General features: G+C 58.6%; 34 protein-coding genes and 1 other RNA gene (1 of these 35 running past the window's edge). 12 read left to right on the top strand and 23 right to left on the bottom strand.

Annotated elements, in window-relative coordinates; genetic code table 11:
* Nucleotides 1-404: transposase (locus ACTQXI_RS03980; protein WP_441548359.1), on the top strand; the 404-nt coding region annotated here is incomplete at its 5' end.
* Nucleotides 405-915: 511 nt separating this feature from the next.
* Here ACTQXI_RS03980 and prfA read toward each other — a convergent pair.
* From prfA to ACTQXI_RS04010, 6 genes are all read right to left on the bottom strand, one after another.
* Complete coding sequence (prfA, locus tag ACTQXI_RS03985) at nt 916-1,983, bottom strand: peptide chain release factor 1 (RefSeq protein ID WP_154518366.1); 1,068 nt, start codon at nt 1,981-1,983, stop codon at nt 916-918.
* Between the two features lie 299 nt (nt 1,984-2,282).
* A complete protein-coding gene (locus ACTQXI_RS03990) occupies nt 2,283-3,185 on the bottom strand; it encodes a peptidase dimerization domain-containing protein (RefSeq protein WP_441048929.1) in 903 nt (300 codons plus the stop codon).
* Nucleotides 3,186-3,206: 21 nt separating this feature from the next.
* Entirely contained in the window at nt 3,207-4,100 is an 894-nt protein-coding gene (locus ACTQXI_RS03995) for an aldose 1-epimerase family protein (RefSeq protein ID WP_427719707.1), read from the bottom strand.
* A gap of 114 nt (nt 4,101-4,214) precedes the next feature.
* Nucleotides 4,215-5,081: a hypothetical protein gene (locus ACTQXI_RS04000; protein ID WP_441548360.1), complete on the bottom strand. Its 867-nt coding sequence runs from the start codon at nt 5,079-5,081 to the stop codon at nt 4,215-4,217.
* Between the two features lie 125 nt (nt 5,082-5,206).
* The gene (locus ACTQXI_RS04005) at nt 5,207-6,523 is read right to left on the bottom strand and encodes an ATP-binding protein (RefSeq protein ID WP_441548361.1); all 1,317 of its coding nucleotides are present in this window, start codon (nt 6,521-6,523) and stop codon (nt 5,207-5,209) included.
* A 74-nt stretch (nt 6,524-6,597) separates the two neighbouring features.
* Nucleotides 6,598-7,308 (bottom strand): isopentenyl-diphosphate Delta-isomerase, encoded by a 711-nt coding sequence (locus tag ACTQXI_RS04010; protein ID WP_441548362.1) that lies wholly within the window; start codon nt 7,306-7,308, stop codon nt 6,598-6,600.
* A gap of 1,050 nt (nt 7,309-8,358) precedes the next feature.
* Here ACTQXI_RS04010 and ACTQXI_RS04015 point away from each other — a divergent pair.
* Together ACTQXI_RS04015 and ACTQXI_RS04020 are read left to right on the top strand one after the other, a co-directional pair.
* A complete protein-coding gene (locus tag ACTQXI_RS04015; RefSeq protein ID WP_329739062.1) occupies nt 8,359-8,571 on the top strand; it encodes a hypothetical protein in 213 nt (70 codons plus the stop codon).
* 12 nt (nt 8,572-8,583) lie between these two features.
* Nucleotides 8,584-9,069, top strand: a complete 486-nt coding sequence (locus ACTQXI_RS04020) for a hypothetical protein (protein ID WP_441548363.1) — start codon at nt 8,584-8,586, stop codon at nt 9,067-9,069.
* Between the two features lie 134 nt (nt 9,070-9,203).
* Here the strand turns inward: ACTQXI_RS04020 and ACTQXI_RS04025 are convergent, their stop codons facing one another.
* Nucleotides 9,204-9,764 carry a recombinase family protein gene (locus ACTQXI_RS04025; protein WP_441548364.1) on the bottom strand — a complete coding sequence of 187 codons (561 nt, stop codon included), beginning with the start codon at nt 9,762-9,764 and terminating at the stop codon, nt 9,204-9,206.
* A gap of 456 nt (nt 9,765-10,220) precedes the next feature.
* On the opposite strand from ACTQXI_RS04025, the gene ACTQXI_RS04030 reads away from it, so the two are divergent.
* Nucleotides 10,221-12,395 (top strand): phage/plasmid primase, P4 family, encoded by a 2,175-nt coding sequence (locus ACTQXI_RS04030; protein ID WP_441548365.1) that lies wholly within the window; start codon nt 10,221-10,223, stop codon nt 12,393-12,395.
* A 769-nt stretch (nt 12,396-13,164) separates the two neighbouring features.
* Here the strand turns inward: ACTQXI_RS04030 and ACTQXI_RS04035 are convergent.
* Nucleotides 13,165-14,439, bottom strand: coding sequence for a hypothetical protein (locus ACTQXI_RS04035; RefSeq protein WP_441548366.1), 1,275 nt, complete (start codon nt 14,437-14,439; stop codon nt 13,165-13,167).
* Nucleotides 14,440-14,450: 11 nt separating this feature from the next.
* On the bottom strand, nt 14,451-14,759 hold the full coding sequence (locus ACTQXI_RS04040) for a hypothetical protein (protein ID WP_441548367.1): 309 nt from the start codon (nt 14,757-14,759) through the stop codon (nt 14,451-14,453).
* 729 nt (nt 14,760-15,488) lie between these two features.
* On the opposite strand from ACTQXI_RS04040, the gene ACTQXI_RS04045 reads away from it, so the two are divergent.
* A complete protein-coding gene (locus ACTQXI_RS04045) occupies nt 15,489-16,685 on the top strand; it encodes a site-specific integrase (RefSeq protein ID WP_441548368.1) in 1,197 nt (398 codons plus the stop codon).
* Between the two features lie 282 nt (nt 16,686-16,967).
* The gene (locus ACTQXI_RS04050) at nt 16,968-17,414 is read left to right on the top strand and encodes a low molecular weight protein-tyrosine-phosphatase (protein ID WP_441048925.1); all 447 of its coding nucleotides are present in this window, start codon (nt 16,968-16,970) and stop codon (nt 17,412-17,414) included.
* Nucleotides 17,415-17,568: 154 nt separating this feature from the next.
* On the opposite strand, the gene ACTQXI_RS04055 is transcribed toward ACTQXI_RS04050, so the two are convergent.
* The 3 genes from ACTQXI_RS04055 to ACTQXI_RS04065 form a co-directional block, all read right to left on the bottom strand.
* A complete protein-coding gene (locus ACTQXI_RS04055) occupies nt 17,569-18,951 on the bottom strand; it encodes an ATP-binding protein (protein WP_441548369.1) in 1,383 nt (460 codons plus the stop codon).
* 163 nt (nt 18,952-19,114) lie between these two features.
* Nucleotides 19,115-19,444, bottom strand: coding sequence for a TIGR04076 family protein (locus tag ACTQXI_RS04060; protein ID WP_441048923.1), 330 nt, complete (start codon nt 19,442-19,444; stop codon nt 19,115-19,117).
* Entirely contained in the window at nt 19,437-20,261 is an 825-nt protein-coding gene (locus tag ACTQXI_RS04065; RefSeq protein WP_441048922.1) for a PfkB family carbohydrate kinase, read from the bottom strand. The genes ACTQXI_RS04060 and ACTQXI_RS04065 overlap by 8 nt, the downstream gene beginning before the upstream one ends.
* Before the next feature lie 675 nt (nt 20,262-20,936).
* Between ACTQXI_RS04065 and ACTQXI_RS04070 the strand changes: the two genes are divergently transcribed.
* The 4 genes from ACTQXI_RS04070 (at nt 20,937) to ACTQXI_RS04085 (ending at nt 27,671) form a co-directional block, all read left to right on the top strand.
* A complete protein-coding gene (locus tag ACTQXI_RS04070; RefSeq protein ID WP_441048921.1) occupies nt 20,937-21,443 on the top strand; it encodes a MarR family winged helix-turn-helix transcriptional regulator in 507 nt (168 codons plus the stop codon).
* Nucleotides 21,436-23,250: an ABC transporter ATP-binding protein gene (locus ACTQXI_RS04075; protein WP_441048920.1), complete on the top strand. Its 1,815-nt coding sequence runs from the start codon at nt 21,436-21,438 to the stop codon at nt 23,248-23,250. Before ACTQXI_RS04070 ends, ACTQXI_RS04075 begins: the two co-directional genes overlap by 8 nt.
* Nucleotides 23,243-25,162 carry an ABC transporter ATP-binding protein gene (locus ACTQXI_RS04080; RefSeq protein WP_441048919.1) on the top strand — a complete coding sequence of 640 codons (1,920 nt, stop codon included), beginning with the start codon at nt 23,243-23,245 and terminating at the stop codon, nt 25,160-25,162. The genes ACTQXI_RS04075 and ACTQXI_RS04080 overlap by 8 nt, the downstream gene beginning before the upstream one ends.
* A gap of 361 nt (nt 25,163-25,523) precedes the next feature.
* A complete protein-coding gene (locus tag ACTQXI_RS04085; protein WP_441548370.1) occupies nt 25,524-27,671 on the top strand; it encodes a Tex family protein in 2,148 nt (715 codons plus the stop codon).
* A 224-nt stretch (nt 27,672-27,895) separates the two neighbouring features.
* Here ACTQXI_RS04085 and ACTQXI_RS04090 read toward each other — a convergent pair whose 3' ends face one another.
* Both ACTQXI_RS04090 and ACTQXI_RS04095 read right to left on the bottom strand, forming a co-directional pair.
* Nucleotides 27,896-28,600: a transaldolase gene (locus tag ACTQXI_RS04090; RefSeq protein ID WP_238057455.1), complete on the bottom strand. Its 705-nt coding sequence runs from the start codon at nt 28,598-28,600 to the stop codon at nt 27,896-27,898.
* 192 nt (nt 28,601-28,792) lie between these two features.
* Nucleotides 28,793-29,620 carry an HAD-IIB family hydrolase gene (locus tag ACTQXI_RS04095; RefSeq protein WP_441048917.1) on the bottom strand — a complete coding sequence of 276 codons (828 nt, stop codon included), beginning with the start codon at nt 29,618-29,620 and terminating at the stop codon, nt 28,793-28,795.
* Nucleotides 29,621-29,695: 75 nt separating this feature from the next.
* Here ACTQXI_RS04095 and rlmKL point away from each other — a divergent pair, with 75 nt between their 5' ends.
* On the top strand, nt 29,696-32,263 hold the full coding sequence (rlmKL, locus tag ACTQXI_RS04100) for a bifunctional 23S rRNA (guanine(2069)-N(7))-methyltransferase RlmK/23S rRNA (guanine(2445)-N(2))-methyltransferase RlmL (protein WP_441048916.1): 2,568 nt from the start codon (nt 29,696-29,698) through the stop codon (nt 32,261-32,263).
* A gap of 95 nt (nt 32,264-32,358) precedes the next feature.
* Here rlmKL and ACTQXI_RS04105 read toward each other — a convergent pair whose 3' ends face one another.
* From ACTQXI_RS04105 to ACTQXI_RS04120, 4 genes are all read right to left on the bottom strand, one after another.
* Nucleotides 32,359-33,072 carry a response regulator gene (locus ACTQXI_RS04105; protein WP_427727663.1) on the bottom strand — a complete coding sequence of 238 codons (714 nt, stop codon included), beginning with the start codon at nt 33,070-33,072 and terminating at the stop codon, nt 32,359-32,361.
* Between the two features lie 4 nt (nt 33,073-33,076).
* Nucleotides 33,077-34,702 carry a sensor histidine kinase gene (locus ACTQXI_RS04110; protein WP_441548371.1) on the bottom strand — a complete coding sequence of 542 codons (1,626 nt, stop codon included), beginning with the start codon at nt 34,700-34,702 and terminating at the stop codon, nt 33,077-33,079.
* A 188-nt stretch (nt 34,703-34,890) separates the two neighbouring features.
* The gene (locus tag ACTQXI_RS04115; RefSeq protein WP_441063882.1) at nt 34,891-36,918 is read right to left on the bottom strand and encodes a KUP/HAK/KT family potassium transporter; all 2,028 of its coding nucleotides are present in this window, start codon (nt 36,916-36,918) and stop codon (nt 34,891-34,893) included.
* A gap of 158 nt (nt 36,919-37,076) precedes the next feature.
* Nucleotides 37,077-37,946, bottom strand: coding sequence for a nitroreductase family protein (locus tag ACTQXI_RS04120; protein ID WP_441548372.1), 870 nt, complete (start codon nt 37,944-37,946; stop codon nt 37,077-37,079).
* A 213-nt stretch (nt 37,947-38,159) separates the two neighbouring features.
* On the opposite strand from ACTQXI_RS04120, the gene ACTQXI_RS04125 reads away from it, so the two are divergent.
* Nucleotides 38,160-40,460, top strand: a complete 2,301-nt coding sequence (locus tag ACTQXI_RS04125; protein ID WP_441538217.1) for an LTA synthase family protein — start codon at nt 38,160-38,162, stop codon at nt 40,458-40,460.
* Nucleotides 40,461-41,150: 690 nt separating this feature from the next.
* Here ACTQXI_RS04125 and bilS read toward each other — a convergent pair.
* From bilS to ACTQXI_RS04150, 5 genes are all read right to left on the bottom strand, one after another.
* Entirely contained in the window at nt 41,151-41,702 is a 552-nt protein-coding gene (bilS, locus tag ACTQXI_RS04130) for a flavodoxin family protein BilS (RefSeq protein ID WP_427727654.1), read from the bottom strand.
* Nucleotides 41,703-41,813: 111 nt separating this feature from the next.
* Nucleotides 41,814-43,673, bottom strand: coding sequence for an ABC transporter ATP-binding protein (locus tag ACTQXI_RS04135; RefSeq protein WP_441548373.1), 1,860 nt, complete (start codon nt 43,671-43,673; stop codon nt 41,814-41,816).
* Nucleotides 43,674-45,557 carry an ABC transporter ATP-binding protein gene (locus ACTQXI_RS04140; protein ID WP_441548374.1) on the bottom strand — a complete coding sequence of 628 codons (1,884 nt, stop codon included), beginning with the start codon at nt 45,555-45,557 and terminating at the stop codon, nt 43,674-43,676.
* Nucleotides 45,558-45,898: 341 nt separating this feature from the next.
* Nucleotides 45,899-45,994: signal recognition particle sRNA small type (gene ffs, locus ACTQXI_RS04145), an RNA gene on the bottom strand.
* A 94-nt stretch (nt 45,995-46,088) separates the two neighbouring features.
* Nucleotides 46,089-57,671: the 3' portion of a Spy0128 family protein gene (locus tag ACTQXI_RS04150; protein ID WP_441548375.1), read on the bottom strand. Its footprint extends 309 nt past the window's final position; the window shows 11,583 of its 11,892 coding nt (coding positions 310-11,892); the start codon falls outside the window, past its right edge; the stop codon is at nt 46,089-46,091.

Consider the following 57,671-nt stretch of genomic DNA (forward strand, 5'->3'; position numbering starts at 1 on the left):
TGGCCGCAGCCTTCTCGGCCGAGGTCGGCGACTTCACGAGGTTCCGTTCCGGAAGGCAGGTCACGGCCTATTTCGGCCTCGCGCCGAGTCAGAGGTCGAGTGGCGACTCCGTGCGGCTCGGAGGCATCAGCGGTGCGGGCAACGCGCTCGTGAGGAAGCTGGCCGTTGAGGGCTCATGGTGCTACGCCGCGGCACGGCACCAGCCGAAGCTCATGCCGAGGGACACGGGCGTGCCCCTCGAGATAAGGATGCACGGGAGGAAGGGGTCCGAGCGGCTCCTGCGGCGGCGCGAGGAGATGCTCGCCCGCGGCATGCCCGCGGCGAAGGCCAACGCGGCCACCGCGGCCGAGCTCGTGAGGTGGCTCTGGGCCCTCGGCATGATGTGCCGGGAGGGCGCGGAATAGACATAGCCCCCGTCCCGGCGAGCCGGGCGGCCTTCGGGGATACCCCCTATTTCGCTGTGCGCGCGGAGCCCTCCGCATGCGCCTCGACAGACTTGGGGAACCCCGCCGAAGGAATGGAGTGCGGGCCGACAGAACGGTATCCGCGGATATGAGACTGAGCCGAAGGCGTCGATGACATGCCGGGGGCGGACCGGGACGGGTTCAACGGCAGGCCCCGCCGACCGATTGCAAGCGGTCGGCGGGGCCATTGTGGCTCTTGACAGCGGATTGGGTCATATGAGCGAGCGGGCCGCATTTCCAAAGTGAGGAACGTCCCCAAGTGCCGCATCCGGAGCAAGGCAACGCCGCAGGTAGAGGATGGACAGCGAGCGACGTCCAGAGCGAACAAGTTGGCATGAAAAAGGCAAGGCATAGACCTTCTGGTCATGCCTTGCCTTTTGAATGACAAATTGTCGCCCTGGGCGGCGCGCAGCGTCGACCGGTCCGCCGTTCGGTAGAACGGCGGAACCTACTACACGGCCTGTGCCAGCTTCTCGGCACGCTCGGCGGCGGCAAGCGCCTCGATGACGGCACCGAGTTGGTCGCCCAGAAGGACGCCGTTGTAGGTGGAGTTGAAACCGATACGGTGGTCGGTCACGCGGTCCTGGGGCTGGTTGTAAGTACGGATCTTCTCGGAACGGTTTCCGTGGCCAATCTGGCTCTGGCGCTCGGCGCCGAGCTCGGCCTGCTGCTTCTCGAGTTCCATCTCGTACAGACGGGCACGCAGCATCTGCATGCAGACCTCGCGGTTTTGAATCTGGGAACGCTGCTCCTGCGACTGCACCACGGTATTGGTGGGCAGGTGGGTAATGCGCACGGCGGAGTAGGTGGTGTTAACGCACTGACCGCCAGGACCGGAGGCACAGTAGGTATCGATGCGCAGGTCGGACTGGTTGATCTGAACGTCGATCTCCTCGGCCTCGGGAAGCACGGCGACAGTTGCCGTGGAGGTCTGGATGCGGCCCTGGGACTCGGTCTTGGGAACGCGCTGGACACGGTGCACGCCGGACTCGAACTTCATGACGGAGTAGACACGGTCGCCCTCGACCTTGAACTCGATGGACTTAAAACCGCCGGCCTCGCTGGGGCTGGAGTCGAGCACGGTGGTCTTCCAGCCACGCGACTCGCAGAAGCGTTGGTACATCTTGTACAGGTCACCGGCGAAAATGGCCGCCTCGTCGCCACCTGCGGCGGAGCGGATCTCGACGATGGTGTTCTTGTCGTCATTGGGGTCACTCGGGATGAGCATGTACTTGATGTCTTCCTCGAGCTGGGGAAGTTTGTCCTCGTTCTCGGAGATGTCCATCTGGAGCATCTCCTTCTCGTCGGCATCGGTAGTGTCACGGAGCATTTCTTTGGCAGCCTCGATGTCGTCGAGCGCGCCGATGTACTCGCGCGCAGCGGCAATGAGGTCGGACTGGTGCGCGTACTCCTTGTTGAGACGCGTGAACTCCTTGATGTCGGAGGCGACGGCCGGGTCGGAAAGCTTCTTCTCGAGCTCCTCGTAGGCCTTGATGATCTTTTCGAGCTTGTCGCGCATGGCGGAACTCCTTTATATGCGTGAAGGTGAAAATCGGCGGAATTGATGGGGCGCATGGCGCCGTTGCGGGGTAAGCCCAGCTAGAACATGTCGATTTTCAGATACATGCGCATCCCTTCGCGTATAGGGTACATAGTTGCGGTCTAACCCATATATGATAGCGTGCGCAGGCAAACCTGCATATAACCCGCACGGAATGCGTGGACGTAGTCGTTGGGGACGTTCCTTAACGACGAGTCGTTTAAGAACGTCCCCAACGACTACAACGGCTAACAAAGGGACTGTCGCTTTGTCACATTCTAGAGCGTTTGAAGCAGAGCGATGAAAAAGTGGACACCTTGGAGGTAGGCACGGCGGGTAATGCGCTCGTTGGTGCCGTGGACACCGCGATCGCACTCGTCATCGTCGACCACAAACGCCGAAAAGCGAATGCATTCAGAGCAAATACGCTGATAGTTAGCCGCATCGGTGGCACCGATCACAGTTGAGGGCACAATGCCGACAGCGGCCCCGCCCGCCGCGTTCGGTACGTTTTCCTCCGCCCCCTTTGGATCACGAAAGTAGCGGGCGGCAATAGTGCGAACGGCCTCGAGCCCCGGTCCGCCAACACGTGGGGACGGCGAGGGCTCGGAGCTGCCGGGGCCAAGTTCGACCCCCACGCGCCCGGTGAGGCCCGCCGCGGCAACGGCCTCACGGCAACGGTCAACAACATCAGCCACGCCCGTGCCCTCAAGCATGCGGAAGTTAATATTGGCCCACATATCCTGCGGCATCACGTTAGCACCAGTGCTGCCGCCCTCAATCTGCGTGGGCGCACAGGTAGTGGTCACGAGCGGATAGAGCTTGTTGCTGGCGAGGCAGTCGCGAACAATGACGCCTCCGTTGGCGGCAATCTCATCCGCCGTGTAGAGCCCCAACTCGACAAGCTGCGCGGCAAGCAGATCGGTCACGCGCGTCGGCCACTCGATATCGCAGATTGCGGCGATAGCGCGGCTCAATACCTCGAGCGATGTGCCGCCGTAGGGGTTGGACGAATGTCCGCCTTCGCTCTTCGTCTTGAGCACGATATCGGCATAGCCCTTCTCGGCAAGGTCGGCATGCATAAGCCAGCCCTCGCCCGCGCCGTACTCGGCAGCCGAAACAATACGGTAGTCACCCTCGTCGATCAGGTATTCAAGTTCAACGCCGCGCTCCTCGAGCACGCGGCCGATGGCCCCCGCTCTCTAGAGCAGCGTAACCTCGAAGGCGCGCTTGTCGGTGGCACCGGGAGCCAAGGTGATGGTGTTGACCTTGTGCTCGAAGACGTCGTCCTCGGTGTCCATGGTGGTATGTCCGGTCCAAGGCTCGAGCGCCACGAACGGGGCGTCGTTGGCGGCAGACCACACGCCAATGTACTTAAAGCCCTCAAAGTCAATCTTGACGCCGTGGCCCGACTTGCGACTGCGCAGCGTGAGCGTGGAGCCCGGGGTATCGGTGAACATGATGGCGTCGTTGTCGAAGCTACGGTGTGTGATGGGCAGCACGTCCGAGTTATCGGGAGCCTTGTAGCTTCCCTCGAACGTCATAAGGCCATCGGGCGTGATGATGGGGGCCTCGTTAGTCCAAGCCTCGGTAAACGCCAGCTCGTAATCCTCGAACGCCTCGTCCTCGGCACCGGGAACGGGCACGTTAAATGCGGGGTGGCCGCCCACCGAAAACGGCAGGTCCACGTCGCCGGTGTTGGTGACGGCAAAGGTCTGCGTAAGAGTGGCGTCGCCAGTCAGGGCATAGGTCATGTTGAGCTTAAAGTGGAACGGGAAGGCCTTGAGCGACTCGGGCGTATCGGTGATCTCGTAGGTAACGGACGAACCGTCCTCCGACACCTCGACCAGCTTGTGCTCCACGATACGCGCGATGCCGTGGCGCGCCATCTCGCAGCTGCCGGCCGCAGACGTCGCCGTGTTGTTGCGCAGCGAGCCCACAATGGGGAACAGGATGGGCGCATGCTTGCCCCAAAAAGCGGGATCGCCCTGCCACAGATACTCGTTGCCGTTGAGGGCAAGGCTCGTGAGCTGGGCGCCCATGGAATCGATGGCCGCGGTGAGGCCGCCGCGCCTGATGGTAGTGACGGTAGACATGCTACTTCCTCCAAAAGTAAACAATAGTGTCGAGGACTATTGTCCCACTCTTGGCGGCGGGACGGGACGGCAGGCGATTATTGAGTAGCCATAGCGGAAATGGGCGGCGAGCGCCTACTGGGTATCCACGTAAAGGTCAAACCCGCCCTGCGAGGTGGTGTCGACCGTATCGGGCGCCCGCGAGTTAAAGCTCGCGGGAACCATTCTTTTCGAGGCACGAAAACGCGTGCCGTCGGTGGCGACAGGTGGCTCATCGACCGTAAGTTCGTAGTCGCCGGGCTTGAGCTCGATACCGTCACCTTCGGAATTGACGTATTGGTGCTCGTCGATCGCTTGTCCCTTGAGCGTGCGGCCCACGATATGAATGAGCATCTGGCTGTCGCCGCGCGCGGTATCCCACGTCGCGCCGTCCTTGACCTCGACCGACACATGCACCGAGCGCGTACGGTTGAGCGATTGTTCGACGGAGATCTCGACCTCGGCGGCGTCTTGGCGCTGCTGCTCAACATGGCTCCAAACGCTGCCGATTGCCGAGCAGGCGATAACGCCGGCCATGAAGGCGATGAGGATGGGGCCGAGCGGAGAGCGCCGGCCCGCGCCTTCCTCGCGAGCCAGATCGGGGCGATGCGTGGGCGCAGGTGCCTGGGCGCCCTGCGCGGGCACGTCGAGAATGCTAAAGGATGCCGTGCTGTCGGGGTCGATAGTGTGACGCGGCTGTGGGGTCCTTGCCGGCGAGATGGACATGTCGGCCGGCTCACCCAGTGTGGCCGTGGCGTCGGCCTTTGCCTCGTCGGCCTCAGCCTGGGCCCAGGCCTGTTCAAAGGTTAGGGGTTCGGCCGAGTCGGAAGCGGCGTCCGTCTCGACGGCATCGTCGCCGCTCTCGTCCTCGTCGCTCGACACGTCATGCGGCGCGGGCTCGTCCCACTCCTCGTCCGGAACCTCGCCCTCGCTATACCACCATTCAAAGTTATCGATATCCATACGGGGCGCCCCTTAGGCCTCGCAAATAAACACTTGCTAGCCTTATACCCCCAGACGGCACGAGGGCTCGCACGGAATGCGAAAAGGACTGCTCCTTTGTCGCATCGAAACGGATCTGTTTACGTTTAGCCGCGGGTAATATTATTTCTCAACAAGAAGTCGACTGCCCCCACGATTCTGATGCCATCGATGTCCGTTGGATGGTCGCCATCCCTGACAATCAGGATCTTCTCATACGAATCAGGAATTTTTCCTAGCGTGCTTAGCTTGAGCGGTCGCAGCTCGCGTTCCCTCGTCGCCTCGGCATCGATCCGTTCGATAACCTGGATATATTTGCGGTCTGACCCCTCGCCGATTGCGACAAAGTCGATTTCCCCCGCGCGTAGATGGCCGCAAAACACTTCGTATCCTTCAAAGACAAGCTGGTTGTAGATAACGTTCTCGAGCATCCTTCCGCTATCGTTACCTCTATATCCGTCAAGATAGCTGCGAATTCCCGTATCAGCTATGTAATATTTACCGCCTGTCTTAAGAAGCTCCCGCCCCTTGATGTCATACCTTTTTACTTTGGTAAACAGGTACGTCTCTTCCAGAGCGTCAATATATGCCGACACCGTCGATGCGTTGGTCTTACCGCCCGCTGATTCGTTGAGCGTCCCTACGATTTTGTTGACCGAGGTTTGGTTGGAGATGTTGTCTGCCAGATACGCACAGAGCCGCTCGAGAACATCGCGCTTGGTGATAGCTCCGCGACCCCTACGCGTCACACGCGACAGGATATCGCGCGCGACGATCGTCTGGTAGAGGCTACGGATATAGTCGCGACACAGCTCACGTCTCGGCTCATCATGGGCCAGAAACGGCATGCCGCCATAGGTTATGTACTGCTCAAGCACGGTATTTGAATTAAGGCGATCGCCCGTCTTGGAAACAAGTTCGACCCTCTCACCAAGCCCTTCAGCGGCGACCGCATCAATCGAGCGAAAATCAAGATATTCGCCAAACGTGAGAGGCTGCATCTTGACCTCGACATATCGACCCGAGATAAGCGTTGCGAGCTCGCTCGATAGCAAAAAGGCATTGGAGCCCGTGACATAGATATCGCACGGCAAATCCACTCGGAGCGAGTTGACCGCCTTTTCCCAACCTTCGACATTCTGGAGCTCGTCAAAGAACAGGTAGGGATGATCGATGCCGTCGATGCGCTCCCGAACCATACGATAAAACGTCAGATAATCCGTAATTCCCGCGTACTCTAGAGATTCCATCTTAAAGGTCAGCAAACGCTCGGCTGGCACCCCCTGTTGCGCCAGATAGTCCCTCATCATGTCCAATAACGTTGATTTGCCACAACGGCGTATGCCCGTCACGATTTTGATGAGGTCGGTATCCTGAAAAGCAATGAGTCGATCAAGATAACGGCTTCGGCGAACGATATCCATAGAGTCTCCCTAGCGCCCGACCAGACATGAAATCTTATAAACTTGCATTTTTTGCAAGTTTATAAGATGTTACCTTAGAAACTTGCAGAAATTGCAAGTTTATAAGGCATGGAATGTGACAAACGGACTGCCCCTTTGTCACATCGCGAGGGCAGCGCGAATGGAGGGGCCTCGAGGGCCTCGCGGAGCCAAGGGGCCAGCTGCTCGGGGTGACCCTGCAGGTAGCCGTCGAGCTCGGACGGGGCCACGCGGCGCACCTCCGAGATCTCCTCTTGGTTGATATGCAGCTCGCCCGGCTCAACATGGGCAAGGTAGACCTCACACCATTCGCACTCGCAGCGACCGTCGCCGTGGTCCTCGCGGTACACCACGTGTCCGAGGTGCTCGAGCTGATCGGGCTCGCGCGTAATGCCAAGCTCTTCGTTAATGCGGCGCGCCGTGGCGGCCGCGACGTCTTCCCCGGGAAGCGGATGGCCGGCGCAGCTATCGGCCAGCACCCCGCCCCACAGGCGCTTGAGCGGACTGCGGCGACAGAGCAGCAGGCGCGCGTCTTCGCCCCGGCCCTCTACCAGAAGCGTCAGAAATGCCTGATGCAGAATACCCTCGCCGGCATGGGCCTCGATGCGGCCGGGCTCGGGACGCGGAATGGCCTGTGCCGTGGCGCCCAGGTGCGCGAACTCCGGCGAGCAGGCGTACACCGCCATATCTCGCGGCGTCACCGTCAGCTGGGCCATGAGCGCAAACTTGCCCTCGCCCACTGCAATCTTTGTCGTGTGCACACCCATGGGGTCCCCTGTCGCCCGCGATGTACCTGAGACCATCTTCGCCTGTATTGCGACTATACAGGCAAGCGCAGCCTGCGACAAAGGGACTGCCTCTTTGTCACATTAGCTTGGCGCTGCTCATGTGCCTGTTCTCGGTGTCATGCTTCACGCACTTGCTTTTCTCGAAATTCCCTCTCGAAACTAGCCGACTACCCCATCTACACCGTGCAAAAAGAAATCCGCTTGGGCAGCATGGACCTCGACAGCCGATTGATGTTCTATTACGTTTTCGAATTGATATTTGAGCGCTACTTCAAACTGGCCAAGAAATAAAACTTGGCATGCGCCCGGCTTCGACTCTTTAGCAGCCTTCTATATGAAAGGTATCGCCCTATGCAACGCGTACTGTTTATCTGCCACGGCAACATCTGCCGCTCGACGAGGTAACCGCTGATTATCAGGCATATTAACCATTCAAATCATCTGACCTACTACCTTTTTACTACTCATAGAGGCTCAGGCACGACAGGTCAGATGGTTCCGCTTTTCACAACAGCCTACTTTTTCGACCGTTCAACAGGTCAGTAGATTAAATAACTTATCAGCATGCTAGAGTTGTACCTGCTACACAGCTCTAGCATTTTTTAATGCTCGCGCTTCACAACTGAAGACACTCAACCAGCGACAAGGAGGGGTATTTGCCCTTTCTCCTTGCTGGTTCGTGCTATTGCGAGGCGCTCGGAGCTGTGTAGCAACTGTGGGTGGATACTCCTCCTTTTCGTGCTGCACATCCGCTCTTCGGATGAGTCTCCTTCCGCAGTTTCCGTCACGCCAATGGAAGGAGAACGCATCGTGCACAAACACATAGCTTTCATCTCTCAAAAAGTTCAATTTGCTGCACAACAATTCCGTTATCACGATGAATAAAACGTGGCCCTCGTCCGTTAACCCCAAGCTGCGAAATCGGTGTCAGTTCACACCGATAGCATTTAATTCACAGACGTCTTGAAAAGAAATACTTGAAGTCATAAAGACGTTGATGCACCGATCGCCAGAGAAAGGATGATTTTTATGGCAAACAAAGCACCAGCACAATGCCCATCTTGCGGAGAACGCACAGGTTGGAAATGCACAGGAGAATCTAATAAAGGCTTCAGTGTGGGAAAAGCCGCCGCTGGAGGTCTGCTTTTAGGCCCCATTGGCCTCGTGGGCGGAGCACTTGGCAAGAAGAAAAAGACGTATTACTGCCAGAATTGCGGATTCCGCGAAGACTACGATGCGTAAGGGATGACACCCATGACGGACGAAAACACTGGCACCGAAAGTGAAAGCGCGAAGTTTGCGACGCGCTTTAAAAAGGTATTGCTGCCTATGCTTGCCGTCTGCCTTCTTTGTGCCCTATACATCACCAGCTGTGCTTGCATATTGAATTCTTTCAATGATTCGTCAAGCTCCTCTTCTTCTGCCGCCTATGATGAAAATGATGAAGACGCTGAGGACGATGATGATTATTCTTCTCACTCCAGCTCATCGTCGAGCACATTATTAGATGAGGATGATTGGGTTGATACAGATGATGGCAAAACGTATCTAAAGTCAGACTCGGAAGACGGTGGCACAGACTACATCGACACCGATGGGGAGTACGCCATTCATAAAAATGCCGATGGAACTGGAGCAATTGCTGACAGCAAGGGCAACAAAGCCGTGGATAGCGATGGAGACGGAGAGCTCGATTCCTATTCAACCGATAATGGAAAAACTTGGAGCAGCCTCGAATAGAATTGATCCAAAGGCAGTTCGGGTAAAACACCCTTCTGCATTACCCACCGAGCATTTCATGTTGAGCGGCACGATTGCAGCCAAACTACAACCCCAGGGGGCCACATCAAAATCGGCCCCCCTTTTTTATGCCGTCAATCTCTCGAAACACCCGCCCTACCTATGGCGTTATATAACGTCTGCCTCGAACAACCAACTGCCTCGCATATTTCGGTAATGGAGAAATCCTTGGACTGCCACATCTTAATTGCAGTATCCATATCCCTACGAGGCCTCCCCAACTTCTTGCCCCTGCGCCTTGCTGCCTCTAGGCCATCGTTCACTCTGCTGCGGCACATTTCTACTTCAAGTTCAGAGAATGCAGCAACGATAGTAAGAAAAAATCTTCCCTGTGGTGTGTTTGCCTGAAATCCTTCTTTAAGACTCGTTAAGCCAACTCCCATTTCTTCCAGCTTATTAACGAGACTCAACACCTGCTGGGTTGAGCGACCCAAACGGTCAATAGAGACACACACCAATTCGTCCCCATCCTGAAGTTCGCTCAGCAACCTTTGCAACTCGGGTTTATTTTTTGAAGTACCGCTAACGCGCTCAAGAAAAATGAGTTCACATCCTGCATCTTTTAGCTGATCCTCTTGACGGTCAAACTTCTGAGCATCTTTGCCAGTGCTAACCCTGCCATAGCCATACTTCATTTGCCCCTCCTTTTTAGACTATATTATTAGACTAATTTAACTGGGCGAACATTGCAAGAAACAGCAGTCTAAAAATCAAATGTTTTTTAGACTTCGTTCTCTTTTGACAAAACTTTTTTCTGCCCACATTCTGCTTAGTTTTAAGGCTGTTTGAATCCATCTTCTATTTCTTTTGTCAACTACCAAACAAGATTTTCCATATTTTCTCTTGTTTTTCTTCACATTTCAGTTATACTCATAAACAGTTAAAACGTTTTATCAATTTGTTAGGAGGCCTCATGCCTAGGCAAAACAACCCACCACTTTTCAGGATATGTAAATAGCCCGCTAGTCAAAACGTAAGTCAAATAGCTCACACGCAAGGAACAAGAGACATGTGTCTCAACACCGTTAAACAACAAAAAGCAGTTTTTACCTGCTCAAAGACCTATTTACTCTTTGGAAGGAATCAAATATATGGCAGAAATCAATTCCAAGGCGACCGATTCGCTCCCCACGACTATTAACGAAGGCAAGCGCAATTTGACCATCTTCTCCTATGGTGTCCAACTAAAAAAGGAGCATAAGAGCTCTTCAACGATTGCCGATTTGATGCATCAAGCAAATAAAACACGCTGCAACCCTCCAATGGAAGACGATGAAATCAATCGCCTTATCCGCAATGTCTTAAATTGGGACTCCAATAAACCGCTAGGAACCGAGCGCAAAGGAAATCCCCCTCAACAAATATCTGCCGATCTTTCCAGTGCCGAGCAGGCCGCACTCCAGCTTGAGGCATTGTTTTCAGCTAGCGATATCATCTGTTTCAACACGCATTTTCACAAAAGCGATGAGGGAAAGTGGCTCCCAAATGGAAAGCCCGAATTCCACAATGCTTACAAGCTGATTGAAAAGCTGCGAAACGCTAACTCGATTGAAGAAGTGTTCCCTGAATACAACTCGCAGGCAGGAATCCTATTTTGCGTAAACCCGATGAAGGTAGGGCGACGTCTAAACGAGAATGTCACTTCATTTCGAAATGCTCTTATCGAGTACGATGACATCTCAAAAGAAGAACAAATCGAACGGCTGCTCGACTCTGGCCTGCCCATTCTGTCTATGACAGATTCTGGCAATAAATCCGTTCATGCCATCGTGCGTGTCGACGCATCAAACGCAAAAGACTACAAGCGCAAGGTGGTAGAGCTGCACGGAGCGCTTGAGGCCAAATATGGAAGCCCCTGCGACTCTGCGAACAAGAACCCGTCAAGACTGACTCGCCTTGCTGGTGCCACTCGCGGCGTGAATACTCAACAACTACTCTATACAGAAGTCAATGCAGATTCATATCTTGAGACGTTCCTAGAAAAATGTCCCAAGGAGCAAGCGGCTGAAAAGGACGAGGTGCTTGGCTTCAACGAAATGGGTGATTTACTGATAAATCAACAAGATGCCTGCTTCGTTGAAGGAACGCCCGCAATTAAGGTTAAGGGTAACTATGAGTACGGTCAGAATGCCATCTACCGTGCCATTTTGAACAATCGAAAGGATGCAAGAGGTAGTTACCGCAAGGAGGTGATGGACTACCTTCATTTGATGGCTCCAAACAAGCGCCAAGCGGATCCAAGATTCATTCGTTTTAAAAACGGCGTGCTAGATATCGATACAGGACAGCTAGTAGACAACCCATGCGATTATCTACTCCTTAACGAAATCCCTCATAATTGGAATCCCGAAGCAAAGTCTGAGCTTGTAGATTCTACTATCTACAGTATCGCCCAGAACAACGAGGCTGTCGTCGCAAACCTCTGGGAGATGTTCGGGTTGGCTCTCTATCGCGGTCATGACGTTTCGCGAATGATATTGCTTCAGGGCTCTGGAGCAAATGGTAAAAGCACGTTACTTGACATGCTTAGGCATATGCTCGGAGAAGACAATTGTTTCTCTCTTTCTATCTGCGATTTGGGCGAGAAATTTCAGCTCGTTCCCACAATGGGCAAGCTCGCTCTAATCGGAGATGACATCTCTAACGACTACGTCAATGGAAAAGCCTGTGCCGTCATGAAGAAATTCGTGACTGGAGACACAGTGAACGATCAGTACAAGGGAGGCGCAACGTTCCAATTCAAGCCTTATGCGACCTTGATTTACTCATGCAATGAGATACCAAAGTTCGCAGACGGAACATACGGTTTTGAAAGAAGAATCCATCCGATACCTTTGTTGGCTAGGTTCACTCCTTCTAATGCTGGATTTGACCCAAATCTCAGCGAAAAATTGAAGGAGGAAACCTGTATGGAATACGCCCTGACAAAGGCTATCGAAGCTCTTTGTCGATGCAGGGCAAACATGTCCCTAACCGCAAATGCGCTATCCAAGAAGATGGCTCAAGAAATCGTTAACGACAACGATTCGGTTCGTGCCTTCTTTGATGGAACAAAGTCTGATGGAACCTCGTTTGTGGGAAAGACAAACACTAGCGTCTACGCTTCATATAATTCATGGTGCAAAGACAACGGTATCGAGCCCCTCGGGAAGAGCAACTTCTCAAAGAAGCTGTGCGCCCATACTGGGCTGGGCACGATGAGCTCAAACGGTGTAAGAATCTACACCACACGAGCACGTAAGACCGCTTCCGCATCACCAATTTGATGTATATATTGTTTGCTATTTTCGCAGTTAAATAACTATATAGAACGTTTAGCACACTATTTTATTAGTTATTAAATAGATATTATCCAAATAAAAGAGATACCCCTACTAGATACCAGTAGGGGTATGCACAGTTAGCGTAGAGCCGTGCTATGCGTTCTAAATCAACTAGCGAAAACCTTCCACGCATAACAGGCCATTTAATCAATTCCCAATGAACAGCTTGGTAGCTAGCCATCTTTAAACAGGCCATTGGGGGGCGTATTTACACCCAGAACGTGTTTACGCCTTCCCATGTAGTCACTATGTAGTTGGGCTCAACATCACGTGTAGTTAAAATTCGCCCGTCCGTTTTTGAATAGGAAATGGCTCTGGAATAAGGCGCTTTACGGTAAACGCCGCATCTTATAAAAAAGCCTTATCCAAGGGATTTACCACATATTCTTGCAGTATTTTCATTTGTACTGTTTGCCAGCCTGCTTGAGGGCAGTCGAAGCAAAAATCGTCCACCCGCTAATCCTTTCAACATCGCGCGATCCGCAGATAGGGCACTTGAGATTCTTAGCTATCTCGCGCTGTCATAAGCAAGTGTGTCAATTGGAATCGTCATCTGACAATGGACAGCGTTTAAGCAATCGGACATTTCTTTCTAAGTTGCTGGATAGCCTTCGCAAACAAAGTAAATCCGCCTCTGTTTGCGTAAAAAAGAAGCAGCGGATCGCCTATTTGATTTGAAATCTGACGAGCCGACCTGACCAACCAATTGCGGCTAGTACATCAGCTCACAGGAAACGCGCTGAAGCGAATGCATGTCAACAGAGCCCTCCTCTAAATCTGGTTCAAATGTTGCCTGATATTCGCATTCAAATGAAGAGGATAGTTTGTGTTTAACCGAGCTACTATACCAGCCCGCGTGTTCACGAGATTCAACAGTGACGGTAAAGGTTCCACCATTTTCGTCATCATCTTCAATCGAAACGCTATCCAGCGCCAAGCTCACTTCCAACTCAGGCGGATCAATCTTCCAGTTGCTTACAACCCTGCCGTATATCGCGTCTATCGTTTCCTCTTCTGCCAGCAATTTGAGCACCTTTAACTTGGACTCCTCGGAGAGCCTGGAATAGTTGAAAGACGTAAAGTTATTAAGCTCCTCCGTATAATTGGTCGATTTTTCTTCCCACTCGTCAAGATCAACCCAATCATCGTACTCATACAGACTGTTGTTTTCTTCAAATGCCAATAGCCCTTTTTCCGCATTATCCCGAGGAAGAAACACAGCCGAATACCAAACCATTAAGAGGATGAGTCCGATGAGCAGCATTGGCACGAAGAACCTGATTGCCTTTTTCTTGGTTTCGGCCTGTTTCTCATCTCTTTTTTGTCTTTCGGCCTCTTCCCTTTCTTTTCGATCCGCCCCCTTTTGCGAGAGCGTTTTTAAGTCCTCAAGTGCTGATGAATAGGTCGAAAGGTCTAACCCGCACGAAACGCAATGCTTAGTCCCAACGTTAACTTGGCCACAGGGGCAAAGCGTCCAACCGTCATTTCTCTCAATGGAATATAGAGATGCCTTACGCGAATCCTTGCACCCTAATTCTCGAAGCTCGCGTACCCGTTCCTCAAGAGCCGTTGAGGGCAACGACAACGCGCACGGCTTACGCACCTTCGAAAGCGGCAAATGCGAGACCCACTGCCCTGAATCCCGACACACAATTTCAACTTTGACCCTCGCTGCAATCGCATCACCCGCTGAAAGAACAACGGGCCTAGCGGAATACGTCATTCCTGAAAATATGTCGGCATCCAAAGGATTCAGGCATAGGTTCTCTTCCGATCCGTCACCGTAAACAACCGTAATCGTTACCTTGAACGAGTTTATTTTCTCACCCGATATATTCAAAAACCTCGTCTGAACATAGGCATCGCCTGTGTCGGTGTTTCTTGCAATCTGGAGTGCATCGAGCAGAAGAGGGCACCCTTCCTCCCATGTTATTTCGGGAGTATCGTCTGTCGGGTCAATTCGATACACAACTTTAAATCCGCTCATGGATGCCCCCTCTAGAGTTTCGGAAGATTGGGCAGGTCATTCTGGACATTCCCATGCTTGAAAGAGGCTGAGGAAATCTCGTTGAGGCACCTGACCACTTCACTGAACCCGAGCATGAAAAGCCCACCGATAGCAGAGCCAGCCGCACCTATTAGCAGGATATTTGCAGAGAGCTTACTCACCTCTTCAAAGTACCCTGATGCATCCGCCATGGCACCTACGCCCGAAAAGAATTCGATAACTCCAACGACGATGGCAATGATGCCAACAATGCAAAGTGCCTTGCCGATACCGCTTTCCTGAGTGAGATTCTTAATCATGGCATTCTTCCTTAATCCGACAACAACCGAACGTATTAAATGGAAAGATGCCTCTTGTTGCAGCGGTTGGGAGGACATCCACCCACAGTCACCACAACCGCTCAGCACTCGGTATAGCGAACCAGCCTGAGAGAAGGACAGATGTCCTCCCAGTCACTGGTTCGTTTCTCTTAAGTTGTGAGTGCCCTCATGTAAAACATGATTGCGGTTGTGGTGGTTTAAATCTTATCATCGAACCTGAAGCACGGCTCTCCGCCTGAGCACCAAATCCGCCAACGAGCCCTTTCCTCGGTAATTTGCATTTCCACACTCTGCGAGATCGGCAGCTCAATCTCTCGGGGTGCTCATGTTTCAATGCTATCGGTGGACAGCAGCATCACTTGTGAGAGATAGGCCAGCGGGATGCAAGACACTTTTTACACACCAAGGCTTCGAATATGTTGAGCAACAAATATCCAATGCCCCACACTTGGCATCACCTGTTTGAATACATCAAACTGCGATTTCAATTGATGTCCGCTCAGCCTATAGCAAAAATGCACGCTGAGAGCGAAATTCAGGCTTGGAATTGCGCCGATGGACACTTACTCCAACCCCAGCCTCAACGGGGCAAATAGGCCTCATTTCCTTTGATTTAACCCAATAAACGAACCCTTTAACCATGGCATAGACAACCCCATAGCTACAATCATGTTGTCGTGCTTGAGTCTCTGGAAGGAGATCCAAGCTATGTCGAATAGGAAAGATAACAAGGGTCGGGTTCTCCATCGCGGAGAAGGCCAGCGCCCAGACGGTCGCTACTCGTTCAAATACACCAATTGGATGGGAAAAACCTGCTTTGTCTATTCGTGGACTTTGACAATTCACGACCAAACGCCACACGGCAAAAAGAGAGACCTCTGCTTAAGGCAGAAAGAACAGCAGATTCAAAAAGACCTCTTCGACCACATCGCACCTGAGAACATGAACGTCATAACTCTGGTTGAGAACTACCTTGCGACCAAGGTTGCGGTACGAAAGACAACTGTTAGCGCCTATAAAACCGTCACCAATTACCTGAAAACAGACAGCTTCAGCAAGGCCCAAATATCAAACATTACGGTGTTGGATGCAAAGAAATGGCTCATCCACCTTCAGCAAGATGTTGGAAAGGGATATAGCAGCGTCTGTAGCATCCGAGGCGTACTCAGACCAGCTTTCCAACTGGCCGAAGAATGCGGGATTATAAGACGCAACCCTTTTAACTTCGAACTTATCAATGTTCTGGTCAACGATACGGTATCCAGAGAATCGTTAAGCGTTAGACAAGAGCGGCTATTCCTTGAGTTCATGCGCTCGGATCATCACTTCTCGCGCTACTTTGAAACTTACTTTATCTTGTTGAACACTGGACTCAGAATTTCTGAATACTGCGGCCTGACCTTTGATGACATTGACTTCGATAGCCACTGTATACGTGTTCAAAAGCAACTCCATCGCGCGAGAGATATGCAGTATTACATTGAAGAGCCCAAAACAAAATCTGGTATGAGGTATATCCCCATGACCGCCTCTGTCGAAAAGGCCTTCCACAGTCTCATCGGACAGAGGGCGCAGCCAAAAGAAGAGCCTGTTATCGATGGGGTAAGGGGCTTCATATGCCTAGACAAGAATGAGATGCCATGCGTTGCCCTGCATTGGGAGCATAGGCTCAAACGCGCCATCATTAAGCACAACCGCATCTATAAGGAAGAACTGCCCCATATAACTCCGCACCAGCTCAGGCACACTTTCTGTAGCCGAATGGCACGCGCTGGCATGAGTCCAGCAAAGCTCAGATACATTATGGGGCACTCAGATATCAACACCACCTACAACGTTTACACCCATCTTGGGCTTGAAGATATTCAAGACGAGATGCTTGCTATTGAACAAAACCGCAGGTAAACATTGGTAGTAAAAATTTGAGCCGTACTACGTTTTTACTACTTTTGCTTCTACTTTTGACTGATTTCTGGCCTTAATGAAGTGGATTCTCCACCCTATATTGAAAACTGATTTTTAGAGCCATTCAACTCGTTGAATGCAGCAGAAGTGTTGGGGATAAAGGTCTTATCTTGTTATTATCGCAGGTAGAGATAACTATTTGACCCTGCCCCTTCGTCACATCACATTGGGGTTGCGGCTGCGATAATCGAGGCATCGGAATCGATTGAAAGGTATCGCCCTATGCAACGCGTACTGTTTATCTGCCACGGCAACATCTGCCGCTCGACGATGGCCGAGTCGGTGTTTACCGAGCTCGTGCGCCGCGCTAGGCGCGAGGTGGAGTTTGTCATCGATTCCGCCGCGACCTCGACCGAGGAGCTTGGCAACCCGCCACACCACGGCACCGTTGCCAAGCTGCGCGAAGTCGGGATTCCCGTCGTCGCCCACCGCGCACGCCAGGTGCGTCGCGCGGAGTATGGCGACTGGGACCACATTGTCTATATGGACGACGAGAACGCGCGTGGCCTGCGTCGCATCTTTGGCGACGACCCCGACGGCAAGATTACGCGCTTGCTCGATTGGACCGAGCGCCCCGGCGACGTGGCCGATCCCTGGTACACCGGCAATTTCGATGCCACGTACCGCGACGTGCTCGCCGGCTGCACGGCCATGCTCGAGCAGCTGTAGGCAAGCGAGGTCGCGGGCCACGCCTTCGGCGCGAAACAAGCGCGGATAATCTTCCACATGAAAAATGAGCGTGGGTTTTCTCCCACTTTGAGCGTTCAAGTGCGCTCTAAACGGGAGAAAACCCACGCTCATGAATGTGACAAAGGGACTAGCCCTAGACCGGCTTGACCTCCAGCTTTATCCCCTCGGCGCAGGAGTCGCCCAAAACATCCGAAAGGGCCCAGGTCGCATATAGCGGCAAATAGAGAACTGCTCCGTTGCGCTCAACGTTGCCTCTCGAGAAAACAATCCCGAGCCTTACGCCATATTCAGCCGTATCAAGCACATGACCGAGCGCTGCGTGCGCGTGGTAATAGGAGCCCGATTTAACCTCGATCGGAACAGCCGTCCCATCCGGTCCATCGACCACAAAGTCCACTTCACCGCGCTTTTTTGTCTGATAGTAGTAAAGCTGGCGATTTTGGGCAGCCAGCTGCTGGGCCACCACGTTTTCGTAAATGCCGCCCAGATTGGGCTCCTTGCCATCAAGATACGCCGCTTGGGCGACTCCAACGGGGTAGCGCGCCATCAACATGCCCGTATCCGATTGATAGAGCTTGAACTGCGATGGCCGTGCCGTCTTGAGCAGGGGCGATTTTGGCTCGCTTACGATATCGGCTTTGAGAGCAACGCCGGCATCGACAAGCCATACAAAATCTCGCTGATACTTCTCGTAGTGAGCCTTGGGGTCAATGGAATTGAGCACGAAGCGCTTGTTTTCGCCCTCGAGCATAATAGGGAGCTGATCGTAGATGCTCTGCACCTGAAGGGCTCGCCCGCTTGCATACCTGGAGATATCCCGCCGGTACTGTTCATTGAGCTCTGACTGTAGCTGACGAACAGAGGCAAGGTCGCCCTGCGTGTCAAGGAAACGCTGCACGACCTCCGGCATTCCGCCGACAACGGTATAGGTCCTGAAGTTTGCCATCATCGCGTCATGAATGTAATCAGGAATGGGCCTCTCGCTGATACACGCGTCACGTATCGTTTGGCGAGCCCCCTCGCTCACCCCGATTGCCCAGCAAAACTCCTCAAAATCGAGCGGGAACATCCTAAGCTCGTGGACATACCCCACCGGATAGGACCTGACGCCCTTGAACTGAGTCCCGAGCATTGACCCCGAAAACGCCCAACGGCACCTCCCGTCCTCAACAAGGAACTTTGCCATCGTCATGATGTCGGGGGCCTCTTGGACCTCATCGATAAACACGAGTGTTTTGCCTGGCGCAATCGACTTTCCCGAAAGAAGCGTCACCCTGCTGATGAAATCATCGGCATCCCGCGCCTCGAGAAGAGCATCTTTTGCCTGGCGGTTTTCCATGAGGTTAAGCTCGATGTAGGTTGCATGGTTGGCTTTGCCAAATGCGCGAATCGAATAGCTTTTGCCAATCTGGCGAGAACCCGTAATGAACAAGGCCTTTTGCTCGGAAGACTTCAGCCAACGCTCCAGCTCTGCCGCTATTTTCCTGCGCAGCATAGGCTCCCCCCTCAGTGTCATCAAATGAAATGCAAAGTTTTATACGCTTGATTATCGATGAAACGCAGAATTTTTAGAACCTAAAATCGGATGAAATGCAGAGTTTTGAGATTATAAGCGAAAAAGATGGGGCACCACCGGCGAATGTGGCAAATGGACTGTCCCTTTGCCACATTGCGCTCAACTACTCGTCGACGATCTCGGCAAGCCAGACGTTCAGCGTATCGACCTCGGGGCAGCAGAACTTTGCCGTGCCGGGCTCGTTGCCGGGCACAGTTCCGCCATAGCGCAGAATGTCGATATAGGGAAAGCCAACGTGACAGGCCATGGCGCACATCTTGCCGCGATCGCGGTCGAAGTCGAAGACGTCGCCCGGCTTGTGACCATGGTGGCAGCGACACGTCCCCAACTGGTCCACGCAGCTCACGCGGATACGCGGACGCTTGCCACGCGGCGCGCCGAGCGGCTTGTTCTCGCCCGCAGGCCTGATGTCGCCCTCGCCAGCATTACTCATGGTCAATCACATCCAAGCAGGCCTCGATGGGAAGACCGGCCGACTTGTCCTCTTGGTCGGCATTGCGCTCGATAAGCTCGGCCACCACACGCATGGCATCGGACGTCGCGCGCTGCAGACTCCAACCTGCCATAACGCGGCCGACGAGCACTGCCGAGAACGTATCGCCCGTGCCCGGGAAATAGACCGGAATGAGCTCAAAGGGAATCGTAAAGTACTCCCCCGCTACATGGTCGTAACCGATAACCGCGTTCGTGCCATTGACCACGGTGCTCGTAATGACCACCGACTTGGCACCCAGCTCGCGCACGGCGTCCACAAGGGCGCGGGCCTCTTCGGGCGTAATTTGCTCGGCAATAGGCCTATCGGCAAGCAGGCACGCCTCGGTATAGTTGGGCACCGCGTAGTCTGCGCACTCCAGCAGGTGCCGCATAAGGCCAATCGTGGACTCGGGCACGCCCGCATAGAGCTTGCCGTTGTCGCCCATGATGGGGTCGACGAACACCTTGGTGCCCTTTTGCGCACGGCGGTGGCAAAAGTCCGAGATGATGCGCGTCTCTTCCTCGGTCACGATAAAGCCGGTCGAGATGGCGTCGAACTCAAAGCCGAGTTCTTCCCAGATGGCAAGACTCTGACGCACGTACTCCGTGGTGTCGTGGATGTAGAACTTGGGATAGTTAAGCGTATCGGACACAAGTGCCGTCGGCAGATTGTGGATACGGTAACCCATGTGCGACAGCACCGGCAGCATGGCGGAAAGCGCGACCTTGCCGTAGCCGCACATATCGTTGATCAGCAACAGCTGAGTGTTCTTCATGAGTGTCCCCCTTGGGTCGGGCGCGGCGCAACGGCGCCACAGTGCAACTAAGTGTAGCGCAGGGGACGTTGCGAGCGGAGTCGAGCGGCACGAAGGGCAAATTGTTGCGGAAAGGTTTCGGAAACGAGGGGCTAGCTTGCTTCATTGCGGCTCATTTGCCGCCACTTATTCAGTGCCATTTCAAAACTATGCCGGATTACGGGGCTGAACCTGAATGAGCCAACCACACCCCTTATTTTCAAATCATAGCGAACCTTCTACCTGCGGTTTTCTTTTTACCAATTTCGGCATGGTCGGCAATCCGTCATTCAGCCCCGTAATCCGACATAGTTTTTAAGTTAGTCGTTGGGGACGTTCTTAAACGACTAGTCAAACAAGAACGTCCCCAACGACTATCCCAACAAGGGCAACGCCGATGTTTTGGCGAAGTCAGCGAAAACCCGCCAGAGTGAGCAAGGTGCCTTGAAACGAGACGGCATTGACCTTCTGGTCATGCCGCCGAAGTTGAAAGGCAGATTGCCGCTCTGGCGGGTTTGCAGCGTCGAGCCGTTACGCGGTTTGGTAAAACCGCGTAACCACTAGTTTGGTACCTTGACTTTGATTTCTCACGCTCCTAAATTGGTTAGGCACAAAACAATTCCACTACCTAACTAAAGAAAGGAGCAGCACTAATTTATGTGCGATGAACCTCTTAGCCTTTGTTCGCACGAGCCCGGCGGCGACCCGTCACAGCCGGCGGATGTACCCGAAGCGGTTAGCTCGGAAGACAAGCTTGCCAAGCGCATCCTCAATAACCTGGGCTTTTGCGGCCATTACATGCATTTTCATGGCGGAGGCGTGTCCGGCAAGGCGCCCATCATCTGCCTACTGGCCAAGCAGCCCGGCGGCGAGATGTCGCAGCAGGAACTCGGCATGCACTTCGGCCTCAAGCCGGGGTCGCTTTCCGAGATCCTGTCCAAGCTCGAGCTCAACGGCCTCATTGAGCGCAGCCGTAACCCCAAGGATCGACGGCAACTCACCATTCGCCTGACCGAAACCGGCCGGGAAAACGCCCGCATCGACCAGGCGGCCCGCATCCGCTTTAGAGAACGGGCCTTTAGCGCGCTCACCCACGACGAGCGCGAGCAGCTCGCCGAAATGCTCGATAAAATCCGCAAAACCTGGGAGGAACTGGATGATTAAAACCCTCATGGGCAGCATCCGCGACTATATGAAAGTCACCGTTGCCACGCCGTTGCTCGTGCTTGGCGAGGTGCTCTGCGAGATGCTGATTCCATTTATCACCGCCAACCTGATCGACGCCATCAAAGACGGCGCCACCGTAGCCGAGATGCTTCCCACCGCGGGCTTTTTGGTGCTCATCGCGCTGACGTCGCTTGCCTTTGGCGCCGCTGCCGGCGTCACCTGCAGCCATGCGAGCTGCGGGTTCGCCAAGAACCTGCGTCACGACCTGTTCTACAAGATCCAGACGTTCAGCTTTGCCAACATCGATGAGTTCTCGACCTCCTCGCTCGTCACGCGCCTGACCACCGATATCAACAACGTGCAGCAGGCCTTTATGATGATCATCCGTATCGCCGTGCGCGCGCCGCTGGTATTGATCTTCGCCTTTACCATGGCGTTTATCATGGGCGGCAGCGTTGCCATGGTCTACCTGGTTATCATTCCGCTGCTGGGCTTTGGGCTGTTCTTTATCATCTTTAAGGTGCGCCCCATCTTCTCGCGCGTGTTCCACAAGTATGACGCCCTTAACGAGTCCGTCGAGGAAAACGTCACCGGCATGCGCGTGGTCAAGAGCTATGTGCGCGAAGACTTTGAGAAGGAGAAGTTCGCGACCGCCGCACGCGACGTCCAGATGGACTTCACCCGCGCCGAGAAGCTGCTCGCCTTTAACAACCCCATGATGAACATCTGCGTCAATGGCGCGTTTGTCGTCATCATCTACCTGGGCTCCAAGCTCATCATCACGAGCCAGGGCACGCTGTTCGACGTGGGCCAGCTCTCCTCGATCTTTACCTATGGCTTCCAAATCCTCATGAGTCTGATGCAGCTGTCGATGATCTTTGTCATGGTGACCATGGCCGACGAATCGGCGCACCGCATCACCGAGGTGCTGGCCGCCGAGCCCACGATCGCCGATCCCGCCGAGCCCGTGCTCGAGGTCGCCGATGGCTCCATCGACTTTGACCACGTGAGCTTTAAGTATTCCGCGCATGCGAAGCGCCAGGCGCTCGACGATATCGACCTGCACATTAAGAGCGGCGAGACCATCGGCATCATCGGCGGCACCGGCTCGGCCAAGTCCACGCTTGTAAACCTCATCGCCCGCCTGTACGACGCCACCGAAGGCACCGTGCGCGTGGGCGGCGTGGATGTGCGCGACTACGACTTGGACGCCCTGCGCCACCAGGTAGCCATGGTGCTGCAGAAAAACGTGCTGTTTAGCGGCACCATCGCCGAGAATCTGCGCTGGGGCGACCCGAACGCCACCGACGAGGAAGTCCGCGAGGCGGCACATCTGGCCTGCGCCGATGAGTTTGTCGACGGCTTCCCCAAGGGCTACGACACCTGGATCGAGCAGGGCGGCTCCAATGTTTCCGGCGGCCAGAAGCAGCGCCTGTGCATTGCGCGCGCCCTGCTGCGTCGCCCCAAGATCTTGATCCTGGACGACTCCACGAGCGCCGTCGACACCAAGACCGATGCCAAGATCCGCGCAGGGCTGGCAAGCTATCTGCCCAACACGACCAAGCTCATCATCGCCCAGCGCATCAGCTCCGTGCAGGACGCAGACCGCATCATCGTCATGGAGGGCGGCCGTATCGCTCAGATCGGCAACCATGACGAGCTGCTCAAGACGAGCGAGATCTACCGCGAGACCTTTACCTCGCAAAACAAGATGTCTGCCGAGGGCGAAGGGGCCGTCGAGGCCGACACCGAGGCATCCACAACGCAAGCCCAGAACCAGGAAGGAGGCGAGGCACATGAGTAAGGCAACCACCGCCGAGCGCGCGCTCAACCGCAAGAGCGGCACCATGTCGCGCCTCATCAAGACGCTCTTTGGCTTCTACCCCGTGCTTTTGCCCCTCGTCGTCGCCGGCGTGGTGCTCTGCGCCGTCATCAACTCCATCGGCGCGACCTTCCTTCAGAGCGCCCTGCAGATTATTAGCGAATCGTGGCAGTCGGGCGATTGGGAAGCCGCACAGCCCAAGATCGCGCAGCTCGTGACCACCCTCGCCTGCATCTACGGCGTCGGCATCCTGTCCTCGCTGTTCTGGAACCGCACCATGGCCATCATCACGCAGGGCTCGTTGGAAAAGCTGCGCGAGAAGATGTTCAACCGCATGCAGGACCTACCGATCCGATACTTCGACACGCACCAGCGCGGCGACATCATGAGCCACTACACCAACGACATCGACACGCTGCGCCAGATGATCAGCCAGTCGCTGCCCAACCTGCTCATGACGACCATCGTCATCGTCACGGTGTTCTTTATCATGCTGTACTACAGCGTGTGGATGTGTCTGGTGATTATTGCCGGCGTCGCCTTTATGACCTTTATGACCAAGCTGCTCGGCTCCAACTCCGCGCGCTTCTTTATTGCGCAGCAGACCGAGCTCGGCGTGGTCGAGGGCCATATCGAGGAAGTCATGAACGGCCAGAAGGTCGTCAAGGCATTCTGCCACGAGTCTGCCGCCGAGGCCGATTTTGACGAGCGCAACGAAAAGCTCTTCGAGGTCTCGCAAAAGGCCAACATGTACGCCAACATCCTCATGCCCATCCTTATGAACTTGGGCAACCTGCTCTACGTGCTGGTCGCACTGGCAGGCGGCATTTTCCTGGCGCTGGGCGTGCCCAACCTGAGCATCTCGGGCATGACGCTGTCCATCGCCGTCGTAGTGCCGTTCCTCAACATGACCAAGCAGTTCTGCGGACAGATCGGTCAGATCTCTCAGCAGATCAACGCCGTGGTCATGGGTCTCGCCGGCGCCGACCGCATCTTTGAGCTCATCGACGAGAAGCCCGAGACCGACGAAGGCTACGTGACGCTCGTCAACGCGCAGGTGAACCCCGATACCTGGCAGCTCGAGGAGGCCGACCACCACACCGGCATGTGGGCATGGAAACACCCGCACCGTGCAACCGGCGAGATCGAGTACGTACCGCTGCGCGGCGACCTGGTCATGGACAACGTCGACTTTGGCTACACGCCCGACCACGAGGTGCTGCACGGCGTGTCCGTGTTTGCCAAGCCGGGCCAGAAGGTAGCGTTTGTCGGCGCCACCGGCGCGGGCAAGACGACCATCACCAACCTCATCAACCGCTTCTATGACATCGCCGACGGCAAGATCCGCTACGACGGCATCAACGTCAACAAGATCCGCAAGTCAGATCTGCGCCGCTCGCTGGGCGTGGTGCTGCAGGACGTGAACCTGTTCACCGGCACTGTGATGGATAACATCCGCTACGGCAACCTGGACGCCACCGACGAGGAGTGCATCGCGGCGGCCAAGCTCGCGGGCGCCGACGACTTTATCACCCGCCTGCCCGACGGCTACGACACCATGCTCACCGGCAACGGCGCCCAGCTGTCGCAGGGCCAGCGCCAGCTGATTTCGATCGCACGCGCCGCCGTCGCCGATCCGCCGGCAATGATTCTGGACGAGGCCACGTCGAGCATCGACACCCGCACCGAGGCCATCGTGCAAGCGGGCATGGATAAGCTCATGGAGGGCCGCACGACGTTTGTCATCGCGCACCGCCTGTCCACCGTGCGCAACGCCGACGCAATCATCTGCCTGGATCACGGCCGCATCATCGAGCGTGGCAACCACGACGAGCTGATCGCCAAGCGCGGATATTACTACCAGCTCTATACCGGAGCGTTTGAGCTGGAGTAGCTCAAAACATCCCCTACGCTCCCAACGGAGTTTTATCGCAGCCTGAAAAGAAGTGGTGAGGCCCTGGCCGTTTGGCCAGGGCCTCGTTTTGTAAGGATGATTTGGGAGGTGGTGGAGGAACAGTCTTTTTGGGACGGGGCTAAATTAGCTGGTTCTCCATCCCAATATCGATGAATCAACAAATCGCAACTGAGCCCTAATCCAAAAACAGCTAATTTAGCCCCGTCCCAAAAAGACTGGTCAAGCTAACGGAACACCGTAGCTAAAAAAGCCCCGTCCCAAAAAGACTGCTTTGGCAGAACGTCGGGTGGTATCCTTGGTAGCCCTGTGCTGCAAACGCACCTTAAACGCAAGGAGTCCCATGGATCTTATCGCCCAGCTTGCCCGCGAGCTCAACTTTAAGGCCGCCAACATCGAGTCAGCCGTCAAGCTCATCGACGAGGGCAACACCATCCCCTTTATTTCGCGCTACCGCAAGGAAGCCACGGGCGGCATGGACGACGTCGCCCTGCGCGCACTCGACGAGCGCCTGTCCTACCTGCGCAATCTTGAGCAGCGTAAAGAGGACGTCATCCTGCTCATCGACGCCCAGGGCAAACTCACGCCCAAACTCGAGCTGCAGATTCGCGAGGCCACGCAGCTCCAGCGTGTCGAGGACCTCTACAAGCCCTACCGCAAAAAGCGCATGACTCGCGCGCAGAAGGCCCGCGAGGCAGGCCTTGAACCGCTCGCCAACATGATCATCATGCAGGCCTCGGCCAAGGGCAGCGCACTCGACGCCGCCGCGGCATACGTCAACGAGGAGGCCGGCTTCGACACGCCCGAAAAGGCGCTTGCCGGCGCGGCGGACATCGTGGCCGAGACGGTGGCCGAGGACCCCGAGAACGTCGCCGACCTGCGCGCCTTTACGCAGAACACCGCCGACATTGTCGTCGAGGCCACCGACCCCACCGAGAAGACTCCCTACGAGCCGTACTACAGCTATGACGAGCCGCTGCGCCGTGTTCCCAACCACCGCGTGCTGGCTATCGACCGCGGTGAGCGCGAGGGCAAGCTCCGCGTGCGCGTGAACGTCGACGGCACTGCCGCCACGGCGCGTCTCGGCAGCCGTTGGCCCCGACGTCAGGGCGTGTTTGCACCCGTCTTTGATGCCGCCATCGCCGACGGTTACAAGCGCCTCATGGCCCCCTCGTTGGAGCGCGAGGCCCGCGCCAAACTCACCGTCCGAGCGCAGACCGAGGCCATCAACGTCTTTGCCAAGAATCTCGAGGGCCTGCTCTCGGCACGCCCCGTACGCGGCGCCCGTGTGCTCGCACTCGATCCGGGCTACCGTACCGGCTGCAAGGTCGCCGTCATGGACGAGACCGGCAAGCTACTCGACCACGGCGTGGTCTACCCCACCAAGCCGCGCCACGACGTCGCCGGCACCAAGCGCGAGCTCGCCCGCCTCGTCAAGAAGGACGGCGTCAACACCATTGTCATCGGCAACGGCACCGCCAGCCGCGAGACCGAGGAAGTCGTCTCGGAGTTCATCGCCGAGCAGGCGCCTGGACTGCGATACACCATCGTCAACGAGGCCGGCGCATCGGTGTACTCCGCCTCCGAGCTCGCCAGCCAGGAATATCCCGACCTGGACGTCACCGTGCGTGGCGCCATGAGCCTGGGCCGCCGCCTGCAAGACCCGCTGGCAGAGCTCGTCAAGATTCCGCCCCAGTCCATCGGCGTTGGCCAGTACCAGCACGACCTTGACCAGGCCGAGCTTTCGCGCACCCTGGGACATGTGGTGGAGGACGTCGTCAACCGCGTGGGCGTCGACGTAAACACCGCAAGTGCGAGCCTGCTGGGATACGTATCGGGCATCACGCCGAGCGTAGCCAAAAACATCGTGGCCTACCGCGAGGAGAACGGCGCCTTTACCGATCGCCGCCAGCTCAAGAAGGTCCCCAAGCTGGGACCCAAGGCATATCTCAACGCCGCGGGCTTCCTGCGCATTAGCGGCGGTAAGAACCCGCTCGATGCGACGAGCGTCCACCCCGAAAGTTACGAGGTGGCCACGGCCGTCCTGGAGCGTGCAGGTGTGGCGGCAAGCGAGCTCAGCCGCGGCGGCGTGCCCGATATCGAGCGACGCATCGGCAGCATTTCGGCGCTGGCAAGCGACCTGGACTGCGGCACCCTCACGCTCATCGACATCGTCAACGAGCTCAAGAAGCCTGGCCGAGACCCGCGCGACGACGCGCCCGAGGTGGTCTTTAGCCGCTCAGCACTTTCCATCGACGACCTGGAACCCGGCATGGAGCTCAAGGGCACGGTGCGCAACGTTGTGGACTTTGGCGCCTTCGTCGACGTGTGTGTGCACCAGGACGGCCTCGTGCATATCTCCAAGCTGGTCAACCGCTTTGTCAAGCACCCCAGCGACGTGGTGCGCGTCGGCGACACGGTCAAGGTGTGGGTCGAAAAGGTCGATCGCGACCGCAAGAAGATCTCCCTCACCATGGTGCAGGGCAAATAGCCGCCAAAGCGGACGTCCCCCTCTTCGCAGCGTGCAAAATTGCGAGTATTCAGCATCTCCCGATAGCCCCGCGGCGCTTCAGAGGGCCATAAAAGCAAAAACGGCCCCCGTTTTGGCGTTTTAGGGCCAAAACGGGGGCCGTTCCGCGCTTCAACCAGCTGGTAAAAGTCTTTACCATGCTGAAAATTCGCGATTTTGCACGTCGCTGCAGGGGGTACCCTTGCTTAGGGCAGAATATGGAAACCCAAAGCGGCGATATCCTTGGCAAAACCGCGCACGGTATCGAGCGAGACCTCGTACGGGTCACGGCCGATGTTCTTGCGCTTGGCCAGGATGCTGTTGGGCACCGTGATGATCTGGCAACCGCAGGCCTCGGCCTGGTAAATGTTGATGAGCTCGCGCGTGGACGCCCACAGGACCTCGCAGTTGGGCTTGGCGGCGGCCTTCTTGACCGACTCCGTCATAAACGGAATGGGATCGACGCCGGTGTCGGCGATGCGACCGGCAAAGAGCGAAATGATAGACGGCGTCTCGGCGTCAACGGCCTCGACCATCTCATCGACCTGCTTAGGCGTAAAGATGGTAGTGACGTTGACCTTGATGCCATCGGCCGAAAGCTTGCGGACCAGCTCGGCGGTGGACTCGCCCTTGGTGGTCACGCATGGAATCTTGACGTAGACGTTCTCGGCCCAGGTAGCAATCTCGCGGGCCTCGACCTCCATGGTCTCGACGTCGTCGGCAAAGACCTCAAACGAGACGGACACATCGGTGATGTGGGCCAGAACCTCCTTGGCAAACGCGCGGTAATCCGTCACGCCACCCTTCTTCATAAGGGACGGGTTGGTCGTGAAACCCTGAACGTTGCCGTTCTCGTACATGTCGAGCATGCCCTCGAGGTTTGCACCGTCAGCGAACACCTTGATTGCCATCTGCCTGATTCCTTTCGTTTGCATACGGCCGATAAACTGCTAAACACTTTACCTACGTTTATCAAGGCGTGAACTGCGGTTTTTATCTTCTCGGCGAACGGTATAAACACCTCAGTGTTTGGATTGATAAATCGATTGAGCATGCAAAAGCAAAGAGTCGCAGTTTGAGCAAACGTCAGAACGCGGGATTCATTAGATAAGGCCGAAATGCCGCATCGCTGTGACGGTGCCGTCGTGTGCGACATCGTCGGTCACGTAGTCGGCGACCGCCTTGACCTCGGGCATGGCGTTGCCCATGGCGACAGCCGTCTCGACCGAAGCGAGCATGCCCAGGTCGTTGCCCGAATCGCCGAAGCCAAAGGTGCGCGCATTTCCTTCGCGGCCCAGATACGCCAGCGCTCGCGCCACGCCCACGCCCTTGTCAATACCCTTGGGGCTCAGCTCGCGATTCTGGCCACCGGTGTTGCACAGCTCAAACTCGCAATCGATAAAGCCGTCATCATTGGCTACGCGAGCCAAACTGGGCACACTGAGGCATACCTTGCCCACGCGCAGACTGCCGTCGACGCGCATTTCCTCGGTGCTGTGCACCACAGAAGTGCCGATCAGAGACGACTGCTCAACGCCCACAGGCTCCAGGGCAAAAGTAGCCACGTTGGTCTCGAAAAAGGCCTCAATCCCTGCCGCGGCCATACGGCGCGCAAGCTCCTCGATAACGTCCTCGTCAAAGCAGTCCTCGTGTACCACGCGTCCCTCGACCTCGAGCGTGGCGCCTGCCATGGCCACGACGCCCGCGGGGTCGAGCGCACGCAGGCTATCGGCGATAAGCCACAGGGGGCGACCCGTGCAGATAAATGCCTTGTGCCCTGCATCGCGCAGTGCACGGAACGCCTCAACCACCGTCTGCGAGGGGTGAACCGCCGAAAAGTCCTTATCGCTCATATCGTCGGGATCGAACGACGTCAGCGTGCCGTCCACGTCAAAAAAGAGCACGGCGGAATCGGGGCACGCATCAATCATATTGGTTCCTTTCGGGGATGAGGGCAAACGAAGCATCCATCATATAATGGAGCGACGCAACCAGAGAGGTCACCCATGGAATTTTACGCAAGCTGCCCCGAGGGCTTTGAGTCCGCACTCGCCGATGAGCTTAAACGCCTCGGGCTTTCGCATGTCCGCCGGCTGAAGGGCCGCGCTACGTTTGAGGGCGAGCTCGAAGAAGGCTACCGCGCCTGTCTGTGGTCGCGCCTGGCGAGCCGCGTGTTCGTGGTTCTTGGGCGCTTTGAGGCGCAGGATGCCGACGAGCTGTACGATAGCGTTTACGACATCGCCTGGGAGAACATCATCCGCCCCGGCGCAACCATCGCCATCACCGCCCGCGGCGTGACCGAGCAGCTGCGCAACACACGCTTCTCTGCCTTGCGCGCCAAGGACGCATTGTGCGACCGCCTGGCCGAAACCACGGGCCGTCGCGCCGATGTCGATGCCGCCGATCCCGATGTTCACCTGCTGCTTTCGCTGCGTCAGCGCCGCGCGAGCATCAGCCTGGACCTTTCGGGCGACCCGCTGTTCAAGCGCCTGCCGCCCGCAGCGACCCGCGCCGGCGAGGGCGCGCACGTGCTGCGCCCCGACTACGCCGCCCTGGTGCTGGCGCAGGTCGGCTGGACCGCACTATGCGAGCGCGAGTTGACGGCCGACGATTACGAGAACGAAGCCCTGCCCACGCTGATCGACGCCTCGTGCGCCGGCGGCGGTCTGCTGCTGGAAGCCGTGAACATTCTGACCGACCGCGCCCCGGGCGCTGCACGCGAGCGCTGGGGCTTTGAGGGCTGGCAGCCGCACGACGCCGCCCTGTGGGAGCAGCTGCTTGCCGAGGCACGCGAGCGCGAGGCGGCGGCGCGCGAGCGCCAGGCGCGCATCGTCGCCGTGGACATTGACCCCGCTGCCCGCAAGACTGCCGAGCGCATGGTCAAGTGCGCCGGCTACAAGCGTTTTGTCGACTTTTGCGCTGCCAAGCCAGCCACCGTGCTGGACCATGCAGGCGCTGTTGCCGGTGCCGCCATGGTCGCAGACACCACCGAGACCCCGCTTTCGCTCATGCACGACGCCATGACGCTGGTCGGCGAGCTGCGCCGCGCGCCCGAGCTTGCCGCGGCGCCGGTCGCCGCGCTCACCCGCGATGGATTGCTGGCCCGCTCGCTCCACGCCGAGCCCGAGCGCTCGATCGCCGTCATGCCCAACAACGAGGAGGCGACCGTCGAAGTCTGGCCGTCGCTCGACCACGCCGCCGCAGCGTTTGAGGCTGCGACCAGCGCAGATGCCGAGGCCGAGGTTGCGGATACCAACGAAGTCAACGACAAAGCCGCCAGCACCCCCATGCCCGAACCTGCCGCCACACTCGACCTGGGCGACGGCAAGCCGCTGCCCGTGCTCATCCCCGAGTCCGAGCAGTTCGCCAACCGCTTGCGCAAGAACGCCCGTCTGCGTCGCAAGTGGGCAAAGCGCGAGGGCGTGAGCTGCTACCGCGTCTACGATGCCGACCTACCCGATTACTCCGCCGCCATCGATCTATACGAGGGCTGCCCGCAGACGCCGGGCCGCTGGCTCGTCATCGCCGAATACGCCGCGCCCAAGACCATCGATCCCGCGCTTGCCCAGGCCCGCATGCTCGACATTCTGGCCATCGCGCCGCGCATCCTAGATGTTCCCGCCGAGCACGTGCACGCCAAGGCCCGCATGCGTTCGCGCGGCGGCTCGCAGTACGGCAAGCAGGGCGCCGGCAAGGGCGGCTCGGGCGAGCGCGCCAATATCGCACGCCGTCGTCTGCCGCTCATCGAGGAGGGCGGCCTTACCTTTGCCGTCAACTTTGACGACTACCTGGACGTCGGCATCTTCTTGGATCACCGCGTCACCCGCAACCTGGTGCGCGAGCACGCCAAGCAGGCGCGGCGCTTTCTCAACCTGTTCGCCTATACCGGCACCGCTACCTGCTATGCGGCAGACGGCGGCGTCGAGGAAACTGTGACGGTCGACCTCTCCAACACCTACCTGGACTGGGCCGAGCGCAATATGCGCCAGAACGGCTTTGTTGGTCCGCAGCATCATTTTGTGCGCGACGACGTGCTTGCCTGGATTCGCGTCCAGCGCCAGACGCGCAACCGCTGGGACCTGATTTTTGTCGATCCGCCCACGTTTTCGAACTCATCAAAGATGGGCCGCCGCACCTGGGACGTCCAGCGCGACCATGTTGAGCTTTTGGCCGGCGTATCGCGCCTGCTCACACAGGGCGGCCACGCCATCTTTAGCTGCAACCTACGCGGCTTCCGCCCCGAGACGCGCAAGCTCGCGCGCGCGGGCGTCGTGCTAGAGGACATTACGGCGCAGACCATCCCCGAGGACTTTGCGCGCAACCAGAAGGTGCACCATTGCTATATCGTGCGCCGCCTACCCATCGAGGACGCCATGGCCGAAGTCGGCTTTAGCGCCGAGGAGATTGCAGAGCGAACCGAAGAGCTGCGCAACCCCGAAGCCCGCAAGCCTCGCGCAACGGCGCCCGCGCAAGCGCAGGCCGGAGACCGAGGGTCGCGCGGCGACGGCAAGCCTGCCTGCGCCGGCAAGCCCAAAAAGAAGAAGTTCTACGCCAGCAAGCCCAAGGGCAAATAAACAAAATTGCGGTGGAATGCGGACTGTTTTGCCTGGAATTAGGCAAATTTAGACCGTATTTCACCGCAACTCATATTGGGATGGTGGTTGGCGATCTAGCCCTGGGTGACCAGGCGATAGCCGATACCCACGTGCGTCTGGATATAGCGCGGATGCGCCGGATCGGACTCGATCTTCTTACGCAACGTGCCCATAAAGACACGAAGGCTCGCCAGGTCGCTCTTAGTTGCCGTGCCCCAAATCTCGTGCAGGATAAACTGGTGCGTCAGCACCTTGTCGGCGTTGTGCGCCAGCAGGCACAAGAGCCTGTACTCGATCGGCGTCAGATGCAGCTCCTCGCCATCCATCGTGGCGATGCCGGCATCAAAATCGATATGCAGCTCACCGGTATCGAACGAGCCCTCGGAGGCAACGCCGCCCGTTTGCGCATACGAAAGGCGCCTGAGCGTCGTGCGAATGCGCGCGAGCAGCTCCTCGACCGAAAACGGCTTGGTCAGGTAGTCGTCGGCACCGGCATCGAGTGCGCGAATCTTGTCCGCATCCTCGCTGCGCGCCGAGACCACAATGATCGGCATGCCCGACCATGCGCGCACCGACTCCACCACCTTGACGCCGTCCATATCGGGCAGGCCCAGATCGAGCAGCACAATACTCGGTGCCTGCGATGAGGCGGCGGCGATGGCGGCATGGGCGGTCTCCACGGCCATATGGCGCAAGCCGTGCGCCTCGAGCGCGGCAACGATAAGGTTGCGGACGGCGGGATCGTCCTCAACGACCAAGATGAGCGGTTTCATGGCAGAGTTCGACACAGCGTTACTCCTTATCAAACGAAACGTCGGCGGCGGGAAGCCCAATCGTAAAGACCGAGCCGTGCGGGTCCGCCGCGGCAACCTCTATGCTACCGCCATGCGCCAACATAATGGATCGACAGAGCGAAAGTCCCAAGCCCACGCTGCGATGGCTATCAGCCAAGCCATGGTTGACAGTGTAGAACGATTCAAAGATCCGGCCCTGCTCCTCGGGCGCAATACCGGGACCGTCATCGGCGACGAAACATGCCACCTGTCCATCGTTCGCCATAATCGAGATCACGATATGCGAGCCCGACGGCGTATAGGCAATAGCGTTGTTCACCAGGTTCACCACCAGCTGCACCATCAGGCGTGCATCGACGTTGACGAGCGCCGGCTCGTCGCACGGCACCACCTTAAGATCGTGCTCGCGTACAGCCGGATTCACGTGGCGCAGCGCCTCCTCGACGATATCGTCCATGAGCTCGAGCGTGGTCGACAGATGCATGCCGCCGCCCTCGAGCTTTGTGATGGCGAGCAAATTCTCGACGGTGGCGTTGAGCCATTGCGCATCCGAACGAATGGAAAGGAGCATGCTGCGGCGCGTCTGGCTATCGAGCACGGCCGTGCCGGTCGAACCCTGGTCGAGTAGCACGTCGGCATTGCCCGAAATGCTGGTAAGCGGTGTGCGCAGATCGTGCGAGATGGAGCGCAGCAGATTGGCGCGCAGCTGTTCGTTTTTGGCGAGCACCGCCGCCTCCTCGCGGGCCTCCATGGCGCGGGCGCGATCGAGTGCCAGCTCGCCTTCGCTCACGATGGCGTCGGCAAGTGTCCGTTCCTCGTGCGTCAGCACGTCGGGCTCGGCAACGATAGCCAGCACGCCCACCACCGAGGCGGGGTCGCCCGAGCGCACGAAGCTGTCGCCTGCGCAAACCGTCAGGTAGACGCCATAAAACGCCGAGCCGCCATAGGTGGCATCGAGCGGCGTTCCCACATAGGCGGACGCCGAGAGCCGCGGCGGCATCTGGGGCGTCAGCTGGTGCACCGGCGAGGCGTCACCCACGGCCGTGTACGTCGCACGCGGCAGCAAGTCATCATCGTCGGCGTCGGCGCTGTACCACACGACCGGACAGCCCGAAAGACGCGCCAGCTGCGTTGCCATGGCATGCACAATCTGCTGCTGATCGGAACACCGCTGCAGCATGCGGTTGGTCTCGAGCACCATATGCGTGCGACGGTCGCTGGCGGCAGCCTGTGCCAAGGCGCGGCGCAGGGCCAACGCAATCGAGCTCGACACAAGCGAAACCACAAACATGATGAAGAACATGCCGGGATAGACGCGGTCGATAAACGATAGCGAGCAGCGCGGGTCGACAAACAAGAAGTTGTAGAGCGCTACGGCGGCAGCCGAGCTCAGCAAACAATACAGGCGGCTCCAGGTAAAGAATGCGCACAGCTGCACGGCGAACACATAGACGATCATGATGCTCGGCGCGAGACCAGGATGGTCGAGCAGCGCACCCACAATCGTCGCCGCGACCAGCAGCCCCGCCGATACGCAGGCGTCATACAGAGGGCTGCGACGTGTCAGCGTTGTGCGCCGCCACCAAAAGCTATCGGCAATATCGCCGTCCGCACGGACGTCCATCGGCACCCCGCCCCTCTCTTAAAAACAAAAACCACCACAGAGGGGACAGCACCTTTGTGGTGGTTTCCCTTGTGGTGGTTCCAAGTGTATAGCCTTTGCAGTCTGCGGTCGTTAGACAAACAGCACGTGCGCGAGCAGGGCACACACTCTTGTCCATCGAAGGCCAACTCCATGCAACCTGTCGGCGACTACGGGCGCTCGTTGGGGGCCAGGCGCCGCATCTTGTTCACAGCCTTGAACTTGGTGAACAGCGGCACATACTCAAAGCTCACGTTGGAGTTCTCCAGGCCATACCAGCGCGCCGGCGTACCGGCAAAGCGGCGGATGATGTACTTGAGCGTGATGGCCGTGCGCTCGCTCGGCTCCACGTCACTCTCGGGCGCCAGGAGCTTGCGGATCATGACGAACTTAAACGTGCCGATGTTGCCCGGATCCTTGTAGACCGAGTAGTCATGCATCTGCGGCGGCAGCTCGCCAGTGGCGGCCAGATCCTGAACAACCTGGCGCAGGTAGGCGTTCACGCGCTGGTTAACCTTGTAGCCCAAGTACAGATGCACGCGGAAAACATAGTCGGTGCCAAACGTCTCGACCGAATAGGCAAAGGTATGCGGTTCGTCCATGGTCTCGACGTTCACGAACCACCAGGCGCGGGCGCGCTTGGGATGCTTGTCCAGAATCGAGTAGACGATATCGCGGTCGATGTAGTCGGTATTGGTGTCCTTGGTCAGGTACACGATGTTGTCGCTCATAAGCTCATAGCGATCGTCGTCGCGCAGGCGCTTGAGCTGCGGCAGATAGCTGCGCAGCGGCAGCAGCGTAAACTGACGCCGCTCGACCGCCGTGCCGTTGTACCAGCACAGCATAACGCCCATGATGAGCATGGCCATAAGAATAGTGAAATAGCCACCGTGGAAAAATTTGGTGAGCGAACTCACAAAGAAGAAGCCCTCGAGCATAAGGAAGAACGCAACGAAGATATACGGGACGACCTTAAGGCCGCGATCAACATGCAAGTAGAAGAAGAGCAGCAGCGTCGTGCACATCATGGTCAGGGTGATCGCCAAGCCGTAGGCGGCCTCCATGTGCGCCGAGCTCTGGAACAGCAGCACCACGATGACGCAGCCCACAAGCATGACGTTGTTGACCATGGGAATATAGAGCTGGCCCTTGGTCTCGGCAGGGTAGAAGACCTGCATGTGCGGCATGAGGTCCAGGCGGCTGGCCTCGGACACCAGCGAGAAAGCGCCGGTGATGAGCGCCTGCGAGGCAATGATGGCCGCGACGGTGGAAAGGCCGACGGCAAAGGGACGCAGGCCCGGGGTAAGCATCTGGTAGAAGGGGTTGAGGTCGGCGATACCCATGAGCTCCGGGTTGCCGGCGTTGTTGATAAGCCACGCGCCCTGGCCCATGTAGGACAGCAGCAAGCAGCACTTAACGAACGGCCAGGTTGCGTAGATGTTGCCACGGCCCACGTGGCCCATGTCGGAGTAGAGCGCCTCGGCACCGGTGGTGGCGAGGAAGCAGCTGCCCAGAATCATGATGCCCGCATGGTTGTTGGGGCTCAACAAAAAGGCGATGCCGCGCACCGGGTTGAGGCACAGCAGCACGGCGGGGTGCTGGAAGACAAAGAACAGACCCGTGCCGCCCAGGAACAGGAACCACAGCGTCATGATGGGGCCAAAGGCGTGGCCGATCTTGGCCGTGCCGATGCGCTGCACCAAGAAGAGCGCAATGATGATGGCAAGCGTGATGGCCACGACGCGGGCCTGATCGTCGCCCAGCACGGCATGGACTGCCGGAATGGTGCGCAGGCCTTCGATAGCCGTAGTCACGGTAACGGCAGGCGTGAGGATGCCATCGGCGAGCAGTGCCGCGCCGCCCAGCATGGCGGGGATGATGAGCCATTTGCCGCAGCGCTTAACCAAGCTGTACAGAGCAAAGATACCGCCCTCGCCATGGTTGTCGGCGCGCAGCGAGATGAGCACGTACTTGACGGTCGTCAGCAGCGTGACCGTCCACACGACGAGCGAGAGCGCGCCGAGCACGAACTCCTCCGTGACGCTTCCGATGCCGCCGTTGCCGGCAACGAGCGCCTTGGTTACATACATGGGGCTGGTGCCGATATCGCCATACACCACGCCCAGCGTGACGAGCATCGCCGAGATGCTCACAGGAATCGCAGCGTGCGAGGCTGCCTCCTTGGCCTTTTGTTCCATAAGCCGGTTTCCTCCCAACTTTAACGTTCGAGGGGATTATAGATAATCGTCCCATGTTTTAATGCACTGTTTTCCCAGCTAGATAAACATTTATACGGCCTTTAGGCCACCGCGGCGATATGGAATGCGACAAAGGGACTGTCCCTTTGTCACATTCGTCATTTTCCGAGCCAGTTTTTGAACCACCACTCCATGGATCGGCTCATCTCGGCCATAAAGGGGCTCGTGTGCTTGCGGGTGTAGATATCCACGACGCGCTCCCCCACCTCGCGGGCATGCGGACGGAACATCGCGTCCATCTCGGCCACCTGCGCATCCATGGTCGCGGCATCGGCGCGGCGATAGCGCTCCTCGTGCACCAGGTTCACCACGGGATGCGCAATCGCCGGGCGCTCCTTGCGGGGCGTGCCGATGATGAGCATCGACAGCGGCATGGTATAGGGCGGCAAGTCCAGCAGCGCAGCAACTTCCTCGGCGTTCTCGACGACATCGCCGATATAGCAGCTCCCCAGCCCCAGGGCCTCGGCGGCGACCACGGCGTTTTGGGCAGCGATCACGGCATCCTGCGCCGCGATGGCAAAGTCGCCTAAACCCGGCGCGCGGCGGGGCGCCTTGCCCGTGCGCTCGACAAACTCGGGCTCAAAGCAACCCACGTGCTCAAACAGATCGATCCACTTGGCATAGTCGACCACAAATATAAGTGCCCAGGGCGCCTTGGCGATCATGGGCTGGTGGTCGCACAGGTCGGCCAGGCGATCGAGCGTTGTCTGCTCGCGGATACTCACGATGGAATACATCATCATGGCGCCTGCCGACGGCGCGCGGCTCGCCGCATGCAAAATCGCCGCCCGCTGCTCGTCGGTCACCGCTACGGGACGGTCGTTGTCATCGCGCGCAAAAGCGCGCGTGGACGAACGGTGCTCCAAAATGTCCAGCACCGCGTTGCCCGTGGTCTCGACCGGATAGCCGCCCCCGCCCATGCCAGCGCCCACGTCGCCCGCACTCGTCATACAAACCTGCTCGTTCATCGCCTTAACCTCGCCATTTCTTTAAGAAGCCTTTACGTTTCCGTGTAATTCCCGTCCATTATCGCGCAGGTCGCCACTACATTGCGCCACACCGCCACACATGCGCGCTAATATGGCTGGTTGTTGTGCGCAGCCACCAATCGCAGCGCATATCTTGGTAACAATCGGGTAAACCCCCGCTTTCGTAGTTTTAAGTTTGTGAGGAGTCTCAGCATGTTCGCAGCCGCCATCTCGCTCGTCGGTCTTGCGGCGACCGTCTTCCTTGTCTTGCGCGAGGCCAAAGCCATTCGCGCGCAGTCGGGCACCGTTGCCAAGGGCGCTCTTGCCTGGAGCGTCGCCTTCGGCCTGTTCCAGCTCTTTTTGACCATTTGGGGCGCCATGGGCCTCGTCGCCCAAAACGAGCCGCTCGCCTTTGTGATGCTCATCCTGACCAACGCCATCCTCACCGGCTGCGCCTGGGCCAGCATCGCACGCGACCGCATCGCCCCGCGCGTCCTTGCGTTCGCCGCGCCCGACGCCCCCGCCCCCACCGGCAAGCTCGCCCGTCTGCGCGGCGCCTTTGTGGGCAAACCGCTCATCGCCGCCGTGCTGTGCCTGCTGCTCGCCGGCGTCTTTGCGCTGCTGGGCATGGAGGTCTCGTCCAACCACGACTTTACCTGGGTCTACCCCCTGTGCATACTGCTCGAGTGGGCCATCATCACCACGCTCATGGTCGGCCTGTTCTTCCTGTTCCAGCGCCGCGGCGCAGCTCCCGCCGTCCTGACCTTCGCCCTCTTTATCCTGGGCATTGCCGAGTTCTTCGTCATCACGTTTAAATCCATGCCCATCCAGCCGGGCGACCTTTCGGCCATCTCCACCGCCGCGGCGGTCGCCGGCAGCGGCTACACCTACTCGATCTCGCTGTTCTGCGTGCTGTCCATGGGCTTTACCGCCATCGCCATGCTGCTATGCGAGTACGCCGGCCTGGTAGCACCGCACCGTCAGAAGGGTGCCGCCAACGCCAAGCGCATGCTGCTCACCAACCTGCTCGTAGCGGTGCTGTGCCTGGGCGGCGTGACCGCGCATGTCACGCTTATCGACTACTACAACACCCTCGGCATCACCGTCTACACCTGGCGCCCGCTCGAGAGCTACTGGCGCGAGGGCTATCTGCCTGCCTTTATTAGTGCGGCACAGTCCATCAAGCCGCCCAAACCCGCCAACTACTCCGCCGACGACGCCAAGGCAACGCTCAAAAAGTATGCCAAGGCCTATGACAAGTCCGATGCCGCCACAAGCGACGCCCGTACCGCCGCCCAAGAGCAGTTCGATAGCGAGAAGCCCACGGTCATCGCCATTATGAACGAGACCTTCTCGGATCTTTCGATCTATCAGGAGATGCACGCCGGCTACGAGGGCCCGCAGTACTTTAAGAACCTGTCCGACTGCCTCAGCCGCGGCAAGCTCTACGTGAGCGCCTACGGCGGCGGCACCGCCAATACCGAGTTTGAGTTTATGACCGGCAACTCCATGGCCAACCTGGGCTCGGGCGTGTACCCCTACACCATCTACAACATGGAAACGACCGGGAACCTGGCAGAGCAGTTCAAGTCGCTCGGATATTCCACAACGGCCATGCACCCCAACCACGCAACCAACTGGAACCGCGAGAACGTCTACAAGGACTTTGGCTTTGACCAGTTCCTGTCTATCAACGACTTCCAGGGAGCCGACACCTTGCGCGGCATGGTGACCGACCAGGCAACCTACGACAAAATCCTTGAGCTGCTCAACCAGAACGCCGACCCGCAGTTCATCTTTGACGTGACCATGCAGAACCACTCGGGCTACGATACGGGCCTGCTGCCGGCAGATAAGCAGATGCACCTGAACATCGACACGACCGATCTGGACGCCAAGACCATCGAGGACGGCACACTCTCCGATGTCGACGAGTACGTCTCGTGCATCGAGCAGTCCGACCAGGCGCTGCGCTACTTCCTCAATGCCCTGCGCAATCTCGACCGCAAGGTGGTCGTGGTGTTCTGGGGCGACCATCAGCCGTTCTTCCCGTCCAAGTTCAACGATAAGTGGTTTACCGGCGAGGACGACGCTACGCATCAGGAGCGCCTGTGGCAGACCGACTACATCATCTGGGCCAACTACGACGTTGCCGGTTGCGACCAGACGAGCGAGGTCGACGACCTGTCCATCAACTACCTGTCCACCCAGCTGATGCAGCTGATCGGCGCACCACTGACCGACTACCAGAAAGCGCACATGACGCTGCGCAAGTCGCTGCCCGCCATCAACTCGGTGGGCTACGAGGACGCTAGCCTGCGCTGGGCGCTCTCCTCCAACGTCACCGGCGAAGACGCCGTCGCCGCGGCGGCCACCAAGGCGCGCGAGGATTACGCCAAGATGCAGTACTACGAGATGTTCCGCGACGGTAAGAACGTGTACACCGAGCACCTCCAGACCGAGGCCAACGAGACCGACCCCAACCTGGCGCCGGGTACGACCAAGATCAAGTAGCGGAGATCAAGTAACGGGGTCGGGGGCCCAAATCGACGGCAGGCGGAGGTACGGGAAAGGTCTGCTGCTCAAACAGTCCTGCGCAAGACGGGGGCCACATTAAGTGGCCCCCTTTGCGTGCGGAACTCGCGACAGACCTTTCCCGTACCTCCGCCTGCCGTCGCCCCTCACCCGTTGCGGGTTGAGTGGGCTGATAAAGAAACTGCGCTCACCTCATGGTAGAAGCGTGGCCTGTCATGCGAATCGCGGAAACTGTGTCCCAGAATTCACGTCCGGAGTGGGATGCACTTTCCGCTTGAGGGCCTGTTGGGAAAGCGCATCCCACTTCAAGAGTAAATTCCGGGTCGCACTTTCCGCTAAGGCTCTCAACCGGAAAGTGCATCCCACTCCAAGCCTTAATTCCGGGACACAGTTTCCGGACAAGGCGTAAAGCGGAAAGTGTATCCCAGTCTGAGCGCCGATTCTGGGACACACTTTCCGAAACCCTGCCCATCTGGAAAGCCCATCCCACGCTCAATACATCCAGCGGATGCAGGAGAGCGTGTCTTCCAGGACGGGCTCGTCATCGGGGTGATGGAAAATGTCACCCCAAACGCTTGCCACGGTTGCTCCCGCGAGTGTCAAGAAAAAGCCTCGAGGATCTCGAGGCTTTCGCTTCTGTATTATTTCGCACGCGCGGCAGCGATAGACCTACTCGCCCAGCACGGCCTTCTTGGCGGCTGCCGCCATGTTGTCCAGATCTTCCTTGGTCGGATGGTCCTTCGCGGCAACCCAGTTGTCGAGCAGCAACTTAGCGCGGGCGTTGTCGGAATCTTGCTCGAGCATGGCCTCGTAGCGCTGCTTGACCGCAGGGCCCATCTTGCCCTGGCACATCGCCCAACCTACAAGCTCGGCATCATTGGCCAAATTGGAGGTCACGCGATCGATAATCTGCTGATAATAGCTCTGGTCGGCGCCAAAACCGCAGGTGCCAAACAAAAAGACGCGCTTGCCGTGCAAGGTGGAGAGCAACGCCGCGACCGAAGGCGTGCACGCGCCCTTGTCACACCAAAAACCGACGAGCACCGTGTCGGCCGCACAGGCGCCCTGCGCCTCGAGCGCAACCTGATCTGCATCCGCATCGTCGCTCAACGCCGCGGCATGGACAAACTCAACACCCGCAGCCTGCAGAGCGCGCTTGATCGCGCCCGAAACCATCCTGGTATTGCCGCTCTTGCTGTTAACCACCAAAGAGCACGTCATAGTCACGTTGCCTCGTTTCCCCCAAAACTAAAGCCACTAATGCAATTTATTAGATGAATATCTTAGTACCAACGTGACAGATGTAAACCACCTGCCGCTAATCGGTGGCCCCTACTGGGCAAACTGGCTGCGGTAAAGATCGGCATAGAAGCCGTCTGCCGCCAGCAGCTCGTCGTGTGTGCCGCGCTCGATAATCTCGCCGTCGCGCATCACCAGAATGCAGTCGGCGTTGCGAATGGTGCTCAGGCGGTGCGCCACCACAAAGCTTGTGCGACCGGCCATGAGCTCGTCGAATGCCGCCTGCACCTGCAGCTCGGTGCGGGTATCGATGCTCGAGGTCGCCTCGTCCAGCAACAAGATCGCCGGGTCGGTGAGCATGACGCGCGCGATGCACAGCAGCTGTTTTTGACCCTGGCTAAACGTGCCGCCGTCCTCGCCAATCACCGTGTCGTAGCCCTGTGGCAGCTGCACGATAAACTTGTGCGCATGCGCGCGCTTGGCAGCTTCGATAACCTGCTCGCGCGTGGCATCGGGACAGCCGTAGGCGATGTTATCTGCCACCGTGCCCTCGAACAGCCATGTATCCTGCAACACCATGCCAAAGGCACGGCGCAGGCTTGCGCGCGTGTAGTCACGCGAGGAACGGCCATCGACCGCAATGCGGCCGGCATCGATATCATAAAAACGCAGCAGCAAATTGATGAGCGTTGTCTTGCCACAGCCCGTAGGGCCGACCAGGGCAAAGCGCATGCCGGGCTTGGCCTCGATGCAGATATCCTGCAGCAGCTTGCGGTCGGACACGTAGCTAAAGTCCACATGCTCAAAGGCGACCTCGCCCTGCGGTGCGGCAAGCTCTACAGCGTCCGACGCGTCGGGCTCCTGCTCGCTCGCATCGAGCAGCGCAAACATGCGGCGCGCCGAGGCATACGCCGCCTGGATCTGCGTAATAACGTTGGTGACCTCGTTGAACGGCTTGGTGTACTGGTTAGCATAGGACAGAAAGATCTGCACGCCGCCCACCGTAAGCGCCGCCGGCACGCCCGTGATCACGCCCGCGCAGCCGATCACAGCGACCACGGCATAGATGATGTTATTGATAAAGCGCGTGCCGGGGTTGGAGAGCGAACCCATAAACTGCGCGCGCTCGCCCGTGGTGTAGAGCTCGGCATTGAGGGCATCGAAGCTCGCTTGCGCGTTGGAGCCATAGGCAAAGGCGTCGACAAGCTTCTGCTCGCCCACGTACTCCTCGATATGACCGCCGAGCTGGCCTTGGATGCGCTGCTGTGCCGTAAAGCTTTTGTTGGAGAGCTTGGCAATAGCACCGGCTGCAAAAATGGAAAGCGGCGTGACGAGCACCACCACGAGCGTCATGGTCAGGTTGATGGAAAGCATAAACGCGAGCGTGCCCACGATGGTGATAACGCCGGTGAAAAGCTGGGTAAAGCCCTGCAGCAGGCCATCGCCCACCTGATCGACGTCGTTAACCACGCGGCTCATGAGGTCGCCGTGGGCATGGCTGTCGATAAAGCTGAGCGGCATGCGGCTGAGCTTGTCGCTCGCCTCCACGCGCATGTCGCGCACCGTCTCGTAGGACAGGCGGTTGACGCAGTAGCCCTGCAGCCACTGGAAAGCCGCAGCACCTACGACGACAATCGCGAGCTTGGTGACAAGCGGCAGCAGCGCGTCGAAGTCCACCTGCCCGGCGGCGACGATCAGGTCGATGCCCTCGCCGACGAGGATGGGCGTGTAGAGCTGCAAGATCACCGAAGCGGCGGCACTCACAAACGACGCTACAAACGAAATGCGGTGCGGACGAACATAGCCCAGCAGGCGGCGAGTTACCGCGCCCACGGGATAGCGCTCGGGGTCGCCGGGCTGGCGCGGACCGTCGCCCAGGTCGTTGAGGTTATCGTTGCCGGACACGTTGGCCGTCATCGTGGCGACCGAACCGGAGGAAGTGTAGGGATTCATTTAGCAGCCCTCCTTTGCGCAGACGGATGCGGGGGCGGTCGGGGCACCTGGGGCGGACGCGGGGCTTGGAGCGGGCGTGGGCGCCGCACTCCCCTGCTGACCCTCGAGCTCCTCGCGGCGAAGCTGCGACTGGCAAATCTCGCGGTAGAGCTGGCAGCTTGCATACAGCTCATCGTGCGTGCCCAAGCCCGCGACCGAGCCGTGGTCGAGTACGCAAATCACGTCGGCGTCGCGCACGGTCGAGACTCGCTGGCTCACGATGATGGTCGTCAGCGGCAGCCCGCCCTCGGCGGTACCGCACACGCTTCGTTCGCGAATGGCACGGCGAAGCGCTGCGTCGGTCTTAAAGTCGAGCGCCGAGGCGGAGTCATCCATGATCAGGATCTGCGGAGAGCCCACCAGGGCACGTGCGATGGTCAGGCGCTGGCGCTGGCCACCGCTAAAGTTCTTGCCGCCCGCCTCGACCGGGGCATCTAAGCCCTGCGGCTTGTTGCGCACAAACTCGCTGGCCTGCGCCATATCGAGCGCCGCCCAAAGCTCCTCGTCGGTTGCCGCCTCGTCGCGCCAGGTCAGGTTGCTGCGGATAGTGCCGCTCACCAGCGACGCGCGCTGCGGGACGGTCGCGACCACATGGCGCAGCTGGTCGAGCGGCCAGGTGCGCGCGTCGGCGCCCATCACGCTCACGCTGCCGGCGCTCGCATCGTACAGGCGCGGGATAAGCGAGACGAGTGTGGACTTGCCGCTGCCCGTGCCGCCGATAATGCCGAGCGTTTTGCCCACCGGCAGCTCCAGGGTCACATCGTTGATGGCGTTGGCAGCGCCCGCGCCAAACGAAAAGCTCGCATGGTCAAAGCTCAGTGCGGGAACCGGAACAGCGCCACCCGCCAGTTCGCTCGGCTTGGGCAGCGCGACCGGCTGATTGCCCTCGTCGGTGATGCTCGGCTCACAATTGAACACCTCGTTGATGCGCGACGCGCTGGCGCTCGCCTTGGTAAAGACTACGACCAGGTTGGCGACGTACACGATGGAGGTGAGCGTCTGCGTCATGTAGTTGACGAACGCCATAACCTGGCCCTGCGTAAGCTCACCCACGTTGACCTGGATGCCGCCCACCCACAGGATGGCGCACACGCCTAGGTTCATCACCAAAAACGTGACGGGGTTAAGGATTGATGAGAGCTTGCCCACCGCGATGGCAACATGCGCCTGCTCGTCGGCGGCTAGGGCAAAGCGCTCGCGCTCGTGATCCTCGCGCACAAAGGCGCGGACCACACGGGCGCCCGAAAGCCCCTCGCGGCAGACAAGCGCGATGCGGTCGAGCTTTGCCTGCAGCTGCTTGTAGTACGGAATGCAGCGCGCCATGACAAACCAAAACACCAAGCCGATGGCGGGCGTGCAAATCAAAAAGATCACGCCGAGCTTAAGGTCGATGGCAAGGGCCGCGCACATGGAGCCCACCGCCAGGAAGGGCCAGCGGATGAGCATGCGCACGCCCAGCGCCACGGCAAGCTGCACCTGGTTGACGTCGTTGGTGATGCGCGTGATGAGCGACGGCGTGCCAAAGCGATCGAGTTCGGCATAGCTCAGCTTATTGATGTGCTGGTAGAGTGCGCCGCGGATGTCGGTGCCCATGCCCTGCGAGGTGAGCGCCGCCATCTTTTGGCAGACGAGCGTAAACGAGATGCCGATCACAGCCATGGCGGCGAGCACCATACCGTAGTGGACGACGGCGTTGACATCGCGTGCGCCAATACCCTTATCGATCATCTGGGCAATCACGAGCGGCGTAAGCAGGTCAAAAATCACTTCGATCAACTTACACGCAGGGCCAATCACCATATACCGGAGAAACTTACCACCAAAACGCCTGAGCAGCTCAATCATAGAAGGCGCTCCCTATCATCATCTCTCTTCAATCTGATTCATGATAGTACGGCGAGCCCTGGAGATGCGTAAGCAACTCGTTACAGATGTAAGGGCGACGGTCACTAGCGCCCAAGGCATGTAGCAGCCGATGTTTTGGCAACGCCAGCGAGCGCCGCAAGACACGGGATTCAATTCTTCAGATAAATGCGCCCTCTACGGGTGATTTTTGGACGAAGTGGTCCCGGTGCCGGCGGGCTGTTTGGTAGTCGAGCGATCCCGCAGGCAAAGCCGAGGACCAGCGAGACACCAAACAGCCCGCCGGCACCGGGACCACTTCGCGGCACCAAAAAGCGCCCGTGCGCTCGATGGATTCGGATGCCCGGCAGAGGCTCCTTATGGCTGCTTCCTTCCGGACCTGACCAGATTCGGAACATGTCGTCATCCGAACCCATCGAGCGCGCTTGGCGCTCGGTATATCTTACCCGCTCCTGCCCGCTACGGCAAGTGGGGCGAACCCATCTGATGGATTCGCCCCACTCGTTCATATCGCTAGCGGCGCCTGTGGTACAGGATCGCACCGCCCGCGACGGCCAGCGCGCCGGTGCCGGCTATGACCGCGAGCGCGGCCGCCGGCAGGCTGCGGTCGCCGGTGTCGGGCATACCGCCCTTGGAGCCATCGCCACTGGAGCTGCCGCCGGAGCCGTTATCGGAACCGCCACCCGAGCCTCCGCCCGGTGTGCCGGGGTTCTCGGGGGTGCCGGGGGTCCCGGGATTCTCGGCGTAGCTGTTGGTGAAGACCGGCGGCATGTTTGCGTCGCCCTCGTAGGAGACCTTCGCCGACAGATAGCCCGTCTTGGTGCCGTCTGCCGCCTCGTCGCCCACCGTGACGACGATCTTGTGCACCGCCTTGTCGTAGGTCACGTGCGCCTGGCTGTCATCGACCTCGCTCACCGTAAAGGTGTAGGTGCCGGCCTGCTTGAAGGTCAGCGCATCGAACGTGACGCTGCCATCGGCAGCATTCTTGGCGGTCGACATGACCTTGCCGTCCCGGCTCTTGAGCTCAAAGCTAAACTGGCCCGCCATGAGCTCGGCACCCTTGAGTACCTTGGCGGCGCCCAGCTTGAGGGTGACGGGTGCGGCCTCGTAGCCGTTGGTAAAGGTCACCGAGGTGTCGCCCACAGCATTGCCCTCGGCATCCGCCAGCTCGTGCTTGACGGTGAGCGTGCCGTTTTTGGCATCGGCAACCGTCGTGCGCACGCGGTACGTCGCCCTGTCGTATGTCACGCCGCCCGCCGTGCCGGCGACCTCGCGCAGCTCGTAGCCGTGCGTGCCGGGCGCGGTGTAGGTGACGGGGCTGAGCGCGACCGTGCCGTCGGCGGCGTTCTTGCCCGTCGCCGCGACGCTCTCGCTGCCGTCGGCGGCAAGCTCGACCAGCCGGAACTCGAACTCGCCCTCGGCCAGGTCACGGCCCTTGAGCTTCTTGCTCACCTTGATCTGGTTGGTGACGGAGCTCGGCGTCGGGTTCACGATGTAGGTGTTGGTGAACTCGAACGCGCCCTTGCCCTCGGGCGTGCCCTCTGCGGGCAGGACCTCCGCGGCGAGCGTGCCCGCGTTGGTGTCCTCGACGACCCTGACCGTGAAGGTCCTGGTCGCCGTCGCGTCGTTGACCACGCCGTCGACCGAGCCGGACTCGCTCACCCGGTAGGCGAACGTCTTGGTGCGCAGACCTTGGCCGTCGATCTCGGCGTCATCGAGGTCGCTCGGCTGCTTGAACGTGATGTGGCCCAGCTTGACGTTGCCAGCGGCATCGTTGGTCGCCTCGGTCACCGTCTTGCCGGAGGCGTCGACCGGTGCGGGCGCGCCGTCCAGCGGCTCAATCTTAAAGGTGTACTTGCCCGCGATGTCGGCCTGCGCCAGGCCGAGTCCGGCCTGGCTAAGCGCCACCGTCTTGGTGCCCGCGAGGTCGACCGTCGCCTCGTTGGTACCGTAGCCGTTCACGAACGACAGCGTGCCATCAGAGCCCTCGGGATAGACCACGCTAACGTCCAGCCCGCCCTTACCGTTATCGGTCACCTTGACCGTGATGTCGAAGCTCGAGGCGGCCGCCGTCACGCCCGCGGGTAGCCGGTCCGTGCCGTCCTCGGATACGGTATAGGGAATGACCCATGAGCCGTCGGCGGCCCTGGTGGCGGTGCCGTCCGCCATCATCTGCTCGAGAGCGTCGGTGGTGTAGGCGATGGGCGAGAACGCGAGCCCCGCGGCCTCGCCGTCGCCGGAGGCCTGGTTGGTCGCGGTCGCGACCACATTGCCCTGGGCATCACGGACGGAGAACGAGAACTCGCCCGCCGCCGCGGCGCGACCCGTCAGCGTCTTGGTGGCATTAATTGCCACGTTGCCCTCGCCGCCGAGCGTTCCGGTGGCCTCGTAGGAGTTCTGGAACGCGACCGTCACGGGCGCGGGCGCCGCCGTGGCATCATCTGCTGTGGAGACCTCGCCGCGGGCGACCTCGACACCGTCCTTGGCAACTGTGGTCGTGACCGTGAGCTTGCCCGTCGCGGCGTCGTAGCCGGGCGCGATGGTCACCGTGCGCGGCGCGGTGTCGTTGGTGTAGCCCACGCCGCCGAGCTTGGTCTCGGTGAGGGTGAAGCGGTAGACCTTGCCCGCGTCGGCGTCAGTGAACTTCACGTCGCCCTCCGCGGCACCACCGATGAGATCGACCAGGTCGGCCTCTCCGTCGTCAGCCGCGGCCACGGCGTAGGCGTCCCTGTCGGTCTTGAGGCCGAGCTTGGCGGCCGTCTCGGCGTCGGCGGTCACGGTGAAGGCAAACTGCCCCGCCTCCATGGCGCGGCCGGAGAGCGTCTTGGACAGGCGCACGCCCGCGCGGGCCGAGTAGTCGAGCTCGGTCGTGTAGGTGTTGACGAAGTCGCCGCCGCTCGCCTGCGCGATCGCGGGTGTCGTGGCCGTGAGGTTGCCGGAGCCGTCGTCGGTCACGGTCACCGTCATCGTGGCGGCGTGGCCGTCGTAGGCCACGCCGGCGATGGCAGAACCGTCATCGGGCCTGACCTCGCGCACCGTGTAGGTGAAGGTCTTGGCGCGCACGCGCTTATCGCCGACCTCAGCGAACCCGGCGTCCTTGATGTCGTTAAGCGTGTAGCGAATGGAGCCAAAGTCGAAGGCGACCCTATCGCCCGCCTTGGTGCCGGCGGCGGCCGTCACGCTGACGGTCTTGGAGCCGTCGACAGAGCCCTCGGGCATGGGTGCGCCGCCCTCGCCCGTGAGCGTGAACCGGAAGCTGTCGCCCTCCGCCCAGTCGCGGCCCTCGAGCGCCTTGGTGAAGAGCCCCGCGGTGGAGACGTCCCTGCCCTCGGTGGCCGTTCCGTACGTGTTGGTGAACGCGACGGTCGCGCCGTCCTCGGTCACGGCGCCTTCGGCCTTGGAGCCGTCAGCCCCGTTAACAGCAGTCGTGTAGCCCTCGGCGGCGTCCTCGGTCACGATGTAGCGCGCGTCCACGGGCAGGCCGGCGATGGTCTTCTCCTCGCCGTCCTTGAGCGTGAAGGTTGCCTTGCCGTCCGCGAACGTCACGGCGTCATCGCCCTTGCCGAAGGTGCCGGAGACGGGCTCGCCGTCCCCGTCGGTCAGCGTAACCGCAAAGCCAAACTCGCGTTGGCTGTCGCCGTCGACGACCTTCTTCTTGACGGTGAGGCTACCGGTCTTGGCGGTGTTGGTAAAGACCGCCGCCTCGACCGTGCGCTTAGCAGCGTCGCCCGCATCATCGGTCAGCTGTGCAATCTTGGTCTTGGCAGACAGTTTACCGGCGCCGTTGTCGGTCACCGTGACGGCGGCACGATAGGTGGCCTTCGAGAACGTGAGTGTCGCCTCGTCACCCGGCTGCTCGGTAATCACATAGGTATAGGTGCCGGGCTTGGTGTAATCGATGGTACCGAAGTTGCCGACCTGGGCATCCTTGTGCAGCGCAATCGTCGACACGCCCTCCTTGGCGCCCTTGGGCATAGGTGCCTCACCCTGGGCAGTCAGCGTCATGGTAAAGGCATCCGATGTCATCCAGTTGCGTCCGGAGATCTTCTTTTGCACCTTAAAAGCGTTTTCCACCTTCGTGGACTCCACGCTGTAGACGTTGGTGAAACCCACCTGCGTCGCCTGCCCAACGGTACCTTTCTGGGGATTCGCCTTATCGGCAATCGTAAAGCCGTCCTCGCTCGTCATGAGGTCGCCCTTGGAGTCGAGCTCCTGTACCACGTAGTGCGCACCCATGGGCAAGGCAACCGTGACGGAGCCACCTGCCTTAAGCACGATGGCGTCCCCGCTCTTGATCTGTCCACTTACATAGGTGCCATTGGTGCCGCTGGGACGGCCAGCATACGCAAAGGTACCGGTCAGAGGCGTTGCGCCATCGGCCTGGTAGAGCAGCACCTTAAAGGTGAATGCCTTGTTGGGCGCGACAATGCCTTCGGCGGCCGCGACCGTCTTGCTCAACGTCAGGCGCCCGTCAGAGACCTCATCGGTAGTGGTGTTGGTCTTGACGGCAGGGTTGTTGCCGACCGTCACCGACGCCTGGTTGGAAATATTGCCCGAAGCGCCACCGCTCTTAAACGCGTCCTCGGTCACGCGGACCTTAAACTGAACCGTGCCCTCCTTGCCGGCGGGAACGTCCGCCAGCGTCCAGGTGAGGTTGCCGTCATTGTCCTTGGAGCCGGCATCCTTATGGTCGCCCGCGAACTCCACGAACTCGGTCCCCGCGGGAACGGCATCGGTGATCGTCACCGTGGCAGACGCGCCCTCGGTGTTCTTGTAGCCGATGGTGTAGGTGAGCTCATCACCCAGCGCCACACCCGACTCATTAGGATCCTGGGCATCGCTCTCGGACTTCTTGGGCACGTAGTTGGTCGTGGTGCCGGTATAGCTCTTGTTGTCAACCGTTACGGTAGCTTTGTTCTCAACGGTGCCGACCGCACCCTGGGCGTCCTTCACAGCGTCCCCGGTAATCTTGACGCGCACGCGCACCGAACCGTGGCTGCCCGCAGGCTGCTCACCCAGGTTCCAGGTAAGCAACTGACCGCTCGCGGCGCCCTTATCGGCATACTCGCCCTCAAAGGCCTCGAACACGACGCCCGTGGGAAGCTCGTCGTTCACGGTCACGAAGGCATCGGCCTCGGTATTGACCCAGTTGATGGTATAGACGTAGGAGTCGCCCACAGAGAGCAGCTGCCCGTCGATGTCCACATTGGGCTTCGCGACCGTGCCGATCGTCTTGACCTTATCGCGCGTATTGTGGAAGACGATCTTGCCGTTCTCGGTACCATTGCGATAGGTCACCTTGGGCGTCAGTGTGCCGTTGTTGTTGTCGGTCACCTCGAGCAGCACGCGACACGTCGCAGACGTATCCACGGGACGCACGCCCGCGGGCAGTTTGGCCAAGCGCTCCTTTGCCACCAGGTTAAAGCTATAGGTAGTGGTGTGGTCGGCATTGTGCCGTTTGATGGCAACGCCATCGTTGACGGCGCGGGCAAGGTCAATCGTCTGCTCATGAGTTTCGCTGGCAGCATCGCCAAGCTTAAAGTAAACCTTGCCGAAGTCGACCGTTGCGGTACCGTTCTCGCCTGCTTGGGTCGCGCCCTCATCCATCTTTTCGAGCGAGCCATCGGCCTTCTCGGCATACAGGTCAAACGTATACTGGCCAGCCTCGATCTTGTCGCCGGAGTCCATCACCTTCTCGGCAGTAAGACCGTCGAATGTTCCGGTCGCAGCGTAGCTGTTGGTAAAGAACACCTGAGCCTTGGCAACACCGTTCTCGGAGCTAAAGGTCTTTGCGTCGTGGACATCTTCATCTCCGTTGGCGCCATAGTGCTTGGCCGTGGTCACGGTGTAGAGCGAACCATCGCCGCGTTTCTTAACCGCAATCTCTACCTCCCAATAGGTGGAGTCGTATGTATAGCCGCCTTGGCCTGCGTCGTTCTCGACCACCTTATAGGTAAACGTCTTACCCGCATCTTTCGTCGCAAAGGTCAGGCCTCCCAAAATACCGGTATGGGACGTGCCATCGGTTTGCGGCTCATCGTTTGTAACGACAAGCTCGCCCTTATCCTTGTCCGCACGCAACAGCTCCTTAAGCTTTTCGGTTGAGGCGGTGTCCTCGCCCGTCACCGTAAAGCCAAACATGCCAGCATGCAGGCCGTGCCCGCTGAGCGTCTTGACGATCTCAAGACCGCCCTGGAGCTCGTAGCTCGTTGAAGTTTGGTAACTATTGGTAAAGATGAAGCCTTCCAAGCCGGTCGTGCCATCGGCACGCGCCACAAGCTTGCCGCCCTCATCGGTTACGGTAATGGTCAGGACATAAGGGTGCGTGTCATACTTCCACTCGCCGAGAACATTCGGAACTTGTTCGTTAATAGCGAACTTATACGTGCCCGGCTTGTTGAAGGTGAGCTTTGAGAAGTCAATCTTTTCGTGCTCCCCGTCCTTGAGGGCCGCCGTCGTTTGCTTCTCCTCAGCGTAGCCGTTGTCCTCGCTCATCGAAGAGCCGGTGATGAGCTTGCCATCGATGGCAGTCTTGGTAGCATCGTCAGCCGCGGTCATAGCAAAGGTGAACTTGCCCGGAGCATCGGCACCGGCAACCACCTTCGTCACGGACGGGGTGTAGGTTGCCGCCTCGGTGACCGTATAGGTGTTCTTGAATTTGACCGTCGCGACACCGGTGGACGTTGCACCAGACGGATAGATCCACTGGCCCTCGAGCTCATCCTCGCCATCGACCTGCTTGCTTACCGATGTCGTGACCCTAAGCGTGCTGTCGCCATTATCCGCCACGACAGCCTTAACCGTATGGACCGTCTTGTCGTACGTATAGCCCGTCGCCTTGTCGTCAATCTCGCCCACCGTATAGGTGAACGTCTTGCCAGCATCATCCTGAGTGAAGGTCAACCCACCCGCAGGTATCAAACTCACGGTCTTGGGGGCGTCGGCCTCGACATTTGCCGCCTCAAAGACCTTGCCGTCCGTGGAAATGCCAACCTTGCTGGCAGATATCTCGTCGGCAGGCTTGACGATATAACGGAACGTGCTCTTAGGCGAGCCAAAAATGGTCGCGTCCTTGGGATACGTCAACGTCTTCTCGATCTGCAGACCGCCAGCAGCGCCATAGTCGAGGCTTGCCTCATAGCGATTCACAAACGAGACGGCAGGCGTTGTGGCGCCGGCCTCACTTGCATCGTACTGCTGCACGTAGGTAGTCGAATCTTGCTTGAGCTGGACGACCTTTTCGTCCGTCAGCGCGCTCGCGTCGGCGCCTTCGCCCAGCAGCTCCATCACACCCGCGCCCTTGAGCACCGTCGTCACGGTGTAGAGCTTGGCAGGGTCGTTTTTGCGCGCAAGAACCTTGACGAGCACGATGGCGTCGCCCGTGTAGCCGGTGTCATAGGTGTAGCCGGCAGCCGCAGGCTGGTTCTCGCGGATGCGATAGGCAAACGTACGCCCCAGATCCTGCTCCGTGAGCTCACGGGCAAAGAGCTTCTCTTTCCCGCTTGCGCCCATCACGGCGCTGGACACGCCGGCCCCCGCAGCCGTATTGGACAGGCTAGCCTCGGAGCCATCGACCGATGTCTGAATGCCGTTGTACCAAAGGCCCGTCACAGCAAAGGTGAACTGGCCTGCGGTAGAGGCGCGACCCTCAAGGGTCTTGCTGACCGTCACGCCACCAAAGGTACCCGACGCATGGTACGCGTTGGTAAAGGCGGCCTTGCCGGTTACGGCCTTGTCCGCATCGGAGGCGCCGGTGTTGGCGTAGCTCACGCTCGACACGCGCAGCTTGCCCGTGTGATTACCCAACTCATCCAGATCGGTCACCACAACGGTCGCTCGTGCGGTGTGTTTGTCCATGGACATGCCCGCCTGGCCATCCTGCGCGGCGTTCTCGGTGATATTGAAGCTAAAGGTGCCCGCGCGGTTGAACGTCACGGTCGGGGCGGCTTCGGTGCCAAAGACGAACGAGGCCATGCGCCCCGACTCGGGCGCACTGGCGACAGCTTGGTTAGTGCCGATAACAACGGCCCCATCCGTCACTGCCTTTGCGGTGGTCTTACCCAGACCAGTTGCGCCGGTATCGTCCGTAGCGGCGGCAAGGTTAAAGGTATAGCTCTCGTCCTGGTTCCAGTCGCGACCGCTCACGGTCTTCTGACCCTGCAGGGTCACGCTCGTGGGATCCACGCTATATATATTGGTAAAGGAAGGCGTAACGTTCGTGTCCAACTGCTTTACCGAGCCGTCTTCTGCAATCTTGTAGTACTCGATCGAAGTCTGGATGCCAGCACCCTTCTCGGCGTTGCGCACCACGGCGTAATAGACCGATCGATCGTAGTCCATGCCCGCAGTGCTACCGAGACTCTCAGCGAACTTGTACACGTAGGCGCGTCCCGCATTCGCCTTGGCGGTATAGGAGATTTCCGGCCACGTCACTGTACCGTCGGCGTTATTGCCCACGGTTGCGGTGTTGCCCTCGGGCATGGGAGCCGTCACGCTCGTATCGACCGCATCGGGGTTGAACGTTGCGTTGACATCCGCTAGGCCGCCAACGCCCTCGAGTGTAAAGCTAAAGGTGTTCTGGGCAAGTGGGAACGTCCCGGCGTTGTCGGTCAGAATCTTTTGAGCATGGATGATGATCTTCGTTTCGTGTATATCGTAGCGGTTGGTGAAGGTTGCGACCCTATCGGCAACATCCGTCTTGGTCTCGACACCCGCGTCGTTGCACTCCTGCACTACCTTCACGCTCGTAACGACCAGAGCGCCGGCTTGGTTATCCTCCACCACAACCTTCGCAGTATAGGAGGCGGCAGAGTAGCTTATGCCGTCTGCCCTGGCATCGGATCCGGGGATAACCTCCGAGATGGTATAGGTGTAGGTACCCGGCTTGGTATAGGTAATATCGCCAAATGTCGCCGTCTGGGTATTCTTGGTGAGCTCAACCGTAGCCACCTTGCTCTTGGCACCGCCGGGCATGGGAACGCCGTCGTCGGCCGTAAGCTGCACGGTAAAGGAATCGCCATCGACCCAATCGCGACCTTCGAGCACCTTCTTGGCGCTCAGACTATTCTGGGCGTCGAGCTTTACGGGGCTGGCGCTGTAGTTGTTGGTAAACTCGAGTTTGTTGCTCGCAGGGATCTCCCCGTCCACGAGCGTTACAATCTTGCCCTCGATGGTGTTGCCAGTTCCCGACTGCTCCTCGCCACCGGCTTTGCGGCTCACGAGGCTAAAACCAGCCGGAAGCACCGACTCGTCGGCAGAGCCGGTCACAGCGTTGACGATACTCGCCAACACGTCGCCGCTGGACGCCTCGCTCTTGGTGGTGAGCTCGCTCACGCTATAGCTGTCGCCCTGCTTAAGGTCGTATACGCGGATGGTCTCGCCGGCCTTGATGGAATGGGTGTAGCCGTTCTTGAGCGTGAAAGAGTCGCCCACGGCTTTGCCGTCCGCATCGAACACATGCGCCTCGTAGCCCTTCTGGGACTCCGGCAGGGTGAACTTAAACGTAAAGGTCAGGTCGTCGCCTTTCGCATCCTTAGTGGGTGCAGTAAGACCAGTATCTGCCGTCACCGTCTTGGTCACCTGCAGGCGTGCCACACGACGGTCGGCATACTGCACGCCCGTTCCCGTGGTAAAGAGATGATTGAGCTGAAGCGTGCCCAGATTAGTACGGGTCTTGGAGGCATCGTCTATATATTTTGGATCATCCTCTTGATAAAGGGCCATGCGGTTTACGCCCGTGTCCGCATAGATAGTAGCCAGCTTGTTGTCGCGCTCGCCACCGTCCTCCACATAGCGCAGGATGGTCTTGGCACCTTGCGTCGTCTTGTCATAGCGCATATGCATCAAGTTGCCCGCAAGAGAAGGCGTCACGCCCTCGGCGGTACTTGTCTGGCCCCATGCCAGGTTTCCGTTGGCGTCAACGACCGCACTCTGCAGCTTACCCTTGATGTGCGTAAGCGTATTGTCGATCGAGTCGGGAGAGCCAAACTGCGCCAGGGAGGCAATCAGCGAACCAGGGCCGCTCATGCTGAGCACACCGTCGCCTTTCTTGCCGGCATCCACATACACACCCGAATCGTCCACGATTACCTTGGTGATGGTGTTGTTAATCTCATGGCCATCTGGACTTACAGACTCACGCAGGTAGTACGTACCCTTGATAAGGGGCGCATGATTTGTCGAATCGAGCGGGAAGCATGCGGCACCCTCTATGTCATACGGATAGGTCATGCCGTTTGCCTGCACGGTGTCATACGGCGTGGCGCCGGTTTTAATGGCATACGTGCTGGGGCTATCGCCGGTAACATCCTCGGCCTTGTATAACTCAAACGTTGCGCCGTTCACGGGTTCGCCCAGGTCGTCAACCTTCTGCACAAACAGACGGTTTTGAACGTTGGTGAGGTGGATCACCGTAGAGAACTGCCTGTTTGTCATTTGATATTGGACCATAGAGGTGTTGTCGGTGGTTGCCTCCGCCAGAGATGATGCCGTGGTGTGATACACCGCCACGGTATATTCCGCCTTCGACTTGTCCGTCATCATGGCGGCGTACTTCTCGATATCTCCGGGCAGCGACCTAACCGTTACCTCGTAGTCGCCCTTGGTGTTGACGGCAAAGACACTCGTGTCCGCCGATTTGGCAGCCTCGACCGCACCGGCAATGCCGTGCGCGGAGCACAGCATATAGCCATTGAGCGGGTTGCCCGTGACCGCCGTCCACGCACTTTCGTCCGTGTCTTTCTTAGTTTTATCGGTGCGTTTGAGCACGACAGCAAATGTCGTACCCGAGCTAATGGGATTGCTCTTATTGTCTTGCGTACTTTCAGGAAGAGAGATGGTCTCCTTGGCAGCCAGATAACCACCGTTGAGCCACATGCGGCTACCCGTCCATTGCGTTGCGTCGTCGGCCATGGTGACCGTTGTTTGCGGCGCAACCACCACGCCGCCCGTGCCACTTGCCGCGGCTGGCTTGTACTGCAAATGCAACTCGCCTGGCGTTGCAGTGGTCGACGAGGTCAGGCTCGAGCGGTATCCCGCGGGCAGGCCAACCTCTTTGAGTACAAAGTAGTCGCAATGATTGGTGTTGTGCTCTTCGTCAAACGAGAGGACGGAACCGTTCGACTTTTGAAGTATCAGCTGACCCCCGTCTTTCGTCGTACCCTGAGCGACGAGCTCACCCTTATTCCAGTCGGCATCTGGTCCATCGGACCGGTACAGCTTGAAGGTTGCGTCATTGACTGCCTCGCCGTTTTGGTCGACCTTCGCGACCTCGGACGACGGCAGGGTGGTGAGGTTGAACTTGAGCGACATGTTCGATGCACCCGCGCCACGCTCCAGATAGAAGAAGCTCAGCGTGTGCTTGGTGCTGTTGAGGAAGGTGTTGCCGGAGAAGTTGGTGGTATCTGCGCCGGCGGCTTCGAACATCGCCCTAATGGTGGTGTCTTGAATTGTCTTTTCGGGATCATTTGCATTGTCAACATGACCGACATGCACGCCACCGGTGGCGAAGTTGATCTTGAGCGTCGCCTTCTCGTGGATGCCACCCAGATCGCCCACGAGTACGCCATCGATGTACACCCAGACGTCGTCGTCACCCGAGAACTCAAAGATCATATCCTCGTTTTTGGTGGTCTTGCCTTCCTTAGGCTGGACAAACTCCGTTGTCATGGACATGCCAAAGTGGTGGTTGAGCTTATCGTTCGTTCCGTCCGTTATTCCTATAGGAGAGAGCTGACCGTTCTTCTCTTCAAAAACCTTGCGGGCCGAATCAAAGGGGAAGAACTGGCCCAGATTTGTATCTGATACTTTGCTCTTATATACGCCCGCCTTATCGTAAACGTTAAAGGAGTTGGTCGTGGGGTTATATACGGCATAGTTGCCGTTAGAACCATACGAGTCGTAAACGTAATAGCCATCTTTGAGCTGGAAGAGCCCATTCACGTTGCTGTAAACGGCCTTGCCGTCCTGTTTGCCATTGGCCTGGCTGGCATTGTTAAAGAGATAGGCCAGCGATTCATCGGTGCAATCGCCTTTCGTGCCGTATGAGGTATAGGTGCCAGCCTTGATCTCGGGATAGCCATTCACCAGCGTGTTCTT

The organism is Collinsella sp. LCP19S3_C9 (assembly GCF_052121575.1).
Classification (GTDB): domain Bacteria; phylum Actinomycetota; class Coriobacteriia; order Coriobacteriales; family Coriobacteriaceae; genus Collinsella.

Excerpts from the sequence above, each read along its gene's own strand:
- ACTQXI_RS04020 (WP_441548363.1), top strand. The coding sequence starts at position 8,584 with ATGACGGACGAAAACACTGGCACCGAAAGTGAAAGCGCGAAGTTTGCG.
- ACTQXI_RS04115 (WP_441063882.1), bottom strand. The coding sequence starts at position 36,918 with ATGGAACAAAAGGCCAAGGAGGCAGCCTCGCACGCTGCGATTCCTGTG.
- ACTQXI_RS03995 (WP_427719707.1), bottom strand. The coding sequence starts at position 4,100 with ATGTCTACCGTCACTACCATCAGGCGCGGCGGCCTCACCGCGGCCATC.
- ACTQXI_RS04000 (WP_441548360.1), bottom strand. The coding sequence starts at position 5,081 with ATGGATATCGATAACTTTGAATGGTGGTATAGCGAGGGCGAGGTTCCG.
- ACTQXI_RS04005 (WP_441548361.1), bottom strand. The coding sequence starts at position 6,523 with ATGGATATCGTTCGCCGAAGCCGTTATCTTGATCGACTCATTGCTTTT.
- ACTQXI_RS04120 (WP_441548372.1), bottom strand. The coding sequence starts at position 37,946 with ATGAACGAGCAGGTTTGTATGACGAGTGCGGGCGACGTGGGCGCTGGC.
- ACTQXI_RS04055 (WP_441548369.1), bottom strand. The coding sequence starts at position 18,951 with ATGACACTGAGGGGGGAGCCTATGCTGCGCAGGAAAATAGCGGCAGAG.
- ACTQXI_RS04075 (WP_441048920.1), top strand. The coding sequence starts at position 21,436 with ATGATTAAAACCCTCATGGGCAGCATCCGCGACTATATGAAAGTCACC.
- ACTQXI_RS04040 (WP_441548367.1), bottom strand. The coding sequence starts at position 14,759 with ATGATTAAGAATCTCACTCAGGAAAGCGGTATCGGCAAGGCACTTTGC.
- ACTQXI_RS04060 (WP_441048923.1), bottom strand. The coding sequence starts at position 19,444 with ATGAGTAATGCTGGCGAGGGCGACATCAGGCCTGCGGGCGAGAACAAG.
- ACTQXI_RS04025 (WP_441548364.1), bottom strand. The coding sequence starts at position 9,764 with ATGAAGTATGGCTATGGCAGGGTTAGCACTGGCAAAGATGCTCAGAAG.
- ACTQXI_RS04065 (WP_441048922.1), bottom strand. The coding sequence starts at position 20,261 with ATGAAGAACACTCAGCTGTTGCTGATCAACGATATGTGCGGCTACGGC.
- ACTQXI_RS04110 (WP_441548371.1), bottom strand. The coding sequence starts at position 34,702 with ATGGACGTCCGTGCGGACGGCGATATTGCCGATAGCTTTTGGTGGCGG.
- ACTQXI_RS04125 (WP_441538217.1), top strand. The coding sequence starts at position 38,160 with ATGTTCGCAGCCGCCATCTCGCTCGTCGGTCTTGCGGCGACCGTCTTC.
- rlmKL (WP_441048916.1), top strand. The coding sequence starts at position 29,696 with ATGGAATTTTACGCAAGCTGCCCCGAGGGCTTTGAGTCCGCACTCGCC.
- ACTQXI_RS04135 (WP_441548373.1), bottom strand. The coding sequence starts at position 43,673 with ATGAATCCCTACACTTCCTCCGGTTCGGTCGCCACGATGACGGCCAAC.
- ACTQXI_RS04015 (WP_329739062.1), top strand. The coding sequence starts at position 8,359 with ATGGCAAACAAAGCACCAGCACAATGCCCATCTTGCGGAGAACGCACA.
- ACTQXI_RS04090 (WP_238057455.1), bottom strand. The coding sequence starts at position 28,600 with ATGGCAATCAAGGTGTTCGCTGACGGTGCAAACCTCGAGGGCATGCTC.
- ACTQXI_RS04035 (WP_441548366.1), bottom strand. The coding sequence starts at position 14,439 with ATGAGCGGATTTAAAGTTGTGTATCGAATTGACCCGACAGACGATACT.
- ACTQXI_RS04050 (WP_441048925.1), top strand. The coding sequence starts at position 16,968 with ATGCAACGCGTACTGTTTATCTGCCACGGCAACATCTGCCGCTCGACG.
- ACTQXI_RS04085 (WP_441548370.1), top strand. The coding sequence starts at position 25,524 with ATGGATCTTATCGCCCAGCTTGCCCGCGAGCTCAACTTTAAGGCCGCC.
- ACTQXI_RS04140 (WP_441548374.1), bottom strand. The coding sequence starts at position 45,557 with ATGATTGAGCTGCTCAGGCGTTTTGGTGGTAAGTTTCTCCGGTATATG.
- ACTQXI_RS04045 (WP_441548368.1), top strand. The coding sequence starts at position 15,489 with ATGTCGAATAGGAAAGATAACAAGGGTCGGGTTCTCCATCGCGGAGAA.
- bilS (WP_427727654.1), bottom strand. The coding sequence starts at position 41,702 with ATGACGTGCTCTTTGGTGGTTAACAGCAAGAGCGGCAATACCAGGATG.
- ACTQXI_RS04070 (WP_441048921.1), top strand. The coding sequence starts at position 20,937 with ATGTGCGATGAACCTCTTAGCCTTTGTTCGCACGAGCCCGGCGGCGAC.
- ACTQXI_RS04010 (WP_441548362.1), bottom strand. The coding sequence starts at position 7,308 with ATGGGTGTGCACACGACAAAGATTGCAGTGGGCGAGGGCAAGTTTGCG.
- ACTQXI_RS04080 (WP_441048919.1), top strand. The coding sequence starts at position 23,243 with ATGAGTAAGGCAACCACCGCCGAGCGCGCGCTCAACCGCAAGAGCGGC.
- prfA (WP_154518366.1), bottom strand. The coding sequence starts at position 1,983 with ATGCGCGACAAGCTCGAAAAGATCATCAAGGCCTACGAGGAGCTCGAG.
- ACTQXI_RS04095 (WP_441048917.1), bottom strand. The coding sequence starts at position 29,620 with ATGATTGATGCGTGCCCCGATTCCGCCGTGCTCTTTTTTGACGTGGAC.
- ACTQXI_RS04030 (WP_441548365.1), top strand. The coding sequence starts at position 10,221 with ATGGCAGAAATCAATTCCAAGGCGACCGATTCGCTCCCCACGACTATT.